This is a genomic window from Symplocastrum torsivum (assembly GCF_059505465.1).
Genome location: NZ_JCACKQ010000002.1, coordinates 1 through 56483 on the forward strand (window position 1 = coordinate 1; position 56483 = coordinate 56483).

A 56483-nucleotide genomic window follows, 5' to 3' on the forward strand; every position below is an offset into this window, starting at 1 on the left:
TTGGGAATTGGGAATTGGGAATTGGGAATTGGGAATTGGGAATTGGGAATTGGGAGAAGAAAACCAATGATGAGTCAACTTAAAATCAAACTTACAATTAGTGCGTTGCTCTTGCTTGTGGGTTGTGGTGAGGCAAAGAGTCCTTCAACGCAAACTCCAGAGACATCTCCTCCACCCGTCACTACCACTACACCCCAAACTACCAATTCTTCCCCAGTTGAGAGTCCAACAGTAGCGACTGCCCCTACTAGCAGCAACAGGCCTCAGGGCACAACAGCAGCAGCCCCTAATTCAACTGCACCTAATCAAACCAAGCTTATTTCAGCAGAGGGAATTGGTGAAGCGAAGGTAGGGATGACGTTCGGGGAACTCAAAAAGCGATTGGGGACGAAGGCGCAGTTTCAGGTAAAGTCACCCTTTATTGTTGATTTTGATGCGATCGCTATTGTCCAATCCGGGCAAGCGCAATATTACATTCTTTACCCAGCCGGAGTACCTTTAAGTGACTCCGATATCATTGAAGCGCTAGTCACAGATAATCCTAACTACCGAACTGCTCAAGGCATTGGTTCTGGAACACCAATCACACAAGCTGAGGCAGTTTACGGAGAGGCAACCTTATCGTACAGCACTGTTAATGAGTCGAGAGAATACGTCAAGTTTGCCAAAGACCCTTCAGAAGCGATCGCCTTTCGGGTTGCGGCACCGAAAGGACAGCAATTTGCCGGAAATTATCCCTCCTCCACAGCAGAATTAAAGGAAACAAAAGACTTCCAAAAACCAGCATCTATCGGCTTTGTTGAAGTTTATTGTAGACAAAACTGTCCTCTTCCTTCGCCAAATTAATAGAAGCAGAAAGCTGTCAGCTATCAGCCATCAGCTTTTTTGTTTTCCTAACTCCAAGGTGGTTTAAAGTTTGAACGCGAATTTCCGATGACACCACAATGCACCCCTTCAATTTCTGCTACGTTTGACCTCTACTTATCAAAATTATCGACTGTGACAGTTGGAAGGGCGGAATATGGGATTGATGCGACTTGAGCCTATTTGAACACATCACTAGAAAACATCTCTGTCAAGGTACGCAGATAAGGTATAAAGGCTGCCATATCGTCTGGAGATAGACGATCATGCATATCCCAACCTAGAGTTTTTATCATGTCTTGCACTAATCTCCAGCTCACGCGCAGACGAGGATATAGCATCACGCATAAGGGAAAGAGTTCTCGCTGCACCGAGTGAATATCATCCTCTAACACGCATAGGCACAGATAAACCTGAAACATCTCAACATCCCGAATGCTAGCTGTCTTGACGGTGATGCTATTTAGAGGACCACTGTAACTTGCGTATTTGGGATGTTGACGGCATATCTGTTGACAAACCGAGACAGCAATTTTGCTACTAACAGGTAGAAGATGCTGAACGGCACTTAGCGCTGGAGAATCAAAGGAATGGTTCGCAGCAGCTTCGTATGCCGCCTGTAGTGGCATATACATGTGGTCATCCATCACCTTCAAGTAAGGTATCCACAGCGCTTGTTCTGCGGGGGAAAGCCACTTCAGCAACATCTGACCTGTGTAGTGGAACTGCATACTGACGAAGCCAATTGCACGGCGGTCAACACTTGTATATTTTTGCCGTACCTGACCAAAGTCTTTACTCACAACCACAGACAAGCGTCTTGGTGTTGTGTGTTCTGAATAAGCCGCCAAAGCTTTTTGAAATAGGTGACGGGTATCTGCAGCAATCTGTAAGGGATTGATCAAGTTTGGGTCAATACCGTGACGACGAATCTCTTCTGAGAGCAACGTTTCCGTCAAAGACCAAGCTTGAGCGCTAGCCAACGTTAAGTTTTGCCTCAGCTTATCAGACGTGCGCTCTCGACCTTCTTTAGATGTAACCTCTTTGAGATTTTCATCTTTTTCAATCGATGGCTGCTCCTCCATACCTGTAACGGAAACATAATATTTCCGTGCCCAAAGAGCAGCAAGAGAATGCACGTTTGATTTTGACGACTGACGGGCTGAAATCTCAGGAGAGTGAGATGCGGACACGGCGGATGCTAATTGGTGAGTCATATAAAACATCCCGCTAGAAACCCAGTTTCTTATAGGGAATATGGGAGGAAAGCGGGGCGGGTGATGTCGCTTCCTTTATAGATAACTGTAGATAAATTGGTTCTAGTTCTTAGGGATATAGGTTAGGAACTAGGTAAAATGCGCTTGTGTTAGATGTCTTCCCTAGAAGGGGATCTGCTTTGGCTTGGCTGGATGACCCTGTATGAAAAGAAACGATAGCATATTAGTACTTTTACCTATTTTACTTATTTCTAAGTAAAAAGATTTACGAATATTAAAATAACTAAAGATTTCTCAGAATTCTCCTGAGCGATTTGACCAAAATGCCTTCTGCTCTGTCACAAGAGTGTAGAGTCCCAAAAGCTGTACATTCATTGATTAGCGTGCCCATTGTTGCAAGATGTAGGCATAGTATTGTTCCTTCTTTACCTTATTCATCGCTTGAATTACTCTACCGCCAGACTTAACTTTGGTTTGTCCCTGACTCTTGCCGCTTGTCACAATTACGGTTTCCCAATCGCGTAGTTCATAAAACTCTGGATGAGCTAAATAGGCGGTAGCCAGAACATCCCAGAAGTAATAATCTTGCGTTGTCACGAGTGCATAACATTGCCCTGCGAAATCTGAGAGAGGATATCGACGTTGTTTTGTTAGTTGACGGACAAATTCTGTTGTTACTGGCACCGTGTTGGTGATATCCAAGGGACACAGCACAATTGGAATCTGTGTCTGCCACACCCGATAAGCAGCAACAGGGTCCCAGTAAACATTCCATTCTGCTGAACCATCCTGACCTGGCTCGATGTCTGGAGCAATGTTGCCAGGAACATTAATCGCACCACCCATCCAAATAATCTGTTTGATTTTGGCTTCGATCCCCTTGGCTAGATCAAGGGCAGACGCTACGGTTGTCAAGGGACCTGTCACGAGTAATGTTACTGGTTCAGGTGCCTCAAGTAGTACGCGCACCATGAATTCTTGACCGGATTGGGTCAACACAGGTGTCTGAATCTCTTCGGGTTCGTTAAGGATGGGGAGATGATCAACGACAAAGGAATCGCGGCGGTAGAGGGTGGGAAAAGGATTGATACCCCGCACGGTACTCTCTGCAACGGGGATGTCTGAACGCCCGACCAAATCCAAAATCTTGCGTGTGACGCTTACAGCAGGTTGGATGTAGCAATCGGCAGGAGTAACAACAAGACCAATCGGCTGGATGTGTTCCATCGTCAGCAGCAGCAGTAGGGCTAGATAATCATCTACACCGCCATCGTGATCCATTAGCACTAGCTGTTTCGTCATAGATGTCTGCCTAAACTAAAATTATTAATCAGTTCTTTTACAATTTTTAATAATAAATCTAATAATTAAACGTCCATGCACCTAACTTATTTCGGAGCAAATAGCTGGCTAGTTGAACTGGGGTTGCAACGGATACTGATTGACCCTTGGCTAGTTGGTTCGTTGGTTTTTGGCAATTTGGGTTGGTTGTTTAAAGGTGAGCGATCGCAACCACTAGCTTCTCTACCCGATAAGATTGACTTGATTATTCTCTCTCAAGGTTTAGAAGACCATGCTCACCGACCCACATTAGAGCAACTAAACCGGACAATCCCTGTTGTTGCTTCTCCCAGCGCGGCTAAGGTAGTGGAACAGTTAGGCTATACCCAAGTAACGAGTCTTAGCCCTGGTCAGACATTCACTCTAGCTAATCAAATTGAAATTCGAGCGTTACCAGGAGCACCGATTGGACTACAGGTAGAAAACAGCTATCTCCTGAAGCATTTGGATAGCGCGACAACGCTCTATTACGAACCACATGGTTTTCCTCCGGCTGAGTTAAAAAAATATGCACCTGTGGATGTTGTCATTAGTCCTGTGGTGAGTTTAGAGTTGCCGCTAGCTGGAGCAATCATTAAGGGCAGTAAAACGGCTTTGCAGCTCGCTCAATGGCTGGAACCACAAGTATTTCTTCCAACGGCAGCGGGTGGTGATGTGAAGTATGAAGGATTAGTGAATTCTTTGCTGCGTACTGTTGGGAGTGTGGATGAATTGCGATCGCAACTGGCTCTACACAACCTGCAAACCCAGGTAATTGACCCTCAACCTGGAGAACCGATCAACTTAGAACTCTTGCATCGGGTCTCTTAAAATAAACTCCAGTCACACTTTACAAAATATCTTGTAACAGCATGATGTTGCTTAAGTCTAGTAATCCTGACTGGGACAATATTCTTGATTTTTAAGGGGAATAGCTGAACCAAAGTGCAGAACTGCCTTATTTTGCATTATTAGGAAATAGTTTTTCCTCTTAAATAAAGCCTCAATAGTACTAAAGTATTAAGATTAAATGATTGATTGAGCAGCGAATGCTCATTAACTTCTGCCTCTTTAGTAAGAAAAGATTTAAAACTACCTAATATTTCTCTACCTTTCGATTATTCCCTCTGATAGAGGTGCCTAGCTTCTTAACGTTGATATTCTAGGTGCATAAAGAGAAAAGAAAACGTTGATAAAAAGGAAGAAGAAGATATGGGTATTATTGCTTGGATTATTTTAGGTTTAATTGCAGGTGCGATCGCCAAAGCCATTTATCCCGGTAACCAAGGTGGCGGTATCCTTGCCACGATGGCTCTTGGTATTGTCGGTGCCTTACTTGGTGGTTGGCTGGGTAGCGCTCTAGGTATAGGAGGAGCATCAGCCGCTTCAGCCGGAGCCTTATCGATACCTGGTATTATCTTTGCGGTTCTAGGTGCAATGCTCGTTATCTTCATCTGGGGCTTAGTAACCAGACGAGCTGCATAAATCACTCAAAAAGCTTTGTTCTAAACATAAACGAGAAAAAAACGTTAATCAACTAAGTTAAGGAGAGAACCAAATGAACATCATTGCTTGGGTTATTTTAGGTCTAATTGCTGGTGCGATCGCTAAAGCTATTTACCCAGGAAATCAAGGCGGCGGTATCTTCGCAACAATTGGTTTAGGGATTTTAGGTTCTCTAGTTGGAGGTTGGCTAGGTAGCACGTTACTAGGGATCAGTACATCAGGAGCTTTCAGTATTCCTGGTATCCTCTTTGCTGTCATTGGTGCCCTGATCCTTATCTTCATTTGGGGCTTAGTAACCAGACGCGCCGCCTAAACAGCTTCAAAAGCTTTCCTAAATTGATCGCTCAAGTATTTTCCCCCATCTCTTCAATGGGGGATTTTCCATGAATTTAATTTTTAAGATTTAGAAATACCTGAAATTTTGTTGAGTGTGCATAAGTTAGTTAGCAAATTTAATGATCAACTTAAATCAGTCTCTTGAGTAGAATGGGCAAAACCCTACTCAGGAATCAGAAGGTAACAAGTAGCAACCTGGAAACGTTAAATTAACAGTGTTTCCCAAGTAAACGGCGAGGAGATGTAAGATGTTGGAATTGTACCAATTTGAACTGTCGCAATACTCTGAAAAAATACGGCTAATCCTGGATTACAAGGGGCTAGCTTATCGCAAAATTGAAGTCACCCCAGGAGTAGGACAGCTAGATCTCTTCCGACTGTCTGGTCAACGGCGAGTACCAGTCCTCAAAGATGGAAGTACAGTGATTAGTGACTCCACCGCGATCGCAATGTATTTGGATCGCAAGTACCCAGACAAACCCTTAATCCCAACAGATCCTAAAGAACGTGGCTTATGCTTGCTCATGGAAGAATGGGCAGATGAATCGATTGGTCTTAAAAGTCGTAAGGTGTTGTTTGGCGCATTAAGCCAAAATCCAAGCTTCCGCACCTCAGTTTTACCCAATACCGCGCCTGATTTCCTCAAGACTGTCGTAGGTGCTGTTCCTCCAGAACTTCTTGACCTCTTGGGTACTGGTGTTGGGTTTGGTGGAGAGGCGATAAAAGAAGCAAAAGATGGTCTGAAGCAAGATTTAGAAGCCTTGAGTCTGCTGCTTTTAGATCGTCCCTATCTGGTTTCAGATACCCCTTGCCTTGCTGATTTTGCGGTAGCAGGCTTAAGTATGCTACTCAAGTTTCCTGCGGGCCCCTACCTGGATTTGCCAGAAGCCCTTAAAGGTAAGGGAATTCCTGGTTTAGCCGATAGCACTCTTTACGAAACATTTTTCGATTGGCGCGATCGCATCTATGCTGATTACCGTAAGCCATTGACAGCTTCTACTACCACACCAAGTAGTGGTTCTGCACCGACATCAATTGAAATTGATTAGAGTCGGTTTAGGACTTACGCAAAATTATTCATCAAAGGCTAAACGCTAGCTGTAGCAGGGTGTGTTTTTTAACGCACCCTGCTACTAGATTTTCTGCGTAAGTCCTGAAATTAATTAATGATGCAGTATGACAAAAGGCAGACGGTAGAGGGGATGCATATTGACGGGACTTGGTTTCAGTATGAAAGCGAGAGTCAAGAGTCGTCTTGGCGACTGCTATAGATGCCACTAGATGCAAAATAATGGTACTTATGTACTATTAGCAGGTATGATTAGTTTCCTTTGTGTTTTGAAGGTAACTGACGGTTGGGGAATAAAAAAAGAGCTGTCAGTTGCATTTGACAGGGCAAGAATACGAGATAAGTAAGTTAAACCTGAGATATGCTTTCTAGCATTAGAACAGTTGCCGCGATGAATTTAGATCAGCCATTAGGCTCAGTTATTCAAGGTTCTCTTTCCGCAGGATTGGAAGTGCGTTTGCACCCTGATGTCTCTGTGGAAGAGATGCGAGTTGGCAAATTTTTGGTAGTCCAAGGCGTGCGATCGCGCTTTTTCTGTATGCTCACTGATGTCACTCTAGGAACATCCAGCCAACGAATTCTTGCCAACCCTCCCAGCGCTGACGATGACTTTTTACGAGAAGTTTTGGCTGGTAGTGGCACGTTTGGGACAGTTAATCTCACGCCAATGCTGATGTTTACGCCACAAGAGTTGAGCAATGGGAAGTCAGCCATTGTCCTTAATGGAAACACTTCACTTGGCTCCTTTCAAGCCCAAAGTAGCGAGAGTATGGAATTGTTGCCAGTGAAAACAATTCCTAGCCACTTCTCTCAGGTATATGACGCAAGCGATCGCGATTTTCGTGCTGTCTTTGGTTGGGAAGATGACCCGACTCGGCGGAATTTTGCCATTGGTCAGCCCCTTGACATGGACGTTCCCGTATGCATCGATTTAGATCGATTCATCGAACGCAGTAATGGTGTCTTCGGCAAATCTGGCACGGGAAAATCTTTCCTGACTCGGTTACTACTATCGGGAATTATCCGCAAGCAAGCGGCAGTTAACCTAATTTTTGATATGCACTCGGAATATGGCTGGGAAGCCGTCTCGGAGGGCAAACAATTCAGCACGGTAAAAGGCTTGCGCCAGCTATTTCCCAGCCAGGTGCAGGTTTACACCCTCGATCCCGAATCAACCAAACGTCGGGGGATACGTGATGCCCATGAACTTTATCTCAGCTACGACCAAATTGAAGTCGAAGACATCATGTTGGTGCGTCAAGAGTTAAACCTTTCTGAGGCAAGTTTGGAAAATGCGATCATTCTCCGTAACGAGTTTGGCAAATCCTGGATTACTCAGTTGCTCAATATGACCAATGAAGAAATTCAGATGTTTTGCGACGAGAAGCGAGGCAACAAATCCTCAATCATGGCATTGCAGCGCAAACTGCTGCGCTTGGATGAGTTGAAATATATGCGTAGCGCTTGTCCACATAACTATGTCGATCAGATTTTGCAATCCCTAGAAGCGGGTAAGCATGTGGTGGTGGAATTCGGTTCCCAGTCCAATATGCTGTCCTATATGTTGGCAACGAACGTGATGACTCGCCGCATTCATGGCAGCTATGTACGCAAGGCAGAGAAGTTCTTGCAGTCGAAAAATCCAATTGATCGCCCCCGCCCACTCGTCATTACCATCGAAGAAGCACACCGTTTCCTCGATCCCGCTACAGTTCGTCAAACAATCTTTGGGATCATTGCCCGTGAGATGCGTAAATACTTTGTCACCCTACTGGTAGTCGATCAGCGTCCTTCTGGGATTGACAACGAAGTGATGTCCCAGATTGGTACCCGTATTACAGCCTTGCTGAATGATGACAAAGATATTGAGGCAATCTTTACAGGGGTATCTGGGGGGCAAAGTTTGCGATCGGTACTTGCCAAACTCGACTCCAAGCAACAAGCCTTAATTCTAGGTCACGCCGTCCCGATGCCAGTCGTGGTGCGGACTCGTCCTTATGACGAAAAATTCTATGCCGAAATTGGTGATACAGCTTGGGATGAAATGAGTGATGAAGAAGTATTCGCTGCTGCCGAAGCTGCTAAAGCTGATTTGGGGTTTTGAGGCTATAGGCAATGTCTGCTAAAGATGTCTTTCACAACGCTGTAAAGAACGCCCTTCAAAAAGAAGGGTGGCTAATTACTGATGACCCGTTGTTCATTCGCTTTGGCGGCATTAACATCTATATAGATTTAGGTGCAGAAAAAGTTATCGCTGCTGAGAAAGACGGACAAAAGATAGCCGTTGAGATTAAGAGTTTTCTAGCACCATCTGCCATTTCTGAGTTTCATTTGGCTCTGGGACAGTTTTTGAATTATCGTTTAGTCTTGGAAAGACAAGATCCAGAGCGGATTTTATATCTAGCTATTACTGTGGATGCTTACGATACTTTCTTTACTCTTCCCTTTACCCAAATGGCAATCCAGCATCATCAACTCAAGCTAATCGTTTATGAACCTGAGACTGAGGTGATTGTCCAATGGGAGAAGTAGACGAATATCGCCAACATATTCAAAACTTACTGAGAGAATACGCTAGCTATAAGTCAGCGTCTGAAGATGTTGAATCCCAAACCATCTTTGATAGTGAACATGACCATTATCAATTAGTTCATGCTGGCTGGAATAACAAAAGACGAGTATATGGTTGTGTGTTGCATCTAGATATCAAAGATGGCAAAATCTGGATACAGCACGATGGCACTGAGATTGGTATTGCTAATCAATTAGTAGAGCTAGGGGTTCCTAAAAGCGATATTGTCTTAGCGTTTCATTCACCCTTCAAAAGGCAATTTACAGAGTTTGCAGTAGGCTAAGAGACTATTTCTAAACAAATGTTAAGCGACTGTCAAAGCTTTCCTATGCAAGAATTTCACCGCTTCAAGGCTAAACCTGAGATTTCTCAAGTTCCAACCTGCCTTCTACAAGAGTGAGACACTATCTTACTTTAAAAACAGCCTTTAAGGCTTAGAGACTATAATCCACAAGTCTCGATGCGAGAGAAGAGGCGAAAACTCCGCCAATCTTCCCCAAAATACTGCATACTCCAACCCGATACCATCCACCAATCTGGGAAGTACCCCTCCGGAGCTTCAAGGGTAGGACGAGAGTTCATTGAAGTAAACAACCAAAACCCGCCTCTAAGCCATCCGACACCCTCACCAAAACGGCATTCTGCTTCTGCGTCATGAGTATTCGTACCACCAACGCTCTGCCAGATGCGCTTCTGTACGCTAAAACCAAAGCGTTCAGCGCTGTATTTAACCCAGAGCTGGTCAATGGTGCGAAGGTAGATACAGGGGAATCTTTCAATGTTTTCGAGTTCCAGGCAGCCCTCCTCTTCTTGACCAGCTATCTGGAGCATTACAGATATAGTTTCTTCATTAGCCTCTCTCCAGTTATTAGCTGCAAATAGATCCCTTAATCTGCTGAAATCTATCCCTAATGCTGAACTCAGATGAGCAGGGGGTGCTTCTGTCTGCTGGATAACCAAAGCTTTAAGAACTTCCTCTGCTGATTGGTAGCGCTGACTGATATCTGGTTGCAATAGCTTGGTTAGCACACGCCTCAGTGTATCGCCTATACCGCTCTTGTTCAGATTAATCCTGAGATATTTTTCCCAATCACAATATTGGGAAAATACCTTAGAGGGGTGAGTGTTAGTCAGCAGATGAAAGCAGGTTGCACCTAAACCGAAGAGATCGCTAGAAAAGTAAGCTTTGCCTTCGCTTTGTTCGGGTGCTGCGTATCCTTGAGTGCCTATCACAGTTCCAGTTCTTGCCAAGGCAGTCTCAGTGGCAAATTTAGAAACACCAAAATCCACTAAGAAAAGTTTGCCATCAACCTGGCGACGAATGATATTGGCAGGCTTAATGTCCCGGTGAATAACCTGCTGGCTGTGGATAAACCTAAGCACAGGCAGCAAGTCATTGAGCAAGTGCCGAATCTTGGCTTCGTCAAAGGCGCCTTCCTGTTTCAGTTCCTGAAGCAAATTCTGTCCGTCGATAAACTCTTGCACCAAGAACAGACCAATGCCTAGCTCAACGTGGGCGAACAGTTCAGGAATTTGAAGATGTTGTTTGCCAAGCTTCTCCAGTTGCACTGCTTCTTGAACAAATAATTCTTTGGCTTTCTGAGCATTTAGACCACTTTGGTTAAAGAATTGCTTAATCACGCACTGCCGCTTCGACGGCATATCCTCATCCACTGCCAAGAAGGTTTTGCCAAAGCCACCTTGACCAATTGGTTCAATCGCTCGATAACGCTCTTTTAGCAGCAACGGTAAGCCACAACTTTGGCAAGAGTGTACATCATCTGGATTTTCAGGTTCCGGGCAACCAAGATTGAGACAATAACTCATGCAGGCAGGTAGTTAGGAAGTCTGTCTTTATTATTGCCTCGCCAACGGTGTGATGCTCCTGAGTACACGGCTGTCATACCTAGATGGAGTTAGTTTTCACACTTTGGGATCGTTGAGCAAGTCTTGAGCTTAGTTCTCATCGCGATCGCATAAATGCTGCTCAAGAGAAACGCGATCGCATTTAGCTACCGTAGTTTGAGTGACTTGGCGCGATCGCATTTTCATGGATTACACACAGTTGACGAGTCTGCTTTGCATCACTATCACTAAAACTTAAGGGTTACTCTGAGATATAACCGAGGCGATTCTTATGGTTTGATGTTCATCTACATTTTCTCTGTAAGAAAAAGCCGTAGCTCTAACTGAACTTACATCTTGAATGGAAAGAGTTTTTTCCATTAAATCTTTACACTGATCAAGTTTAAGTATTGCTTCCCCAATGGCTTTAGCTAACAGAGGTGGAACTGCGTTACCAATTTGCCTCCACTGTTGATTAAGACTTCCGCAGAAAATGTAATCGGGAGGAAAAGATTGAATTGCTGCAGCTTCTCTAGCAGTTAAATAACGATTTTCGATTGGATGATAATAACTTGTACGATTTGTATTAATTGTGCCAGAACAACTATTTCTGCTAAGTCTGTTTAGCTTTGCTTCTCTAAATCTTTCTTCATGAAGCTTTTCCCAATCTACGTCAAACCATAATTCTTTAGGAAGGTACGCTACCTCATCTTTTTCATACCTAACACTTTTTCCTTCAGGGATAAACTGGAGCCGTTTCTTTTCTATCTCATTAGGTATTTGGGCACTGTCTAGATCATGATTAAAAGCTCTACCATTAACTTCACATAGGTTTCTGAATGCCCAGTCAACAGTTCTGGGTAAAGGTAAATTAGTACATTCGTTTTCTGAATTCTTAAACAACTGCTCTGGATAGATGTTAACAACACCAAATTTATTTCCTAGGAAAATAGTTCTTCTCCTCTTTTCCGGTACTCCATACTGATGTGCTGATAAAACTTTAACATCAATGGTATAACCTAAATTTGTAAAACATTTAATAATTGTATTTAAGGTATTCTCGTTCTTTTTTGCAAGAAGACCTGTCACATTTTCCATTAAAATATAATCTGGCTTGAAGGCTTCGACAAACCTGACAAACTCCCAGAAAAGGAAGTTTCTTTCGTCTTCTTTATTGTTTTGACCAATTGTTGAAAATCCTTGGCAAGGAGGACCGCCGCAAATAAGATTTACCTTTTGATTTCCAATAAGCTCCTTTATAGATTCTGTAGATATTTCTCTAATATCGCCAGCAATAGCTTTGGCATATTTGTGATTTAATTTAAAAGTTTCAATAGCCGTCTTATCTTGATCGATCCCCAGCAAGCATTTGAACCCAGACATTTCTAAGCCGCAGGAAAGTCCTCCGGCTCCTGAGAATAAATCTATAAATAGTTTTTTCATTTTTAATCCTCAGACCACAGAAATAACAAGAGAATCATCAAGTCATTTTATTAAATTGGATAATTAGCTAATTTTCAAGCTAGCTTTTTAGCTAAGATATAATGTACCTAAAGTCGGTTACGGAAAACATGCAAAATGGCACAGACACAAAGAAAGCCAGTATACATACAGCCAGAGCATTATAAAATTCTGGGGTACATTGCCTTTGAGCAATGTCATAACATAATACAAAGAGTTTTAGGTGTTCCTTGAAAAAATCGTCAACAACCTTTAGGAGGCGCAAGTGTGGCGGGTAATGAAAAAGCGATATGTGAATTTCTCTTCTCAAATATGGGAAGTATAAGTCTCAGGCACATTGGTCAACTTGTGGAAATAGGAATACCTTTAAGTAATCGACCAGGCTATCGCTCAGCACAATCTTTAGATGACATATCAGAAATATTAACTACGGATTCTAGAAAAAAAGCAGATGTTTATCTCAATAGCACAGGGGTTTCAGTAAAACAAGCCGGAGGATCGTTTGCTTTTAATCGTTTACAGAGAGCAAATATCCTTGAAGTATATTCAACTCTAGGATTGACTAAGCCTCAATCAAAAATAACTCAGATAGATAGAGAGATTAAAAAATTCCATGAGGGTCTTCTTCCAAATAGAAATCTCCCTTGGCAAGAATTTCTATCAGAAAAAGATTTTAAAACGCTTTTGAATTATTTGATGATGCTAGGAAGTCCCAATATAGGAAAATCAATTCACCCAGCAGAGTTTATCTTAGAAGCACCAGCAATAAATATAAGTATATCAGAGGTTTTCTTTTACTCGTTTGATGAGTACTTCGAGACCTACAAAGAAAATTTTCAAATAGCTATTAGAAGGCAATGAGTAGGGCAGTCCAGTAATAGTGAACATCAAAGGGCTTTAGGTCTTTCAAGCAAGCCAGGGAATTTTCCTTGGGTATTTAATGATGTCGTTGGAACTCCACGACTTGGATGGAGAGACGATGTTGATGAAGTGGATAGAAAAACAGTATATTTTTTAATGATTGAAAAAAGCCAGTAGCCTAGTATTCTCTTAAAAAAGAGCAAGACTCAACTGTACTGGCTCTACAATCTTACTGGATTGTTCATTTTCTATTACATCTTTATTGGAGTCAAATAAATCTTTGTGTATTACCTGTGCTAAAGCATAGCTCAAGTTTACAGGCACCGCATTACCAATCATCTTATATCCATCAGCCAGTCTTTCATAGTAAAAAATAAATTCATCAGGAAATGTCTGAATTCTGGCACACTCTCGCACTGATAATCTCTGATAAGGTTTTGATGAATTAGGGTCAAATATCCATTGATCTTTTCCCACCTGAATCATCTTGTTTGCCTGGGGATGGATGGGTGCATGACGACCACCAGCTTGGACAGTAAAAGATGGTTCATTCCAAGCACGAACTCGGTTACGCGACATATAAATACTAGAGAACCCACCAACCATGTATTCATGATTTGGTACAAGGCAAGCTTCCCCTCGTGTCTTATTATTTGCTAAGGCTGGAGTTGCCGAATCGCGTAAATCCCAAATGGCATCTCGTAGAGTAGGAACCCCAGAACCAGGCACTAACGATTCAAAATTAAAGCATTTATTCAAATCAACGTGATAGCCAATAAAAATGACTCGCTTTCTGTCCTGTGGGACGTTATAGCACTTAGCATTCAGTAACTTGAAGGAGACAGCATAGCCAGCTTCTTCAAAGGCTGCAATGATGTTTCGTAGTGCTGAGCCATGCTTTTTATGCAGCATTCCAGAGACATTCTCTGCTAGGAAAAATAGAGGTTGCTTGTGTTTTAAAATACGCACGTACTCTAAAAACAGCCTTCCGCGATCGTCATCAATCCCTCGCTGAGTACCCCCCTCACTCCAGCTTTGGCATGGAGGACCGCCAATGATTCCAATACAATCGGGAATTTCTTCTGAAGCAATTTTTCTGATGTCTCGTCGTTCGAGAAATGTATCTGGATGATTGTGTTCGTAGGTTGACCAAATATCTTTATCGTACTCATTTGCCCATAGGACATTGAAGTCGGCTTTACGAAAGCCTATATCCAATCCGCCGCAGCCCGAAAACAAAGAGACTATCGTTTTTTTCATTGACTTTCTATTCTTCCGTAAATAAATCACAAACTTTAAAAATATGCGATCGCTCTGTTTTCGATACTTCCAAAATGCGGGGGTATTGGTTGTCTATAAAATTATTAAATTAGATAATTAGCTAATTGTCAACTTATTTCCTTAGCTAAGGTACAATGGGCTGAACGCAACTTACTGAAAAATACGGGAAATGGCACAGACACAAAGAAAGCCAGTATACATACAGCCAGAGCATCACGAAATTTTGAGGCGCATTGCTTTTGAGCAACGTTGCAACATTACGGATGTGTTGGATGCGGTGTTAGAGCAGGCAGATTGGGAAAAAACTGCGACCCAGGCGAGTAATAAACCCGTACAGAGAGCTATGGAACGGGGAGGAAGCCACTAAAGTTTGAGAGTCCCGCCGAACCTGTGCCTTGAGCAAGGGTGGTACGTTGGGAATATAAAAATTCTCGGTTTAGGCTACGATTGCATTAGCAGGAGGCTTTGCTTTTTGCATTCTCTACATAACACCTCCTTTGACCAATCAAAGTGGGTATGCAATTCCTATCCATTCCTGCTAAACTTTGGGTTTCCAGACATTACTCCATAGATCGGTTCGGTTTTCTCGCTTCGAGGGGTTGCTCAGTTCAATGCTTAGTGGGTGATCATTATATAAAGGAAGCGATACAAGCCACTTAGTTCTGTCGGTGTCATTAGGAGTATTAATTAATGTTGCGACACCATCGCCAGAGTTATCTAGCCAAGTTGTTGAACCTTTTCCTCTTTACTGGCGTCTAAATCTGTAATACGATAGTACTAAAGCAAAGTCATATTGACTTCGATTTTTTGCTCGTTTTCCAGTTATAGGCAGCGATAGGCTGGGAAACACAGCAGAATTACGGAAGAGAGACTTTCCTCAGTATCTAGCTCAACCCCTTCACGTTTTAGATCTCCTACTCTCGTTGGAGAAACTAGGCGATCCATACATCTTTTGTAGGATGTATTTTACCGATTCGCGTAAGTAACCTCATGGTGAAAGATGATCGTCGCTTTTGAGGTCGAAATCCGCGAAAGATTTACTGCTTGTTTACGACGGAGTTACAACTCAACAAATGCCCACTGCTAACACCACCAAAAAGACGACCAAGCCCACGTTCTCAGCAGATATGGTTCGCACTTACCTGCATGAGATTGGTCGTGTGCCGCTGCTGACTCATGAGCAAGAAATTGTCTTCGGTAAGCAGGTACAGCACATGATGACGCTGATCGAGGCGAAAGAAGCCTTGGCTGAAAAGCTACAGCGTGAACCGACGACCAAAGAGTGGGTAGATCACGTTAATATCGACGAAGCATCCCTGAATAAAATACTAACGCAGGGGACGCGAGCAAAGCGCAAGATGATTGAGGCAAATTTGCGCCTAGTCGTTGCGATCGCGAAAAAGTATCAGAAGCGGAATATGGAATTTCTGGATTTAATCCAGGAAGGCACCCTAGGCTTAGAGCGGGGTGTAGAGAAATTTGACCCCACACGGGGATACAAGTTCTCAACCTACGCTTACTGGTGGATTCGTCAAGCAATCACCCGTGCAATCGCTCAGCAAGCGCGTGCCATTCGTCTGCCTATTCACATCACCGAAAAACTCAACAAAATCAAGAAAGTCCAACGAGAACTTGCTCAGAGCTTAGGGCGCAATGCCACTCCCGCTGAGATTGCTCAGGAGTTGGAATTAGAACCCTCAATGATTCGGGAATACTTGAGTATTGCTCGTCAACCGATCTCGCTTGATGTTCGAGTTGGAGACAACCAGGATACCGAACTGTCTGATCTCCTGGAAGATGATGGCTTAACTCCTGTGAATTTCACAACTCAGGAGTCCCTACGGCAAGACCTGGATAACCTCCTAGCAGAACTGACCCCTCAGCAGCGCGAAGTATTAGCGCTACGTTTTGGGTTAGAAGACGGCAATGAGCTGTCACTGGCAAAAGTTGGTCAACGGCTCAACCTCAGCCGTGAGCGAGTGCGCCAATTGGAACACCAAGCTTTGGCACAGCTGCGCCGTCGTCACGGAAACGTCCGGGAGTACATCGCCAGCTAATGTAAAACGGTTTGAGTAATACACAAACAGGAGTGGTAGCAAGCAATGTTACCACTTCTTTTTTTTGCAAAAATTTTTTGAATGTTTGCGAAATCCCTCTCCTTACCGTTGAAGTTATAGGCTAGCTAGACGCCAATCAGCAGACTTCTTGCATAAGTGTCAAATCCCTAGGAGATAAATACTAGTGCAACGCCATAACAATTGCCTTTTGCAATAAGTCTGTTCAGCAGGGTTAGGAGAGTGAATTCCTTGAACTCAATACACTGGCTCAATCCCAGATCCAATTTATTCTCCACAAAACTACCGTGTGACGGGTTGTTGCTCTTGATAAAGACCACCCATTTAGGTGAGCAAGTGTTCACCCATTTGAGGGAATCGTCACCCCTAGGAACTTTGTTAACTTGTTAACAAGATCAAGTGCAAGGTGTGACGGTTAACAAACCGGTCAGAAGAGAAGTAAAAGCGAGTATTGTTCCGGTTTATAAATATCTTTAGGGCTGCTGCTCAACAAAACTCTGTTCTCGCCTAAATCAAGCGATTTTCAGCAATTTGGCTTCTAAAACCTGTACAGTCCAGCTCCCAAACGTTCAGTTCCAGGGTGTCTCGAAGTTTTTCTAAGGAGGTAACCACGGTGATTAACCGATTAGTTGGATTCTTTCTCTCGTCACGTCCGCTGCTCAATCGTTGGGAATTGCCGCTAACTGGTTTACTTCTAACCGTAGGGTTGGCAACCAATGCCTCGACTTTAGAAGCAGCGGCACCTCTGCAAGAAACTCAAGCGGCTAACTCCACTTCGGTTGCAATTGCTCAAGTTCCAGATGGCGCAATCCCAGATGGCACCTACCTCTACGGTCAGTCCTCGGAACCGGAACAAATTGGCAAAGAATATATCGTATTTGAAGCGCGTCAGGGCAAGGTAGTTGGTGCCCTATATATGCCAAGCTCAGAATATAGCTGTTTTCAGGGTACGGTTGATGCAAATCAAATGAATTTGACTGTTGCCAACCCTTACGATCAAACGGCATTTTCCCATACAATTGCTCGGACACAGCGATCCCCAATTGCGGCGGCTGGCGGACAGATAAACCTTGAAAACACCTACGACTCTCTAAGTTATCCTCATGCTGTTGGACTCGAAGGATATCAACCCATTAATCAAATTAGCGAGAACGACCAGCAAATTTTAAGTTCCTGTCTGAACGAATATCAAAGCTAGATCTGGACTCAGCAGGGGTTAGTCCTCTTAGGAACAGAAACTACATTAAGTGGTGTAGGTGGACTTGAGGTAAATAAAGCCTTAGGCTTCCTCTAGAACAACCCAATAAAACCGATCAGATGCCTGTTGGGTTTTGGTTTGGCTTGAGCCAACCTACAGCAATTCATGAAGAATAATAGAGGGCAATAGACTAGCTAGGACGACTAGATCTTTTGTCCTCTAGAAGTTTTTGCAACACAATGAACGTCTCACACCTGTATTGCTCATCTTGTGGCAAAGAGTACGAACCACGTCGTCTCTTATCTTTATGCCTAGCGATACTCCTTCATCAAACATCATCGAGTGTCAACAAACAGGTGCAAATGTAACGTTGATCGACGGCTTGATTACGGATTGTGGTCGTATTGTGAGCGATCGCAAAGAGGCAGAAGGGTGGTTTGATGTTTCGACACTCAAGGAACCTTATCAAGTTGAAGGTAAAAAAACAATGGGCTATGAGCTTGCCGAACAACTTGGTTGGGAGTTACCTGATGTCATCCTTTATCCCACAGGTGGCGGGACAGGACTGAGGGTTCCACGCGCTATTGGTGATTTCATGAGGCTTGACATCCTTCGCAACAGTGGCGGCAGTGCTGTCGCTGTGACTGATGAGGAGCTACTTTGGGCAGTAAAAGAAAGCGGTGCGGCTGAAGGTATATTTGTCACTCCTGAAGGGGGAGCCTGTCTGCCCACGCTGAAACAATTAATCAGCCAAGGTAAGGTAAGCCGGGACGAAAGGGTTGTGTTATTCAACACCGGATCAGGACTCAAATACCTCGAAGCCTTTAGAATGCTTGAACAAAAATAAATCACTTGACGAAGTATCGTTTGCCTAATTGAAACGTCCATCTTAGGCAGAATCTAAGGCTATGCTGTTTCCATCCAATCGAAAATTCGGTCTAACTGCTCTAATGTAACCAGCCCATACTGCCAAAGAATCATTGGTAAAAGATTTGGCATATCAGGCTGATGGCGTATAGCGAGGTCAATCGAAGCAGAAGGAATTGCTAAGTCATCCCTTAAAAAGTGAACTAATTTTTGGAGTCGTGTAGATTTCATTGATTGATAGAACCTCTAAGGACGGAAAAGTATTAGGGGCATCCTATTTCAGGACACATTACAGGGAAACAGCGAACCTACGGAAACCAAACCTGACGATTTTGACTTTCTAAGGGATTTCACGGCTATCTGATTTCACTGCTTCACACAACTACTTAAAGTACTTAATTATTCCGGGTGCTTCACCGAATCTTTGCCTCAACTTATTCCCATCTATACAGAATCAAAATAACCGTAGGGAGAAAAACAACTGAGGGTTCAGGCTTTAATGCGATCGCCTTTCTGCTTTTTCGGAATACCTGACAACAACCCATATCCGTCAAGCGAATTGGGAGAGGTCATAGTAAGCAGTAGTTGATAGAAGACAAATACTTAAGAAATTCAGCCAGCCGTGAGCGGTACTGTTACCGATGTCGTAATTGACTTAGCTTTCACTGTAGCAAATTAAACAGTCCCAACCCGTCGTTTTGACATTAGACGAAGCAGTAATATTGAGAATGTTGGCTTCGGGATTCTGGGCTAGCCAATTGCTAATTTTGTGATGTAGCCCTCCCAGAGTAAAATCTCCAAGGCGGGTAAGTTTAAGGTCTCTTGCCTTGAGCATAACTAACATTATTCATCCAAGTTTCTCGACACCTTTAAATTACGACTGACTGTAGCCGCTATACTTCCTCTTTTTGGGTTCACCCTATCGAGTGAAGTTTGGAACGGAAATCCACCTTTTAACCACCATTTGTAGGGGCGCAAGCCTTGCGCCCCTACCAGATATTTCACTTGTGCGTAAGTCCTACTAAAGCCAGTTCAGCAGTGTCAAGAATAATCTCTGCAACTTGAGCTTTTTATTAAAATCTCTTACATCAAAACTCAATACCAGGTTGTGCTTTAATGCCCTGTTCGCGGAAGGGGTGCTTAACAAGCGTCATTTCCGTCACCAAATCAGCTCTTTCAATTAATGCCGTTGGTGCGCCTCTGCCTGTAAGAATGATGTGAGTATTCGCTGGCTTTTCTTCCAGTCCAGCAAGAACATCCTGAACACTCAAGTAACCCAGCTTTAAGGCAATATTAACTTCATCCAACAGTACCAGACGAAAGTCAGGATTACGAATAAACCCTAACGCACTTTCCCACGCGACCTTAGCTTTTTCAATATCTCGCTCTCGATCTTGAGTTTCCCAAGTGAAGCCTTCTCCCATCGCGTGGAACTCCAACTGGGGTGCTTCTCCATCTTTAGCTAATGTCCAATGTTGGAATGCTGCTTTTTCTGCTGGTTCCCAGGCTCCCTTGATAAATTGTACGATCGCAACTCGGTAACCATGACCAAGCGATCGCAACACCATTCCTAGAGCTGCTGTTGTCTTACCTTTGCCATTACCAGTATTGACAACAATTAAACCCTTCTCTTGCGACGCTTGTGCAAGGCGTTGTTCCTGTACTTCCTTTCGTCGCTGCATTTTGGCGCGATACTGTTCTGCTGTCAACCCAGATGATTCTGAGCCAGCAACACTAGAGGATTCTAAAGTTTCATTTGAGTTCATCGGGGAATTTATCTTCATTAAAAGAGTTCAGATAACAACGACTAACGGCTAGCGCATCATAAATAATCCCAACAAGGCTGCTCTTGTTGTTCAAACAGGTGAGCGAAAGTACTATGGTCGTCCTGAGTAAAAGGTTTCTGGATGCTATCCATCCACGAGAAATCCCAGGACGGTGGCTCAAGTTCTTCAATCAGGCGTACCATATCTCCTTGATAATTCTGATTTATTACTAGCGCTTTGAGCCGCAAACGAGCAGGGACATAACGAAGATGAACAGGTAGTCCGTGTGCGAGTAGAAATTCTGCTAATTGCTCAGGATGGATGAAGATTCCCTGAGTATGGAGGCGCTGCAAAATTTCCTCAAAAGTCGGCCAGCGCTCCCCAGTTTGGAGCTGAGATGACAACGGCATATCGTTTAGAGCAATAGCGAGAAGATTTCTTTGCATAGCTGAAATAAGTTGTATTTAGAACAGAAGTGTTCTAAGTTGTGTGCAATTGAAGCGAGCGATTGCGCGAGTTTATATTACAGAAATTCAGCTTAGCTAGGTGGGTATTTTTATTTAAATCTTGGCTTTTCCCCACCAAAATGCTCCAGATTTTTCTAATTTTGGAGGTTCGCGAGGCTTAAGCTTTAGGAGCGCTTCTCTAGAACAGAGCTAGCACGTAAGCACAACACTACTTTTTTAGACTCCAGATTCTAGGATACTAATTCAAAAGCCTTAACATCCGCTTATGTAATGCTCATTACTCTTAATGGATAATTTCTATGATACCAGGCAAAATAGCTGTAACTGAAGGAGATATTACGCATCTACAAGTCGATGCAATTGTCAACGCACTCCCCGCCCAAAGGGTGATTTATACGGTTGGCTCAGTCTGGCAAGATGGTCAACAAGGAGAGCCTGTTTTATGTTGGCTTGAGTCGTCAGTCCTACAATCGCCATAGGACGATGGTGAAGGATATTTTGCTGGAAGAAGGTCAAGGGTAATGTCATCCACGGTGTTGCAATTAGTTCTGACGGGAATCCTCGCCTTCTATCTTGCTTGGAATTTGGGAGCGAACGATGTCGCCAACGCGATGGGAACCTCTGTTGGCTCTAAGGCTGTCACACTACGGCAAGCCATAGTAATTGCAGGGATTTTGGAGTTCACGGGCGCTGTTTTATTTGGTCAAGGTGTCTCTGCAACCTTGGCAACTGAAGTGGCAAATCCTGAGTTGTTTGCCGGAATGCCTCAGGTGCTAATCCTTGGTATGGTTTCCGTTTTAATTGCCTCTGGTGTATGGCTACAAATTGCTACAAGTCAGGGCTGGCCTGTATCCTCTTCCCATGCCGTTGTCGGAGCGATCGCAGGATTTAGCTGGGTAGCCGCAGGGTTTGGTGCAGTTGATTGGGCAAATATTGGTCGTATCTCATGCGCCTGGGTAGTAACGCCTCTTGTGAGTGGCGCTTTGGCAGCAGGATTTTACAGCCTTATAAAATATTCAATTCTCGACCAACCCAATCCAATCAGGCAGCTACGCGAGTGGATTCCCTGGCTAAGTGCAACACTCTTGGGCGTTTTCGGCATCATTGTGCTACCGACCATATTTGAACGCCCTCTCTTTGCCAGTTTCCCGCTTCCAGCTCACGATCTACCAATTGCCACAGGTGCTGTTGCGGCTGTTGCTCTCTCTATTATTAGCTGGCGCCAATTAGCGCGATTCACTTCAACACCAACACTTCCTTCTAAAACCTCTTCTTCCCCACTCCCCAACCCCGTAGAACGCCAACTAGGGAAGTTTCAGGTACTAAGTGCTTGCTTTGTTGCCTTTGCCCATGGCTCTAATGATGTGGGAAATGCGATCGGTCCTCTAGCCGCGATCGCCTATATTATTCGTACTAATTCTGTTCCCCTAACTGGCTTCACTGTTCCCTTGTGGATTCTTATCCTCGGCGGTAGTGGTATTGTTCTTGGGTTAGCTGTCTGGGGCAAAAAAGTAATTGCCACGATTGGGGAAAATATTATCCCTCTCCAACCTAGTGGTGGATTCTGTGCAGAACTTGCTACAGCTACCACCATTTTGCTTGCCTCGCGGATTGGGCTACCCGTTTCCACGTCCCATGCCCTGGTTGGCGGTGTTGTTGGCATTGGACTGGTGCAAAACTGGAAGAGTCTCCGCTTCCAAACACTCAAATCTATTGGTTTGGCATGGCTAATTACGCTTCCTGTGGCGGGCGGTTTAGGCGCACTTATCTTTGTTTGCCTCCGTCTACTTTTCCTTCCCGGATGACACCCCTTCTTAAGCTGAATTTTACTGACTTAATATGAATGGCACTGACTTAACTTAACGACTCTCCACCGATCAACCCTTGCGCGGGGGGGCTTTAGGTAGACGCTTGTCCCCCACCGGAGCGAAGGTGAGGAGGGGGTTTGGGGGGCAACGTCCCCCAATCCGGGTTTTTCCAACGAACGATTACTTTTCGCTTAACTCAGTGACATTCGACTTAATATGCCCGCTAACCATCTCAACCCCAGTACTGCTTTGCCTCAAGGTTTGATTATCTCTTGTCAGGCACCAGTTGACTCACCCCTACATGACCCAATCATCATTGCCGCCATGGCACAAGCGGCTAGTAATCACGGAGCGATTGGTGTTCGGATTGATACACCAGCCCATATCGAGGCAGTACGCCGACAACTCCCGACAACTCCAATTATCGGGCTGTGGAAGCAGCAGTTGCCGGAGTCTGACGTTTACATCACACCGCAGTTTCACCATGCTGCCCTTGTTGCGTCGGCTGGGGCTGATATCATCGCTATTGATGCGACCTTACGGCAACGTCCTGGTGGAGAAACCGTCGAGACGTTAATTGCTCGAATTCACGAGGAACTGAATAAACCAGTGATGGCTGATGTGGATACGATTGAAAATGCGATCGCAGCACAAAAGGCGGGTGCTGATTTCGTCGGTACAACCCTCTATGGTTACACAGCTCAAACTAAACACCTTTCCCCTCCTGGTTTTGACCTCCTCACCCAGCTTGTCGAACAGCTAGATATTCCAGCGATTTGCGAAGGTGGCATTGCCTCACCTCAGATGGCTCAAGAGGCTTTGAAACTGGGAGCGTATGCCGTTGTTGTGGGTACAGCGATTACTGGTATTGATCTGCAAGTCAAAGCCTATCAACAAGCAATACTCAATTTAGGAAACTTCCCCCCTAGGTAGCGACACTCTGCCCTTATTAGTCTTACCTAGCGAGGTTGCTAGCTACTGTTCTATGACATATGACTAAGTTGGCTGATCTCAAATGCGTTAGCGAAGCGCCTCCGAAGGAGGATCGCCTTCATACTATTGGGTCACCTGATCGGGTGAATGTTCAGCCTAAATGCTATTGATACACTCTGCACTGTCATTAACAGGCTTATTTACCACCGTACTAACTGGGTAAGCCGTCATTTCTTCAGTGGGATAGGGATGCAGCAGTGGCTGTAACAACTCTGGTTTTGTTGCCTCCTCAAGCCACAAATCATAATTCTTTGGTTCAAGAATCACTGGCATCCGGTTGTGAATTGGACGCATCAAGTCGTTTGCTTCCGTTGTTAGGACTGTGCAAGACTCAATTTCCTCACCCGTGGCATCTTGCCAATGCTCCCACAACCCAGCAAAGGCGAATGGTTCCCCGTCACTCAGACGAAAATAAAATGGCTGCTTTTGCTTCTTGTTCTCCTGTTGCTGCCACTCATAAAAACCATCGGCAACGACTAAGCATCGCCGTTTCCGGAAGGCACTTCTAAACGCTGGTTTTTCAGCTACGGTTTCTGCCCTAGCATTAATTAGCTTAGACGCCATCTTCCGGTCTTTCGCCCAGCTAGGAATTAGACCCCAATGCAACATTTTACCCTGCCGATTTGCCGATGCTGGGGGTTGTAAAACTGTTAGGACTGATTGAGTTGGCGCAATGTTATATCGAGGCTTGATGTCAGATACATTATCTATCTGAAAGGCTTCGGCAATCATTTCGGCGGACTTGCTCTGGGTATATCTTCCACACATACTTTTATCTCAAGTGCACAATTACGAAGTGGCAAGTCTATCTGTATTAAGCTAATACCACAACGTTATCGACGGCAGTACATAAGTACTATTTTAATCTAAAACTAAGCGACTTTTTGCTAATTTTTTCTGGCATCTTGTAGATGAATCCAGAAAACTAGAAAAAAAGAGCTAGTAGAGGTAATCTTTGTCTATATGATTCACCCATCGACCTTGGAAAGCACAATGAATCAGGGTGGTAGGGCTGTTATTTTTGGCAATGTCTTAGAAAGAACAGTTGAAACAATCTTACAAGTCCATGGATATACCGAAATCTGCCGAGACTTGCCGAAAAAGCGACGGCGAGAATGGCTTGTCTACTCGAAGGAATGCCTGAAACGCTATGCCAAGCAAGTTTATATTGGGTCAGGAATTTATGGAACGGATATCTATGTAGACTTTTATATTTTTGATACGGTATCAATTCCTGCTGGTTTAATTGTTGAGTGCAAATGGCAGCAATCGGGCGGTTCGGTTGATGAAAAACTTCCTTATCTCAATTTAAATATCCAAACTTGCTATCCAGCCCCTGCTGTAGTGTTGATTGATGGGGAAGGGATGAAGAAGGGTGCGATCGCGTGGTTAACCAAGCAAGTCAGTTCTAACCCTAACCTCCTAGCTGTCCATAACTTAGCTAGTTTTATGATTTGGGCAAATAATCATCTTTGATAGGAAGTAATCAAGACTTCAGAAATTCTACCCCGCTTGCTAGCCTTTGAGTTAATTAATCGAGAGGCTGAGATCGGGTTAATGTTAAAGTCACTGTAGAGGTTTCGGATAAATTCGCAATCTGAATTAGAAAGCATCACATTAACGCCACGACTTGCTAATTTTGCAAAGACATCTTTAAGTCTTATCTGGTCATCTTGATTAAAAGAGTTGCGACTATACGCTGTAAAGTTACTCGTAGGACTTAAAGGGTGATAGGGTGGATCGAAGTAAACGAAATCATTACTACTGCTTGCATATTCAAGGATATCCTCAAAAGGTCTAACCACAATTTGGGCATTTTGCAATGCAGCACAAACTGAACGGAGTAATGGAGGATTACAGATTTTAGGGCTTTTATATTTCCCAATTGGAACATTAAACTCCCCTTTGGAGTTTTCTCTATACAAGCCGTTGAAGCAAGTTTTGTTGAGATAAATTAAACGAGCCGCTTTTTCCGTATTACTAATACAGTTACTTTGACGAATCTGATAGTAATACTCGGAACAATGGTTGCGTTGATGCACTTCTAAGCTTTCAATCAACTCCTCAACGTTATCCCTAACACAGCGGTAAGCATTCACGAGTTCAGCATTAATGTCTGTCAGTGTAGCTGAGTAGGGATTGAGATAAAAGAATACAGCGCCACCACCCAAAAAAGGTTCATAGTAGGTCTTAAACCTCTTGGGAAAATAAGGGATATATTGCTGAATCAGCTTATTTTTTCCACCAGCCCACTTGAGAAAGGGACGTGGTGAAGGAGATTGTAGAACACTAGTAGACATTTATCTAAAAATAGCTGATTGATAAAAACTAACCTCTATTCTCGCTTCGGTGCCTGCTGGGTGTCCTCTCTGCTGAAGTAGTTCCGTTTGCCAAGAGAATACTATGGTAACGGCAACGATACTAGCCAAACAGTGCGTCTTAGCCTAGAACATCAGGAAGATTATGATTAGAGCCTACGCAAAGAGCAACCTGGATGCTGTTGTGAAGGTTTGGAAAAGGCTTTCGTCTAGTTAGCAGGACTCAAACGTAACACCATTGCTTGTCGATCGCGCTCACAAATGCTACCAGTTAAGAGGCAGTGACTATTAGCCGTTTGGGTTCGGCGGCTCTACTTATGAATGAATTTTTGCAAAACGTTTCTCGCTATCCACGCTACTTTATCACCATCGTCTTAGGAATCTTCTTTGCGCTATTTGGGAACTTAAAGCCGTTGATGAAAAATCCTGTCACTGCGATCGCGGTACTTGGGGTATTCATTGGAGGCTTCTGTTTCCTTACCTTCACTCTCCGCGCCATGCTGGGGTTGAGTCCGATGTAAACTAGTACTCTATCAATCACTTGAGTCGTTTTGTCGTATCCGCTTAAAGATGCAACAAAACGGTGTCTGTATAAGCAGCATCTGTATCTGTCATTTCCAGCTTGACAGGTCACTATTAGTTTGCCTGACTCGAAGGCTCTTGAGCGGGTACTAGTTGCTGAATCTCCCTTTTGACGGACGTTATAAGAATCAACTCCCCGTCACAATTCCTGTAGGCAACTACAAGGAGTTGTTTGAAATAATTCCTGTACTGTAACAAGGGGGGCGTTATGCCTACAAGTCGCCGGGTTTCTCGCGTTGCTGCGCTGATTCAGGAAGAAGTCAGCCAGATGGTACTTCACGATATCAAAGATGATCGTGTAGGTGCAGGGATGGTTAGCATTACCGATGTCGATGTTTCGGGTGACCTCCAACATGCCAAAATCTATGTGTCGATCTATGGCACTGATGAGGCAAGAGTAGAGACAATGGCTGGGTTAAAGTCAGCCACAGGTTATGTCCGTCGTGAGTTAGGTCGGCGGATGCGTCTGCGTCGAACACCAGAGGTGGTGTTTATCGAAGACAGAGGAATTGAGCGAGGCGATCGCATGTTGGCATTGCTGAATCAGCTAAACCAAGAGCGTCAAGGCAAAGAACTAGAAGAGGATATTCCTGAGGCGGAAAATTGAAAAACGGGCTGAAGTCACTGCCAGATTTGAATGACCTTTCCCTAAAAGAGCAGGTCGCGCAAATGGTCGTAGTTCGGGCATCTGGCTACCTGTTCGATCACCAAATTCGATATCCGGCTTGGGAACCTCCAGCGGCTCAATTGCAGCACTGGTTGCAAGATTTAGGGGTCGGGGGTGTGATTTTATTGGGAGGTAGTGCTGGGGAACTAGCGCTGAGAACACAGCAACTTCAAGATTGGGCAAAAATCCCCTTATTAATTGCTGCTGACATTGAAGAAGGCGTAGGTCAACGCTTTGCTGGTGCAACCTGGTTTCCCCCACCGATGGCAATTGGGTCAATTGCCTTGAAAGATCCACGACAAGCTGAATTTTACGCCGAGCAAATGGGCGCCATTACCGCTCAGGAAGCGTTGGCAATTGGGATCAACTGGGTTCTCGCTCCCGTTGTCGATGTGAACAACAATCCCCGCAACCCCGTGATTAACGTCCGGGCATTTGGTGAGACACCTGAAGCGGTGAGCCAATTGGCATCTGCTTTTATCCGAGGAGCGAAACAGTATCCTGTATTAACTACGGCTAAACACTTTCCCGGACATGGCGATACAGCAACCGATTCTCATATCGATCTGCCTGTCTTGCCTCACTCGCCAGCGCGACTTGCGAAAGTGGAACTTCCTCCGTTTGCTAATGCGATCGCATCGGGTGTCGATACCGTAATGAGTGCCCACCTGCTGATTCCGGCTTGGGATGAACAAAATCCTGCAACACTATCTGAGCTAGTGTTGACGGAGTTGCTGCGATGCTGCTTGAAATTTGAGGGTTTGATTGTCACAGATGCCCTAATTATGGGTGCGATCGCCAACTGCTATGGAGAAAACGTTGCCCCTGTAATGGCTGTAGAAGCGGGTGCTGATATTTTGCTGATGCCCGCTAACCCGGAAGGCGCGATTCAGGCGGTATGTGATGCCGTCGAGGATGGGCGCATCTCACCCGAACGCATTCAAGACTCTGTTGAGCGAATTTGGAAAGCTAAAGAAAAGGTAGCTCTAGCGTCAGAGGCACAGAAAGAAACCTCTAAGCTAACCTCCCCTATTCACATTGCCTTGAATCAAATTGCCCAACCTGTTGCTTTAGCTACGGCAGCGAAGATTCTCAAAGATTCCCAACAAGTTGCGGGTTCCCTGCCTTTACAACCGAAATCCTACAGTAGCCATAAGCTACGCAACCTGATTGTCGTAGATGATGCCCTAGCTTGTGACTTTCTGGGACGCAATACACCTGCTGTCGCTTTCCCAACTCAACTCGGCTACGAACTTCAAATTGTTGACAGCCATACCCCACCGACGCAGGAAGAGGCTGATGCTGTGATCGCTAAGCAACCAACACTGCTACAGCTATTTATCCGGGGTAACCCGTTCCGAGGAAGTGCTGGATTAACGCCAATTGCTGAGCAGTGGTTTAAGAAATTATTAAAAACGGATGATCTACAGGCTCTAATAATTTACGGTAGCCCTTATGTCCTAACGCAGTTTCTCCCACATTTGCCAGCCGAGACCCCTTGTGTGTTTTCCTATGGACAGATGCCGGAAGCACAAGCGATCGCTCTTGAAGTTTTGTTTTCTCAAAATGTGCCACTTAGTAGTTTCGCGCTCTTTCTTTAAGTTTTGTTAAGATTTTGTCAACCTAACCTTTACAAAGCGATTAGCTAGACACCCCAAACTAGCTAAGGAGAACCCCAAAGCGCAAGCATTTCGGGGTGAGGCAGCTACGCTTGAGCATCTCTCACTATGTTTACCTTTAGTGACTCTTATCAAAAAAGCAAAAATCTTTGTAACTCTCTATACTGAACTAAATTTCTTTTCCCGCTAGCGAGTATTCGATTATAGTTAATCGTAGCTCTGTTCTTTACCAGGCTAATACCTATGAGTGCTAACTTAATGCAATCTACGCCCCCAGTACACTACTCTATCGACGTGATTCAAGACGAAGCACGGCATTTGGTAGAGAAGGGCATCGTTAGTCGTCAGCAACCAATCTATGTGCTTTGCCAGTATATCCCTGCTCGTGAGTGGGTTTGCATTGAATGCGAACTAGAGCGGTGTAACTTCTTGCTCAGAGACCGCATTGCTGATTTGATGGGTAACGAAGAGTGGGATAACGACTAAGTCCTGCGTGTGTTGAACAGAAGGAAGACAAGCGCTAGGTGCTTCAAGGCACTGAAAATCAATTTACACTGCCTGAATGCCACTAGAGGAATGTGAGATTAACTGGCTAGCCTGCCGATCATCACTGGCGAAGTTTGAGACGGATATCTGAACAGATCAAGCAACATAGAGCATAGTGTTCCCTTAAGCTCTACCTGGTTTCGTGCCTGTTGATACTAAAAATTTGTTAAAGCACACCCCTATTGGTTTTAGAAGTTAATTCTTGCCTCAAAAATTAAGGGCGATAATCACTGGTCAATTTTTGACCTTTTACTTTGTACCCTGTTTAACTCTCCTAAATAATCTTCCTTTAGAAAGAGTTAGTTCACAAAGTGGACATGATAATGATCAGCTTCATTGCTTCACAAAAAGACACAGATTAATAAGTTTGGTATAAAAACAACGCAATCATCTTGCTGGCGCAGGAGTTGCGCCAACTTACAGAATCCACTATCAACCTATAGTTGATTCCCGAAATTACAGCAGATTGAGTGCGAACCTTAGGTGTTGGCTTCAGGGTTACGCAGCTTCTCTAGCTCAGTTCGGATAGCGGCGATTTGGGCAGTAAGTTCCTCAATCTCCAGTTGCACATTCGGCGGAGTCGTCATCGTTGGAGGGGTTGTAACGCTATCGCTAGACGTTCCGGCTGTTGGGTAGGGATTCGAGTTGCTTTGTTGCCTTAATATCGACTCAATAAAACTTCGGGCTTCTTGCTCGGTGATTTGTCCTTTTTCTGCCCATTCCGTCACCCGCTGAGTTAATTCTGATCTCAACTGGGTTAAGTTTTCTTCTCGCTTTTGAGGGTCTTGCAACGTTTCAACGAGGGAAGTAGTTGCCCCTAGAGAAACTCGAAACCCAGTTTGTAGTAGTTCTAAGAGATTGTTGGAGTTCATCTAAGTAATCTTTGCTGTGAGTTTATGCCGGGATGAGAGAATACCCGTCAAGTTGACATTTTTACGCTGACTGGTTGGTAAGGCGATCGCTGTTGGTTGCGAGATGTGAGACGGTGCTACCAAATTATGACCTTAATAAGGTTGTAGCGACTGCCTCGAAAGTCGCCCAATAGCAAAAAACTAACCACGTCTTTTCACCTAATTAACACTGAATCCCTGTTTCTTCAACAGCCTCTAGCCTACTTGCTCAAGATACTGGCTTACATCCTCAATCAGGCGAGTCAGTTCTGCTTCTGTCGTTAGGCGGATACGCTCATCGCGCAGAGTAATTAAAACTTTGGCGGCAAAGGGAGTTGGCCAAATGTTGGGATTGCAGAAGACTTCGAGAAAGACATCCCCAGAAAAGCGGTACTCCATCGGTTTTTGAGGATTGGGTTTGCCGCCACCACTGGCAGCTTGAGTTACCGCTTTTAGGCTTTGCATCAATTGCGCGATCGCAGATTGCAAATCTCTAGCCGCCTCTGCTGTGAAACTAAACGAAACCGAACCCTCGACCAGATTGAGAGTGAGTTGAGGTAAAGCCATGGGCAATGAATCTTTATATTTGATACTAATGCTAGAAGATGTAATCAAGTTCCTGGAAGAATTTACCAAAGAATCAGGTGAGTTGGGGTGTCTTTATTAAAAAGAATCTCAAGAAGCTGGGGAAATTACTGAAGTTAAATAGAACTCAGCTTAATTAATAGTAAGGCTTTCAGGCATTCTAGCCACTAAACTAAATGCTAAGGGCGTTAATAAAATAATTGGGTAGCGTCTATGGTGCTAGATAACCGCTCGGAAGTTCGTAAAGTCTTACTGATTACTCTGCTACTCAATCTATTTGTAATGGGATTAAAGGCAGTTGTAGGATTTTCGACGGGTTCTCTCAGTCTGCAAGCGGATGCGTTGCATAGTGTGACTGATAGTGCCAACAATGTTTTGGGTTTAATTGCCAGTCGCTTTTCTTCCCCTCAACCCGATCGAGATCATCCCTATGGACACCAGAAATTTGAAGCCTTAGGTGCGTTGGGGATTGCTGCTTTTTTGGGCATTGCTTGTTTTGAAATTCTTCAAGGAGGGATTGAGCGCTTGTTTCAGGGGCTGACTCCGATTAATATCTCGGTCTCTGAACTATGGTTGCTGTTGATTGTTCTGGGTGTCAATATTTTTGTTACCTTCTATGAGCGACATGTCGGCAAGCGAGTCGGCAGCGCCATTTTGATTGCTGATGCCCAACATACGATGAGCGATGTTTGGATAACGATTACTGTTCTGGTAGGGTTAATTGGAGTTTGGCAGGGGCGAGTCTTAAATTTTCCCCAACTACAGTGGTTGGATGTAATTCTCGCTTTTCCTGTCGCGCTGCTAGTGTTTAGCAGTGGTTGGAATGTGTTGAAGGATAATTTACCCTGGCTAGTCGATGAAATGGCGATCGCACCTGAAGCCATTCAATCCATCGTCATGGAAGTTCCTGGTGTTATTAACTGCCACGACATTGCTTCCCGTGGACTTTTAGGGCGTCAAGTCTTCATTGAAATGCACATGATTGTAAATGCCAAAGACGTGGAAACCGCGCACCAAATTACCGAGGCTGTGGAACATCGTTTAGAAGAACGCTTCAGTCCTGTTCGAGTTGTGATTCATGTTGAGCCACCAAATTACCAGTCTCATCAGATTAGCTTTGAGCAAGAAACAACCTAGAAAGCTCATAGTTTTCCACAGACATGGGCACTTTTCCACAGAAAATTGCGAGTTTTCCACAAACATAAGGAAAAGCTAATCTTTGTCAGCGCATTTCTTAACAAGGAAATGATTAGCCAAGTTTGACAGCTTGTCTTTTGACCTTGACAGTTGCTCCTCACAAAATAAGACAACTTTTAAATTTCCGAGTTGAGTTCTCTCAAACGAGGACTTGAGATATACCAATTTACTAAAACCTACATTACACATCTGTCAGCTATGAGTCGCTTCTACAGAATCTTGATTAGCTTGGGTATTGTTGTTGCCATCCTTATTCTTCCGTTCAAGACACAAGCTTTGGCTGCACCAACATCCAGCACAGCAATAAGTGCTAACGACTTTTTGATTTTGGGCGTGGAGAAGACTTCACAAGGGAACTTACAGCAAGCGATTGAAGACTTCACACAAGCGATCGCACTTGATTCTAACTTGGCAGTTGCCTACATCAATCGGTGTCTAGTCTACATCCAGTTAGGAGACTATCAGTATGCTACGGAAGATTGTACTCAGGCACTGCAATACAATCCTAATAACGTTGAAGCTTATCTCAATCGGGGTCTCGCCTACTACAGACAAGGACGTTATCAAGCGGCCGTCGCTGATTATAACCAGGTGACTCAGTTCAATCCCGTGGACTACCGAGCTTACTACAACCGGGGGCTAGCGCGTTTTGAGCAGGAAGATTATCAAGGTGCGATCGCAGATTACAACCAGGCATTACGCCAGATTTTGCAGCAAGACAATCAACAACTCGCTACAATCTACAACGATCGTGGACTGGCATACTTGCAGCAAGGAAACCTTTCTGGAGCAATGCTAGACTTCTCTAGGGCAATTCGCCTTAATGTCAATGATGCCAGGGCTTACTATAACCGAGGCTGCGCTTGTCATCGACAAGGAGATTATGCTGGTGCAATTCGAGACTTCACGCACTCACTACAACACCATCCCAATCAAGCAGAAGCCTATGTCAATCGTGGGCTTGTTCGTTACCAAATTGGGTATCAGCAAGCTGCTTTTGAAGATTTGTATCGGGCAGCGAAATGCTTTTGTAATCAAAGACAGATGAGAGCTTATCGCCAAACTCTCAACTTGATCCAAAAGCTAAGGCAGCCCTCTCCCATTTCCTTTGAAGTCGCGTAGTTTCTTGATGAAGAACCATGAGAACTCAGCGTGTTGCACAATCACAGGATGATTTTGTGGAATGGGCGTATAATCTACGCCCATTAAACTTATAGCTGAAACCGGAATTTTAAAGGGTGCAAGCCTTGCACCCCTACACAAATTCAGGCAAGAAACAGGTGGATGAATCGCCATCCCTTTCATTGTGCAACGCCCAACTCAGGGCAATTTTCTTCTGGAAGTCCCTCAAGCAGATAACTGTCCAGTCATCTCATCCTCTTTCCGTTGAGATTCAGCTTGGGAGGCAAGGAGTTTTTCCTTATCCTGCTTGCGTTTTTTAGCATAGAACTGAATCGTTGCTGCCATGACAATAATCATGCCTAAGATTCCCCAAGCGGTGATATCTGTGGGTAAATTGTTTTTAAACACCGCTAACAAGACAATTGCCACTAAAAGGACGGTTGGGACTTCATTGAGAACGCGAAAATGCTGACTATTCCAAGTACATTTGTCGGCTGCTAGTTGGCGCATGAGGCGACCACAGTAATGATGGTAGCCAATTAAAGCGACAACAAAAGCCAGTTTGATGTGTAACCAACCGTCTTTCATCACTTCTGGCTCAGTAGTCAATAACGCGATCGCCATTATGACTGTCAGCACCATTCCTGGCGTTGTAATCAGCTTATAAAGACGTTTCTCCATAATCTGATATTGGTTTTTTAGAATCGTTTGGGCGGGTTCCGGCTCCTGTGCCGCCTCAGCGTGATAGACAAAAAGACGTACCAGGTAGAATAACCCGGCAAACCAAACGACAACCCCAATCAAGTGAAATGCTTTGAACCAGTAATAAGCCATGAATTGTGTCCTCTACTGTTGAGTCGCTCGTTGTAGGTGAGCATTGTCCATCCTACTTGCTTTACACCAGGAGGGTTTACGTTGCCTTTACAGAATTTCAACAAAAAAACAGGCTACGCCAGAAGACAACCTGCCTAAAATCAACATTAAGTATTTGGATTCACTGGTTTACCAACAACAACTCAGCTCAACAAGGCATTTATTGCCTAACGCAAGAGTGAAAGCTCAAGCTGGAATTCTCAACTAGATTGAATCCGGGTCAATTCCCATCTCACGTAATCGCTCAGCCAGTCTAACTGCCTTTTGCTCTGCCGACTCTGCGCGTTGCTCTGCTAACTCTACCCGTTGCTCTGCCGACTCTGCGCGTTGCTCTGCCATGAGCGCTCGTTCAGTGCCTGTTAACAACAGATTGCCCTGCAAGTCCCACCAGCGAAGCCACTGTTGAGTCTGGTTTTGATAAGCTCCCTCCCAGACACCGACTTCTACCTCCATCGGTGAGATAGGATAATGTCCGCGCTCATTCGGAATCATTCGCTGATAGCGCACTCCTACTAGTTGATACAACTCCAACTCGCCGCTGTTGACGAAGAAGATGCCGTAGTAGGGAATCCGCATGATCCGTTCATACACCCAGAACTTACCGGGGCGAGTAGTTGCGCCTTCTTCTGCATACGAAAGTGGGGTTTGATCACGCTCCTCGCTGCCATCACCAGAGGCAAACTCTAAGGCGAGCGTCGGTGCAATAAATTCTCGCCACAAAACGTAAGAGCGGCGAATCTCACCCTTTAATCTTGGTGGCACATTCGGTACATAAAACCAATCTGGTGCTTCTGCCCCTTTCTCTGGCGGTTCAGTTTCACGCCAGTAGATGCCGCAATCCTGCCCGATCGCATACTGTCCATCTGGATGAATTCGTTCCAGCGTCGTCCCGATCGAGTCAGTCAGGATCAGAGATTGAGGATGCTCCTGGAAATTTTTCACAAACGAACCATCCGACTCTGGTAGCTGCGTGTGGTCGGGAAATTGAGGCGGCAACCCACTGGGAGCCAATGCATTTTGAGCAAGGGTTTCACTCATCCCTATTCCACTGATTTCAATCTGGCTTCAGCATAGCGTAACTGCTTATGCTAGAAGCTGGAGATGTTACCAAAAAACCTGTATCTCGTTTTTGTCTTGACACAAAAAACAGGCTGCGCTGTGGCGCAACCTGTCTAAGATCAACATTAAGCGTTTGGATTCGCTGGGCTTGCCGTCAATAACTCAGCAGGCAAGCGCTTGAAAGCAAGGCGTTCGAGTTCTACATCAACAAAGATGGTGTCTCCGTCCTGGAACTCACCTCGGAGAATGCCCTTAGCAAGTTGCGTTTCCAGTTCGCGCTGGATCGCTCTCTTCAAGGGACGTGCGCCATAAACAGGGTCATAGCCCACTTCTGCTAAGAAGTCGAGAGTACTATCAGAGAGCTTTAATGACATCTTGCGATCGGCTAGCCGTTGCTCTAAACGCTGGGTTTGCAGATGGACAATATGCCGTAACTGGTGTTTCTGCAAGGCGTGGAAGATGATTATCTCGTCAATCCGGTTGAGGAACTCTGGACGGAAGCTAGAACGCATTGTATCCATAACCCGGCTCCGCATCTCTTCGTACTGATTGTCATCAGCAGCAATATCGATAATGTACTGGGAACCGATATTACTGGTCATAATGATAACGGTATTCTTGAAGTCCACCGTATGACCTTGAGCATCGGTGACGCGACCATCGTCCAGGATTTGGAGCATCACGTTGAAGACATCGGGGTGAGCCTTCTCAATTTCGTCAAAGAGAATCACAGCATAAGGACGGCGACGAATGGCTTCGGTTAGCTGACCGCCTTCTTCATAACCAACGTATCCTGGAGGCGCACCAATCAGTCTGGAAACAGCGTGCTTCTCCATGTACTCGGACATATCAATCCGCACTAAGGCATCTTCTGTGTCGAAGAGATAAGCTGCCAAAGCTTTTGCCAGTTCTGTCTTACCGACACCTGTAGGGCCAAGGAAGATAAAGCTAGCTGTGGGGCGATTGGGGTCAGCCAAACCTGCACGCGATCGCTGAATTGCATCGGCAACCGCTGTTACTGCCTCATCCTGACCGACTACCCGATTGTGCAGCTCATCTTCCAGGTGCAACAGCTTCTCCATCTCAGATTCTACGAGCTTGCTGATTGGAATACCTGTCCACTTAGAGATGATTTCAGCAATGTCAGATTCTGTGACTTCCTCCCGCAACAGGGACTTGCCGCTGGTTTGGGTGGCTGCCAAGTGGGATTCGGCTTCTTGTACTGAGGCTTGCAACTCAGTTAGTTTGCCATATTTCAGCTCAGCTGCTCGGTTGAGGTCGTAGTTGCGTTCAGCTTGCTGGATTTCGACATCAACTCGCTCAATCTCTTTTTTGATGCCTTGAATGCGTTCGATGACATCTTTTTCTGACTGCCATTGAGCATTCAACGCACGTTGATCTTCCTTGAGGTCAGCGAGTTCTCGTTCCAGTCTGTCCAACCGATCTCTGGAGGCGCGATCGCTTTCTTTTTGCAGCGACAACCGCTCCATTTCTAGCTGGAGGATTTTACGATCGATTTCATCGAGTTCTTCGGGCTTGGAGGTAATCTCCATTTTCAGCCGTGCGGCGGCTTCATCCATCAGGTCAATCGCTTTGTCTGGTAAGAAGCGATCGCTAATGTAGCGAGTAGACAAGGTAGCTGCTGCGACTAAGGCACTGTCAGAAATCTTGACCCCGTGGTGGTTTTCATAGCGCTCCTTCAGTCCTCGCAAGATCGAGATCGTATCTTCTACACTCGGCTGATCAATATAGACCTGCTGAAAGCGTCGCTCTAATGCGGCATCTTTCTCAATGTATTTGCGGTACTCATCAAGCGTTGTCGCGCCAATACAGCGCAACTCACCTCGTGCCAACATCGGTTTTAGTAAGTTGCCAGCATCCATTGCGCCTTGAGTCGCACCAGCCCCTACAACAGTGTGGATTTCATCAATAAACATGATGATTTGACCATCAGAGTCTGTGACTTCTTTCAGAACGGCTTTCAAGCGCTCTTCAAATTCACCCCGAAATTTGGCACCTGCAATCAGTGCCCCCATATCTAGAGCAATCAATTGCCGATTTTTGAGAGATTGGGGAACGTCATCGTCAACAATTCGCTTTGCAAGTCCTTCTGCGATCGCGGTTTTACCGACCCCAGGTTCCCCAATCAGCACTGGGTTATTTTTGGTACGACGAGAGAGGATTTGAACCGTGCGGCGAATCTCATCATCCCGACCAATTACTGGGTCAAGTTTACCTTCACGAGCAGCTGCCGTTAGGTCACGTCCATATTTTTCCAGTGCTTCATACTTGCCTTCTGGGTTTTGGTCGGTCACTTTCTGGTTCCCTCGAATTTGGTCAATCACGCTTCTGAGCTTCTTCTCGTCTAGTTTAAATTCCTGGAATAAAGCCTTGCCAAAGCGATCATCTTTGACATAAGCCAGCATCAAATGCTCAATTGAGATGTACTCGTCTTTATATTCTTTGCGATAGGACTCTGCTCGATCCAACAGGGAATCGAGACTGCGCCCTAGATAGACAGACTCACTGCTGCCAGATACCTTAGGCTGACGCTGGATAAATTGTTCTACAGCATCGCGCACTCGCGGCATCGGTACTTCAAGTTTATTGAAAACGCTGCTGGCGAGTCCCTCTTGCTCTAAGAGGGCTTTCATTAGGTGTTCACTCTCTAGCTGTTGGTGGTGAGAGGCTTTCGCGACTTCTGGGGTACGTGCGATCGCTTCCCAGGCTTTTTCTGTAAATTGGTTAGGGTTATTTGGTTGCATAGAGTATCAATCTCCCATAATCTGTTTTATAGTAAGTCGCGAGTACAATTGCTCTTCTGTACTAGAAATCGACGTAAAATCAGGGGTTGGGGCATATTCCTCAACACACTGAATGTAACTTATCTGTACTAAGTAGCTAGTAATACCTTCCTCACTCGCAGGGTAGGGATCACCCTATAGCTCCAGCAATCACTAACAATACCAATACAGTTGCTTCCTCTGTTCAAGCTCCAACTGGGGGCAAGGAGGATAGAGTATTGTTGTTCTTTTTTACACCTCTGGTTCTACTCCCAATGCTCTAAGTTGTGCTGCCAATTGCTCCGCTCGTTGATGCTCCTGTTCAGCTCGTTGATGCTCCTGTTCAGCTCGTTCCTCACCTGTTAATAAAAGATTTCCTTGCAAATCCCACCAACGCAACCAAGGCAATTCTGCATTGAGATACTGACCTTGCCAAATGCCTAATTCAATGCCTAGCTGAGAGATAGGATAGTGTCCTCGTTCATTAGCTGCTACGAGTTCATAGCGATTTTCTACTAAGTGATACACCTCTACACTGGCTCGGCTCACTTCATAAATGCCATAAAACGCCGGACGAATCACCTGCTCATAAACCCAAAACTTCCCAGTCATGGGCGTTCTATCTCGCTCCTCTGATAGCGAAGCGTTAGCGAGTCTTCGAGCGTCGCCATCACCTGAAACAAACTCTAAGACAATCAGTGGTGCAATGTACTCTTGCCACAAAACATAAGAACGCCGCATTTGACCGTTTAGAGTAGGCGGTACATTCGGCACATAAAACCAATCTGGAGCTTCTGCACCTCTTTCGGGTGGTTCAGTAATGCGCCAATAGATACCGGAATCTTGCCCGATGCAGTATTGCCCATCCGGATGGAGTTGTTGCAAAATTGGCTGGATTGAGTCAGTTAGCAGGATGCTCTGAGGATGTTCTTGGAGATTTTTCACAAAGGTACCATCTGACTCCGGGAGCTGAGTATGGTCAGGGAAGGAGTAGCCTAACTCTATCGGTGTGAAAGCAGAACTCATAAGCAATAGTGTTTTAAAGACAGTAGCTTTCGTTCTAGTCTGTGCTTCTATCGTAGATAGAAACACAAAAAGAATCGCAAGAAGGAAACTATGGTGAATCCTTTTGACCCGGATGACGACTTGCCATTAGATGAAGACCTCTTTGGTCGCACCTTAGAAGACTTCACCATGACGGGTAGACTCCGCCGATTCCACGAATCTTTTGATAGCAGCATCCGTGCCATCTTGCAGGCTTGCCTATTCCGCATTCACGATGAAGACGGTGTTCTCATATTCCAGATTCTTTGCCCTAACCAAGCTGTACAGAAACGCCTTTTCACTAAGCGAGAAAAAGTTCGCAACACCCTTCAATGGATTTGGAGCAACCTCGACTACTATGCCTTCTGCGTTGAGAAAGAGGCTTTAGAGTGTCAGGTACTAAATATGAAGCGCTACAGAGGTGGTGTTTGAGCCAGATTTAGCTTCTGGGACACTTAAGCTGTCGGAAATTAAGTAAGTGCAATCACTTCGGGAAAAATTTATTTTTATTCACAAAAACCCTGGCTCCGTTCACAAAGGCCTGACTCGCTGTCTTAACTGCTTATCTAGCTAAGCCAACGACTCAAACACGCTTCACTCAGTTTTCATTGGTTAAATTGATTGAAATCCTTGCTGTATAAGCTATTGGATGCCTTAGCTTAGGATTAAACAGCCTTGTGAGCTAATGGTTCATAGTGCTGATTCAGTAGAAGCAACAATATTTTTTGTTTTTTGTACCTATTTACATAAAGTAAAACAACAAATTTTAAAATAAGGTCTACAGATTTATTCAGATTGTTTTTGAGACTATCAAGACAATTCAGTGAACTCTTAAGCTGAATATGTAGTTTTTATTGCCCATTCCAGCAGAAATGCCTCTTTCATTTCGTTTGTAGTTAGTCAATAATGCAATCAACGCCCCAATAGGAGCACTTTCTTCGCTGGCTGTAGGTGCGTTAGTGAAGCGGCAACTAAGTTCCAGCGCTTATGTAGCAGTTCTCAGTTAAATGAGATACAGCTAAAAGGTGTGAAACAGCCCTACTAGTCAGGAAAACAAAAAAGCTGATGGCTGATAGCTGACAGCTTTCTGCTATATGCAGACCATTTAAGCGGCAAAGACAATATTCAAGTTTTAATCCGAACGATAGGAGACGAAGAAGAGTGAAACTTTCAGTTTATGGAAAAGGCGGTATTGGTAAATCAACCACCAGTTGCAATATCTCAGTTGCCTTAGCGCGTCGTGGTAAGAAGGTGCTGCAAATTGGTTGCGATCCAAAGCACGATAGTACCTTTACTCTTACAGGCTTTTTGATTCCTACGATTATCGACACGCTTCAGGAAAAGGATTACCACTACGAAGATGTCTGGCCTGAAGATGTCATCTATAAGGGTTACGGTGGCGTTGACTGCGTAGAAGCTGGTGGCCCTCCGGCTGGTGCAGGTTGCGGTGGCTATGTGGTTGGTGAGACAGTAAAGCTACTCAAAGAACTCAACGCTTTTGATGAGTACGATGTTATCCTGTTTGACGTTCTGGGTGACGTGGTTTGTGGTGGTTTTGCTGCTCCCCTAAACTATTCTGACTACTGCATGATTGTCACAGACAACGGCTTCGATGCCTTGTTTGCTGCTAATCGGATTGCTGCATCTGTGCGTGAAAAAGCTCGTACTCACCCCCTACGTCTTGCTGGTTTGATTGGCAACCGGACATCGAAGCGTGACCTGATTGATAAATATATTGATTCAGTACCGATGCCAGTTCTTGAGATTCTGCCCCTAATTGAAGACATCCGTGTTTCTCGCGTGAAGGGGAAAACTCTGTTTGAGATGGCAGAGACTGACCCTTCTCTCAACTACGTCTGCGATTACTACCTGAACATTGCTGACCAGATTTTGGCGTGTCCAGAAGGTGTTGTGCCGAATGACTCTCCTGATCGGGAGTTGTTCTCCTTGCTATCTGACTTCTACCTCAATCCGGCTCAACCGCCAGTGAGGACAGAGGAAGAAGAGTTAGACCTGATGATGGTTTGATAGCTTCATCGCTTTGCCGCATAAAAGCTAAAGCTACACAAGCAAAGCCCTTCTAGCTGGGCTTCCAAAAACAAAGTTATTGGGAGACGGGTGTCTCCTGATAGGTTTTTAATGACTTGTTTAAGAGAAGAGGAGATAAGATTTTTCCATGACCGTTGCTCAACCTGAACCTTTAAATTTTGAGTGTGAAACCGGAAATTATCATACCTTTTGCCCAATTAGCTGTGTTGCATGGCTATACCAGAAGATTGAAGATAGTTTCTTTTTGGTGATTGGCACGAAGACTTGTGGCTATTTCCTCCAGAACGCCATGGGCGTGATGATTTTTGCAGAACCGCGCTATGCGATGGCGGAGTTGGAAGAGGGGGATATTTCGGCACAACTGAATGATTACGAAGAACTGAAGCGTTTGTGCTTGCAGATTAAACGCGATCGCAACCCTAGTGTGATTGTCTGGATTGGCACCTGCACCACTGAAATCATCAAGATGGATTTGGAAGGCTTGGCTCCTAAACTAGAAGCTGAGATTGGTATCCCCATCGTTACCGCTCGTGCCAATGGCTTAGACTATGCTTTTACCCAGGGTGAAGACACCGTACTAGCCGCAATGGCTCACCGTTGTCCTGATAAAGCTCCTGTGATGGAAGCAGAGAAAGAAGAACGGAATGCGATCGCTAAACTCCTCAACTTCGGTCGCAAGAAAGAAGATGTGGTTGCCGAAGAGACAGAATACGTCGATCATCCACCTCTCGTATTGTTTGGTTCCCTGCCTGACCCTGTTGTTACTAACCTGACACTAGAACTTAAAAAACAGGGAATTAAGGTTTCCGGCTGGCTACCCTCCAAGCGTTACACTGAGTTGCCAGTCATTGAAGAAGGCTACTACGTTTCTGGTGTCAACCCCTTCCTCAGCCGCACTGCCACCACCTTGATGCGTCGCCGCAAGTGTAAGCTGATTGGCGCACCCTTCCCAATTGGTCCTGATGGCACCCGCGCCTGGATTGAAAAGATTTGTTCCGTCTTCGGGATTGAACCCAAAGGGTTGGATGAGCGGGAAGCCCAAATCTGGGCAGGTATGGAAGACTACCTCAAGCTGATTCGTGGCAAGTCAGTCTTCTTCATGGGTGATAATTTGCTAGAAATCTCGCTTGGCCGTTTCTTGATTCGTTGTGGCATGACTTGCCCAGAAATTGGTATTCCTTACATGGACAAGCGCTATCAAGCGGCTGAGTTAGCGTTGCTAGAGAAGACTTGCCAGGAAATGGGTGTCCCGACTCCGAGGATTGTCGAGAAGCCGGACAACTATAACCAGATTAAGCGGATTCAAGAACAGGAAATCGATTTAGTCATCACGGGTATGGCTCATGCTAACCCCTTGGAAGCACGAGGTATCAATACCAAGTGGTCGGTTGAATTCACCTTTGCTCAGATTCACGGCTTTACGAATGCTCGTGACATTCTAGAACTGGCAACTCGTCCTCTACGCCGGAATAACAATCTCAAAGACTTAGGTTGGGACAAGCTGGTGAAGGAAGAAGCTAAGGTTTGACCTCTCCCCCTACCCCTCTCCTACGAGGAGAGGGGAGTAAGAAAAAAGTCTCTTCTTAATAGGTAATAGGCAATTGTTAGGGGCGATCTGATGTGCGATCGCCCTTTTTTTATGGCGGCTCATCTCAACAACTCAGCTTAGCTGGATTTAGGAGAGTTCGAGCGTGGGGGATTGGGGCGATCGCATTTATGGCAAGCCCATCCGTTAACTCTGCAAGATAGTACGATCCAAGTACGTCATCCAAGAAAACTCCCTTTTGCTGATGTAGTTCCACCAAGCATGAGCAGCGGGTGACTAAATGGATGTTAACGCCAAGGAGTACGCGCCGTGACAGAGCTGAAGAACCCAAATGCCGAATTCCTCGATGACGACACTGACCTCAACGAGGGTACATGGTTCGACTCAGAGGAAGAGGATATCGAGCCAGAGGAAGAGGGAATTACTGAGCCGTTTGACCCTACCAAGATTAGGGTTGATACCAGGCAAATGACTGTCGATCTACTACTTTCACGAATTCAGCATGATGAACTTGACATAGCTCCTGGGTTTCAGCGTCGTGAGGGAATTTGGACTAACGATGCTAAAAGTCGGCTAATTGAGTCTATCCTCATCCGTATTCCGCTCCCAGCATTTTACATAGATGCAACTGATGACGATAAATGGTTGGTTATCGATGGGATACAACGGTTGACAGCTCTCAAGCAGTTTATCATCGACAAGCAACTAACGCTAAGTGGGCTACAGTCTCTTATTCAGCTTGAGGGCAAAACCTATGATGAACTACCCCGTCATTATCAGCGTCGAATCCTTGAGACGCCACTGATAGTGATTCTGCTTGAAAAGGGCACATCTCCTGAAGTTAAATTCACTATATTTAAACGGATTAACACAAGCGCTTTGCCTCTATCCTCGCAAGAAATTCGTCATGCTTTAAATCAGGGACCAGCAACAAACCTATTGGCTAAACTCGCAGATTCAGATGAATTTAAGAAAGCAACTAGCAATAGTATCAGTAATAAAAGAATGGTAGATAGGGAGTGTATTCTTAGAGTTTTAGCTTTTATGATTCATCCCGATCCTGAACAAAAACAACAAAAATTTGATGAGTTTCTCAATGAAAGAATGTCAGATATAAATCGAATGTCTACTCAACAAATAGAACTTCTTGAAAAAGAGTTTTCACAATTAATGGTTGCAGCATTTGAAATTTTCGAGGAAGATGGTTTTCGCAAGCCCTCTCAGCCGAACGAAGCAAAGTATCCGGTTAATAAGGCATTATTTGAAGCTTGGTCAGTCAACCTTTATAAACTTAGTGAAGAGGAGCTTAAGATTCTAAAAGATAGAAAGGATGATTTAAAACAAAAAATTATAGATTTGACGAATGAAGGTAAATTCGATAATCCTGTATATAGGAGTACTGGAAGCATTAAAACTGCATTGCGTCGATTTAGTGATATTGAACAACTCATCAAGGCAGTCCTGTAATGATTCATTTACTGCGTTTGCAAAACTTCAAATGTTTTGAGGATCTGTCCCTTGAGTTCAGACCACTTACCCTGTTTTCAGGTCTCAATAGCACAGGTAAATCCTCAGTGCTTCAATCTCTACTACTGCTGCGTCAATCTTATCAACAGGACTTATTGCCAGAGACAGGTTTGGCACTCAATGGTGATTTAGTATGTCTTGGCACCGCTCAAGATACTCTTTTTGAAGGAGCTAAGGAGGACGAGATTAGTTTTGATCTTATCCTTGCTGATGGAAGGGAGGGGATTTGGCGTTTCAACTACAACCGTGAGGCTGATGTGTTAGCTCTTGCCTATGATGTGATTTCTGCTGATATCTATGAATCAAGTCTTTTCAACGATAATTTCCACTATCTTCAGGCAGAACGTATTGGACCTCGCACGTCCTTCGAGATATCAGATTTTCAGGTGCGCCAGCATCGACAACTTGGTGCTAAAGGTGAATACACAGCATACTTTCTTTCAATTTTTGGCAATAAAGATATTACCAAGAAGGCACTTAGCCATCCGCAGGCAATGTCACTTAGTCTAAAAAACCAAGTAGAGGCATGGATGGGAGAAGTAAGCCCAGGTACACGCATAGAAATTGCCTCAAACTCAGGTATGGATTTAGTGAGTTTGCGATATTCCTTCGGAATCAGCAACGACTACCGTGCAACCAATGTTGGGTTTGGAATTACTTATACTTTACCAATCCTTGTGGCAGCGCTTTCGTCCAGCGCAGGCACACTGATTCTAATTGAAAACCCAGAAGCTCATCTCCATCCCAAAGGGCAATCAAAAATGGGTGAGTTGCTGGCACTTGCAGCGAGTTGTGGCGTTCAAGTTGTGATAGAAACTCATAGCGACCATGTTTTAAACGGAATTCGTCTTGCCGTTCATGACGGCAAGCTTAACCCTGAAGATGTCCAGTTGCACTACTTCCAGCGACAAGAGAAAGAAGGGCAAGCTTTTACTGAAGTAGTGTCACCACATATTGATCGCAACGGACGCATTGATAAATGGCCCGATGGCTTCTTTGACGAGTGGGACAAGAGTTTGGAGGCTTTGTTAGAACCGGCGGGAGAGTAGTAAATGGATCTTGAGATGGTGTTGAATGAACTCTCCCTGCGAACTCCCGCTCCTGATATTCAAACAGCGCGACAATGGATGTCAGACTTAATCAGCACTGTGCGTACAGCAACTGCCCACGGCGTGAAAAAGGTCATTCGCACTCAGATCGACTTTCAGAGTACTCTCCTTGCACCTGACTACCCTCTGGTTCGCTGGCGCAATGACGGTGAGGTAGATCGAGAGACTCGTCTTTTCTTTAAGACTCTGATAACCAAAGCTCCCCTCTTGACGGATGTTGTAGATCCAGAGATTGAGAACAGGGTTGATTTGTCTGACTTTAAGCACCAGGGAGTGCAAGCAAGTGGACTTGGTCATGCTCTTTTGCTAAATGCCCTCGCCCTGAGCTTGCGATCGCAGGAACAATGGTATCTCAGTCGCTTAGAGTTGGAAGTCACACGACTTGATGAAAATGAGAACTTCATTGATGAACTAGTGGAGATTATCCACGCCAGTTGTAGCAACCATGTTCTGGAACACGCTGATTGGATAAAAAACACTATCCGAACCAAAGTGAATGACGGGTTAGATCTGTGGAATCGTAAAGATGAGTTGCTTCCTAGTTTGGAATTCTGCGAGTCTGTTGCTAAGCAACTGAAAAGCATCCGTGCTGGAAACCTGGAGCTACAACCTGTTGTCAAAGCATTGTTTGAGCTTGAGAACTACTGTAAAAATTGGAATGCTGGTACTTTCAGTCTGGAAGGCTACTTAATCGAAGTTTCTCGTGAAAGTCAACCGACCCTCAATAAATACGGCAAGCAACGAACCTTTCGTTGTCTTGATGGTAAGGAGCGTCTGTTTGATTGGCACGTCAAACTGAGGTTATGCAACTGGCGGATTCATTTCTTTCCAGATGTACTACCAGGAAAGATTATTATCGGTTATGTTGGTCGCCATCTTCCTACTGTGAGCGCTCCAACATAAACTGAAAACTTGAAAGCTTTTTAGCTAAAGGTTTTAAACAGTTTTATTTAGCCTACAGAGGACGCACCGAATAAAAGCGATCGCTCTCTTAATTTATCTACAATTCCCTTAAGGCTCATAAATAGGGATGAAGATGCGCTATGCCAATCGCTACAGCCAGTTATAAAATCACTTGGGAGAAGCTACCTGATGATTTTCTCTTACCCAATGACCCAGTGGACAATATAGATCAGCCTGCATTAGCAGCCGCATTGAGTGATAGTTTAGAGCAAGCAGGGCGGTTGCAAGAAGATGTGTTAGTCAGCACTAACTATGGTGTCTGTGCCACATTAGATGGCAAAATCGTTGTTAAAGCGCCTGATTGGATGTACGTGCCTCAAATTGGGGTTGTACGAGACGAAGTTCGTCGTAGTTATACGCCACAGCTACAAGGGGAAATTCCGGGAATCGTGATGGAGTTTCTCTCGGAGACAGAGGGAAGCGAATATTCTATTAAACCGACTTATCCACCCGGTAAGTGGTTTTTTTACGAGCAAGTGTTGCAAGTACCGCAATACGCGATTTTTGAGCCAAAACAAGGAGTGCTAGAAGTTTATCAGCTAAATAATTCTGGGCGTTATGACCTGCAACAGCCTAATGCGGAAAATCACTATAAAATTGAGGCACTAAATCTATTTCTTGGTGTATGGCAGGGAACAAAGAGCAACCGAACGGGTTACTGGTTGCGTTGGTGGAATGAAAATGGGCAAATGTTGCCGTGGGGAATAGAATTAGTTGAACAGGAACGACAACGTGCTGAACAGGAACGGCAACGTGCTGAAGCGTTGATAGCACAGTTACGAGCAGCAGGAATTGAGCCGCAGTTGTGAGGAACAGTTGCCTCAAGAGAAGCTAATCCTACATTGACCCCTTAAGGAGAGACATTCACCGAATTTAGGGGTTTCGATTAGAATTGATGAAACTTATGCTTGATAGCTGCTCTGTGTCATGCTCTCTAGGCTTAGCGCATAGGTTATACCTGAACTAAAACAAGTTGGAGCAGTCAACAATGATCAAACGGAAATTGGCTTTAGCCGCTCTCCTATCTACCACTACAATTGCTACTGGTGTTTTGTTGAGTTCAGCGAGTTCGGCTCAACCCTGTTCACTAAGGAATTCTGATTCCTATCAGGAACGCTACGAACAAGCGAACTGGTTACGCTCTCCCTTAGCCGTCTTTATTACCTTACCGGGAATTGCGATCGCTACTGCTCTGTCTGTAGGTTATCGCTACTACAAAAGCTAGAACTGCTCATCAACTTGTCAAGGAAACTTACAGCAACACAATCCAACAAGAAAGCCCCACAAGCTTTAACACTTACAGGGCTTCTTTTTATTTGGTGGCGGGAGGCGGATTTGAACCACCGACCTTCGGGTTATGAGCCCGACGAGCTACCAGGCTGCTCTATCCCGCGTCGCTTTTTCTAGTATAACTCTTAATTTGAAAATGTGACAACTAAAAATTAGAGATTGGCAGGAGAAAGGGCAAAAAGATTAGCCTGTCTGGTTTGCGCCGTGCTTGATAACGTCCTTAATACAGCATGGAGAGTTCGCCCACCACCTCTAACCGCTTGAAACTGCTCAGTTTCATAAACGTTTCTGACAACGTTTCTGATACTGTAGGGCTAATCCAGCCCAACTGCTTGAGTAGATGAATAGCAACAGCGTATTTTGCTCGATGTGCGCCATCCATTACCTTAATGGCTAGACCTAAGCCTTCCCCAACACGACCAATGCACTGAACTCCTTCTGCTCCAGCTTTACTCACAAGTTCACCTTCAGACAACCGCATGAGCGTAGTATCAAATGCACCTTCTCCGGCTATCATGTCTGGGTGATGGGTCATAGCGCGAACAATCCGCTCCATTGCCAAATTGTCACCAGAAGCTAGTTGGGCGTACAAAGATGCCATTTGACGGAGTTGCATGAGATAAGTTGGTGCGCCGCAGTCATCACGAGCACGAATAAACTCTTCTCCCGGCATCTTCATCAACTCAGCAACTTGGGTCAAAACTAGCTTTTGGACAGGATGGTTGTACTGCAAATAATTATTCAGTGGCCACTGCCGTTGCTGGCAGACAGCTAGCATCCCGGCGTGTTTACCAGAGCAGTTGTGTTGTAAGGGACTTTGCTTCCCTTCTGGCGTTGGACATTGTAGTGCTGATGAATCTACATCACAGCGCCAAAGGATATTAAAAACCTGTCGTGCTTGTTCAATTGTCCCGTGATGAGAACTACAGATAATTGCCAAATCACGGTCGTTCAGGCTGTACCGTTCCAGGGTGCCAGTCGTTGTAATTGCTAGCGCCTGAAACGGTTTAAGAGACGAGCGAACAAATGTCGCTGTTTCTGAATTACCTGCAACAGAAAGAACCCGTCCTCGAACGTCACTGACGACAGCTTGGACGCGATGTGTCGATTCAACAAGCCCTTCCCGCAGGAGGCGAACTTCTATAACTGGTGCTTGAAAACGATTTCCCCTTGTCATGCGTAAGACTCTAACACGAGAAGGGGACACAATAATTGCCATGTCAGCAGCATAAACTTTGCCTTAACTGACTCGATTGAGTTTATAAGAAATTCCAAATTAGGCTACCACCGAAGACAAATAGAACAAGGATTGAGAACGTCCGTTTGAGACGTTGTAAAATCGGCTGAACTTGATAAGAGACAATTAGGCGATCGCGTGTCAGAACTTCTGGTGGCTTTGTCCAGGTTTGACCATCATACCAACCCGACTCCTCATAAAATATTGTCTCGCGTAAAAGGCGATCGCGTACATACGACCACCCTAAATAGAGCCGCAGTATGATCAACGCGACAAACACTCCTGCTCCAGCCGCACCACAAAGCATAAACTGCAATATGTACTTCTTCGGTGCAAAACTCGCTGCTGCCAACGGCCCGGCGATAAGCCAACTCCAGCCCCATACCCAAGCGAGCTTTGTCACATAAACTCGCAAGTCCAGAGTTACCCAGCTAAAGAACCAAGAGTCCCTTAGTGCCTGATACTCATTAATCGGTTGTTGCTCAGTTGGAACCGGACAGACAGCAGCAGGAGATTCCATCATATTTTTAGTCACTTAGCGGTTGGGAAACCTGGAATTCGATTTGTTCGGCGTGTCCCCAGAACGCTTCCAGATTATAAAACTCCCGCTCTTGAGGCAGCAAGATGTGGACAATCACCTCACCGTAGTCCTGAAGTAACCAGCTTCCTTCAGCTTGTCCTTCTGCCCTCAGAGGTAGCCGCTGCCAGACATCTTCTACCTTCTGTTCAATTGACTGCGAGATTGCTCTTACCTGCGCTTTAGAAAAACCTGTGACAATCACAAAGTAATCTGCCAGATAAGACACTTCTGACACCTTGAGGATAACAATATCCTCTGCCTTGCGATCATCTGCTGCCTGAGCAATAGTTATGGCTAGCTCTCGGCTCAAATCTTGTTTTTGGGCATCCGTTGCGATTAAAGTAGAAGGCATTTTTAATTGTTCTCTCATCAAATCTGAATTTCCTTGTTCACGCACAAGACAAACATTTATCAACAATGAACTCGAAGGCTACAGCGATCGCACTACCTCGAATCTCATAGTTTCAGTGCAACAGTTGTGCTGCTGCTGTACAAGCAATCCAAGCTGATCCCAAAGAGATCGCGTTACTATTCGGTTTATGACTTCAAGCTTCACCACACGATTTAAGCTGTTACGGTGTCTGCTGGATGGTCTTTTGATTGCGTTTTTTGGCTTGACGACATTGCCAATGCCCAATTTCGAGTCAAGATCGTGCGGGGATGAATCAAACAGCGGCTATTAAGCAGGAATTTTAAAGAATAGTCGCAGGTTAGCCAGACTGATTTATAAAGGCCTTGCCGACTAATTCTTCGTAATTCTTCCAACTCCGGTGTATTACCACGACCAAGTTCCAGAGTATCAGCGATAAATACAACGCACGATAAGTCACTCATGCCGGGACATCCCAAGGTGTGAAGTGCGATCGCTTGCAGTACCTCTTCATCTTGTACGCCGAATCTGTCTTTGGCGACAATCGCACTGACATCTGCGTGCAATAGATGAGGAGTGGCTTCACATACGGGGTCTACTTCGAGGCAATTGTTCCTCGCCATTTCTAGCAGTACACTCTTGCTAAAGTACTTAGCCAAGTCGTGCATTAATCCGGCTTGAGCTGCCTTCTCAACATTAAGATGGTAATGCCCAGCGAGTTCAATGGACATCTGCTCAACACCCAGAATATGCTGAAGCCGAGAAGCAGGAACGTTATCTGCTAACCAGGTTAAGACCTGATCACGCATTACATTAAAAACTCCTAATGGCAACGTTACAACTCTGCAATCTGCTTGCAGCAGCAGGGATTCCCAAGAAATCCTTTGATTAACGTGCTGCCTGATGGCAAACAACGCCAACTCCCCTCGCCTATTCTCAAGCAAGGCTGCTACTTGCAGTCATACATGGTGCTTTCTCCTTGTTATCTGGTGGTAACACCTTTTGCACCGACAAAAATGAAACCATGCTCAATGTTTCTATTTTAGCTTATGGCTTTTGAATGGCGGCAAAGAGTTCTTCATACTGGTTGAGAGCTTGCTCAAACGTATAGTTCTCAAGGGCATACTGCCTACCCTTCTCACCCAGCACTTTTACTTTGTCAGGATTGTGATACAACTCCAGAATTTTTGCAGCTAAGGCATCTGGGTCTTCAGGCGGAACAACAATTCCACCGCCACTTTGTTGAATGGCTCTGGCAGCTGTGCCAGTCGCAGGAACCGAAGCAACAAGCGCTCGACCACTGGCTAGCAGAACTTGAATCTTAGAAGGCATATTAAAGCAAAGCACATTTTGCTTTTGAACCACCAATCCCACATCCGCTGCTGCCAGCATTTCCGGAAGTGTTTCGCGAGGTTGTAGCGGCAGTAAGGTAACGTTGGTCGCGCCACAGGTTTCACAGTAATTTCGCAATCGCTGTAAAGCGTGTTCTTCACCAACAATCACAATGGCAATATCAGGAACATCAAGCAAGCGAGTCGCTGCTTCAATAACAGTTTCTAGTCCTTGGGTTAGCGCAATGTTGCCGGAGTAAAGCGCAACGAATTTATCAGTAAGCTGATGAGCAGCACGGAAACCGTTATTTTCTTTCGGTAACGGTCGAATGAAATTGACATCAACCCAGTTGGGAATTTGCACAATTTTTTGAGCGGGTACATCCTTCTTGAGCAAGTGGTCAACAAAGTCGTCTGCAATGACAGTTATCTTGGTCGCTGTCCGATATGCAAACTTTTCCAACGCTTCAAAGATGCGAATCAGCTTTGGGTTTTTTAGTAAGCCAACGTGAACAGCGGCATCTGGCAAGATGTCTTGGAGATTGAGAACAATAGGAGTGCGGTGTATCCATCCCAACAGGGCAGCAGGAACGGCAACTGGCAAGGGTGGTGCAGTGGTAAAAATGACATCTGGACGCTTACCCCTGAGCGCATGGACAAAGCTTGTAACAACGAAGCTAGTTTCTAGTAATAATCGATCCAGTAAACTTGGCTTAGGGCGAACCCAAACATAACTCCGTTGAATAGCAACCCCGTTAGTGAGTTCGGTAAGGTACAACTTCCCTCGATATCCTTCATAAATCCGACGTTGCGGGTAGTTAGGCATACCAGTAACAACGCGAACTGTGTGTCCTTTTTTGACCAAACCTTCTGCCAGTTCTGTAACTAGGGGAGCAATCCCAATGGGTTCAGGATGGTAATTATAGGAATAAATCAGAATGTGCATAACTTGAGGTTGCCATCTGGGTAGATACTTGCTGAGGTTATTGGGATTGTTTATCCAGGCTAGCCTCCTGTCTGCCAATCATGTTTGAATTTTCCTTACAGACTTTAAAGGCGATCGCCTTCCTAAAATTTCTGGAAGAGAGAAAAATAGAGTGATGGGTTTAAACATCAAGTTGTGAGAAATCATTCATAAGTTGCTCTCCTCCCGTGTTTTTCAGTAGAAAAACATCAACACAACGGAGCGACTTTGAATATCTCTGATCTCATCCAAGAGTGGGTTCCTCATCAATTTATTCAAGACTATTGCTGTAATGCACGTTTATGATACTTGCTCATGCTAAGCAGTAGAATTCCCCTCTCCTTTAGATTACCCAGCAAGACCTCTTTCACTAGCTAGAGACGAGGGGAAAAATGAGGTAGGGGGTAAAGCCAGCTTATAAGCTCCATCCAATCGCTTCGCCATTGCCTCGTTCGGGAGTGAGAACAAAAAGCTAGATGGTAACTCAAAATTTTGGTCAGTGTAATGGCTCTTACCCCCTAAATTAGTTCAATAATCAAATTCTTCGACTCAAATGCCTTCCAAAATACCATGGCAGTCCCAACAAAATTGACAATTGGACTTATCCTTGATGAGACAGTCGATGAGCAGAGGACGCTTGAGCGAATTGAAACTTTACACGAAGCTGGACAGATTGACATTGCTCGACTGTTAGTCATTTCTGATCAGCAAGAAGTGCCTAAATATGATTTCACAATATCTGGAAAACTTTACTCGAATGCTTCTCTACAAAGAGTAGCGACGAGAGTCAATCTCTCAGAATTCATCAAAACTTTACAAACTGACTTCATTGGTTACATCCCTCGTGGAGTCACCTCAAGCTTACGGCTACCGGATATTTCCTCAGTTGAGTTCAATTTCCTAACCCCTTGGCTACCAGACGCTGATTTACCTAAGGAAACGGCAAAAGAAATGCCTGTTGATGCTGTTGCTTGGATTGCGTCGCGTAGTATTGTCCAGTCTGTCTTGCCACAACTTAACGAACTAGACAATTGGACAGTTTTAGAGGTAGCTCTAGCCCTAGAAAGAAGTAACATCCCGTTCCGGTGGGGTGCAATATCTGGGAGTGAGTCAGAGTTGCCCAAGCAAAAAAGCGGTTCACCTGTACCGTTAACAGCCACTGCCACAGTTCTCGCTCTCGTGCCTCATTACCGCTGTGAAACCTGGCTGCATCGGTGCCTTCGCTCGTTAGTGACTCAGACACGACTCCCGGAAGGAATTGTCGTAATTGATGATGGTTCTGGTAAGCCACCTGTCACCATCGTTGAGGAATTCCCCAGTGTCACGCTTTTAACAGCACCTCATCAAGTTGGACCGTATAGACTAATCCAGCAAGTCATTGATGATACCAACTACGATGCCTATCTATTTCAAGACGCTGACGACTGGTCAACAAGCGATCGCCTTTACAAGCTGTTGCACACGGCTGAGGTGAGTGGCGCTGAGTTGGTTGGCACACAGGAATTACGAGTTTTTGAAGAAGAATCTAAGCTCAACCCCGTAGTTTATCCCCTTGATGTCAATGCTGCGTTAGCCGAAAAACCAGGGCATCCTCTACTTCACCCAAGTAGTTTAGTTGCACGGGACTTGGTACAGCGCCTCGGCGGATTTGCGACAGGTTTACGCTTTGGCGGCGATACCGAGTTTTTGTTGCGTGCCGCATTAGTAGCAAGAATTGTTAATATTCCCGACTACTGCTATTTCCGTAGGAAGCGGGCAGGTTCGCTAACAACTGCCCCTGACACTGGATTAGATTCAGCCGTCCGCATTGAGCTTCTCAAGACCTTGAAAAACCGAGCCTTAACGAACTACACTGTCTGCCGTGAAGGACAGCAACCCTGCCTTGAGCCTTTGGTAAAAGCAGAACCTATCGTACTTTCGCATATCACAGGACCTCAGTTATCTTGGGTCACAGATAGCTTCCTGTAAGAGTACAGCTAGAATCGAGAAGCTTTACTGAGATTTTAGTAATTAGCGCTTAAAGTACTTGTCTATAAATATGGGTGAAGCTAACGCATCAAAGTTGGAGGTAATTATTCCTGTCAAAGATAGGGCTGAGGTGATGCCATGTGTTCAGTCACTGACCCAATCCAGGGATAAGGTAGCCAGGGTTATTGTATGCGACGGCGGTTCAACTGAAGCCCGATGTGTTGAATCTCTCCACGAACTAGAACGGCAGGATAATGTCCTGGTTATGCACTTGCCCGCTTCAGGATTTAATAAAGCGAGGCTGATTAATCAGGGGATCGCTCAGGCAACGAGTGACTGTCTGCTGATTTCAGACGCTGATATCCTCTGGAATGAAGCTAGCTTAAATGCTCTGTTGAACCATGTCTTGTCCGATACCCAGACAATTTGCTATGTCCAGGATGTAGAGGAATCTGTTGCTCACTCAGTTGCCCTGAAGCGCGATCGCTATACCTACAACTTGCACCTCGATAATGATGTTGCCTTGGTTTCAGTTGTACCAGGGTCTGACCAAGCAGGGAATTATCGACCGGGTTGTGGACTGATCTGTGCTCGAAGGATGACGCTGTTTTCCTTAGGTGGGTATAAGGAGATTTTTACAGGATGGGGATGGGAAGACCAAGATCTACTACTTCGGGCTAGCGTTCTTGGTATCCAGATCTGTGCAACTGGTAGGGTGTTGCACCTCTCACACGAAGACACAGCCCGTAATAGACATCATGGCAATGTCCAGCCGATTCAAACTCGAAACAGCAACATCATTACCTCAATGCAGTCTTTGGCTGAGGGAGTCCTTATGGGAGATTTGCAGATGGAAGCAGTGATTGAACCGAAACCTTATGTAATCCGCATTCAGCTTCCGGTGTCGCTAGGCTATGAGATGGCTTGAGCCACTTCCCCGTTTTGAAAACGGGGGATTCAGGCATCATGCAAGGATTGCAGTCGGAGACTGTCTTACATCCATTAAACTCAGCGAGATTGTCACCAACCCCGCTGGTCTTCAAAACCGTGCGTGAGACTTTCACCTCACACGGCTCCTCAATAATTTGGTGCTTGTCATGCATACCTCATTACCCATTTATCCTCGACTTTTTCAAGTCTCTTGGTGGGCTTAGGCTCGACACTATTGCAGTCGGATTTATTGCCAGGAACATCTACAGATTGCTTCAGATTTGGGTCTTCGTTATTTGCGTATGCCTTGGCAATTGCTTTGACACGTTCAAATCTTTCGACTATTTCCCTTTCTTTAGCTTTAGCTTTTGCTAGGTCTGTAGCTGTCTTTGTATCGTGGCAATGTCTATGTAGAAGTTGCCAATTGTCATAGGAATCCTTTCCACCTTTCGATTTTGGAATTTTATGGTCAACTTCCATCACATCATCTTCACGGAAAAACATATCGCAGTAGGCACACTTCCCTTTTTGCTTTTTCAGGAGTTTGGATACCCTACTTGGCATTTCCGGGTTGTTACCCATTCAAGTATTTGCAGAAACTCTCCCAAGGCTAAGTCAGAAACTTTTCTACCCCAAAGACGTTTCATTCCCTTGAGGTTTAATGCTTCAAAGCACAGCACATCGAATTGGTCAGTCAATTTGTGAGCAAGTTTCCAGAACCAGTCACGTCTCCGATTAGCTACAGCTTCATGTTTTCGAGCTAAGTTGAGCCTCGCTTTCTCTCGATTGTTTGACCCTTTCACTTTTTGGGAGTGTTGCCTGGATGCCCGTGCGATCTCATTAAGACTCACTTTGAGGAATAATGGTGATTCAATCTTAGAGCCGTCAGAGCAGGTGAGAAATGTCTTGAGTCCAAAATCAAATCCGCCAATGTTACCTGTGCTTGATTTAATTTCCGACTCACTAACATTGTCAACAACTACAACCATAAACAACTCACCTAATGGTGATCGCTTAATAGTCAGTGTTTTGACCGTTCCTTCTATTTCCCTGGAGTTCCAGTATTGGTAGACCCTGTTACCTATCTTGACTCGATTACCACCCAGAAACTTGTAGCCAGCTTGCTTGAGAGTGAAAGACTTGTATTTCCGAACTTTCTTAAATCCTGGTGATCTGACTCCTTTTTTATGATGTTTGAAAAACAACTGGTAGGCTTTCTCAATCCGCTGGCAGATATCCTGTACTGCTTGCGAACCAACTAATTGCCAAAATTGTTTACGCTTTCGCAACTTAGCTATGTGCTTCTGAAGTCGCGCACAGTTCAAGTGCTTCTTCCACATTCGGTAATAACGTTTGTGGAGAGCAATACAGTGATTATAGATAACTCCGGCAGCATTAATTGACCGCTTCAGATATCTATTCCGCCTATGACTGTATAGCTTGAACTTAAGACTCTTCATATCTTTAATGATATCATGCATCTATACAATGTATAGATGCCATGAAGAAAAAACCACTGAGTCTACGAATTGAAGAAAATCGCTTAGAAAAGCTGAAGGGGTACGCCAATCTAAAAAAGAAAACAATGACCCAACTGATAGAAGATTGGATTGATAGACTACCACCTCTACCTAGCGATGATTGCACTTAAAAGTGCATACGCTACATCCCACCCATGAATGAGGTGGGCTTTGCTTGTTTTTCTGTAAAAGCTAGCGTACCTGTGCTTAGACAAAGAGATGAAGTTATCCCTAATTGTTGCCTATCGTGGACGTGAGAGCCATTTGAGAACACAGCTTGCCTGGTGGAAAAAGCAATCTGTGCAAGG

Annotated in this window: 61 protein-coding genes and 1 tRNA gene (1 of these 62 running past the window's edge); 36 read left to right on the top strand and 26 right to left on the bottom strand. The window is 44.9% G+C overall.

The features are described 5' to 3' along the window. On the top strand, positions 1–846 hold an 846-nt coding region (locus AC5JL3_RS00545; RefSeq protein ID WP_496072633.1), incomplete at its 5' end, for a hypothetical protein. A 197-nt stretch (positions 847–1043) separates the two neighbouring features. Here the strand turns inward: AC5JL3_RS00545 and AC5JL3_RS00550 are convergent. Then, positions 1044–2081, bottom strand: coding sequence for a hypothetical protein (locus AC5JL3_RS00550; RefSeq protein ID WP_496072634.1), 1038 nt, complete (start codon positions 2079–2081; stop codon positions 1044–1046). A 378-nt stretch (positions 2082–2459) separates the two neighbouring features. Next, the gene (locus AC5JL3_RS00555; RefSeq protein ID WP_496072635.1) at positions 2460–3383 is read right to left on the bottom strand and encodes a nucleoside hydrolase; all 924 of its coding nucleotides are present in this window, start codon (positions 3381–3383) and stop codon (positions 2460–2462) included. Between the two features lie 75 nt (positions 3384–3458). Between AC5JL3_RS00555 and AC5JL3_RS00560 the strand changes: the two genes are divergently transcribed. The 7 genes from AC5JL3_RS00560 to AC5JL3_RS00590 all read left to right on the top strand — a co-directional run bounded on the left by AC5JL3_RS00560 (position 3459) and on the right by AC5JL3_RS00590 (position 9167). Then, positions 3459–4232 carry an MBL fold metallo-hydrolase gene (locus AC5JL3_RS00560; protein ID WP_496072636.1) on the top strand — a complete coding sequence of 258 codons (774 nt, stop codon included), beginning with the start codon at positions 3459–3461 and terminating at the stop codon, positions 4230–4232. A 381-nt stretch (positions 4233–4613) separates the two neighbouring features. After that, a complete protein-coding gene (locus AC5JL3_RS00565) occupies positions 4614–4886 on the top strand; it encodes a GlsB/YeaQ/YmgE family stress response membrane protein (protein WP_496072637.1) in 273 nt (90 codons plus the stop codon). A gap of 73 nt (positions 4887–4959) precedes the next feature. Then, the gene (locus AC5JL3_RS00570; protein ID WP_496072638.1) at positions 4960–5220 is read left to right on the top strand and encodes a GlsB/YeaQ/YmgE family stress response membrane protein; all 261 of its coding nucleotides are present in this window, start codon (positions 4960–4962) and stop codon (positions 5218–5220) included. A 271-nt stretch (positions 5221–5491) separates the two neighbouring features. Further along, the gene (locus AC5JL3_RS00575) at positions 5492–6292 is read left to right on the top strand and encodes a glutathione S-transferase family protein (protein WP_496072639.1); all 801 of its coding nucleotides are present in this window, start codon (positions 5492–5494) and stop codon (positions 6290–6292) included. 411 nt (positions 6293–6703) lie between these two features. After that, on the top strand, positions 6704–8416 hold the full coding sequence (locus tag AC5JL3_RS00580) for a helicase HerA domain-containing protein (protein WP_496072741.1): 1713 nt from the start codon (positions 6704–6706) through the stop codon (positions 8414–8416). A gap of 11 nt (positions 8417–8427) precedes the next feature. Next, entirely contained in the window at positions 8428–8844 is a 417-nt protein-coding gene (locus tag AC5JL3_RS00585) for a XisH family protein (RefSeq protein WP_496072640.1), read from the top strand. Continuing rightward, positions 8832–9167, top strand: a complete 336-nt coding sequence (locus AC5JL3_RS00590; protein ID WP_496072641.1) for a XisI protein — start codon at positions 8832–8834, stop codon at positions 9165–9167. Before AC5JL3_RS00585 ends, AC5JL3_RS00590 begins: the two co-directional genes overlap by 13 nt. A gap of 158 nt (positions 9168–9325) precedes the next feature. Here AC5JL3_RS00590 and AC5JL3_RS00595 read toward each other — a convergent pair whose 3' ends face one another. Continuing rightward, a complete protein-coding gene (locus tag AC5JL3_RS00595; protein WP_496072642.1) occupies positions 9326–10711 on the bottom strand; it encodes a protein kinase domain-containing protein in 1386 nt (461 codons plus the stop codon). Positions 10712–10984: 273 nt separating this feature from the next. After that, positions 10985–12172: a DNA cytosine methyltransferase gene (locus tag AC5JL3_RS00600; RefSeq protein WP_496072643.1), complete on the bottom strand. Its 1188-nt coding sequence runs from the start codon at positions 12170–12172 to the stop codon at positions 10985–10987. Positions 12173–12457: 285 nt separating this feature from the next. On the opposite strand from AC5JL3_RS00600, the gene AC5JL3_RS00605 reads away from it, so the two are divergent. Then, positions 12458–13051, top strand: coding sequence for a hypothetical protein (locus AC5JL3_RS00605; RefSeq protein WP_496072644.1), 594 nt, complete (start codon positions 12458–12460; stop codon positions 13049–13051). Between the two features lie 189 nt (positions 13052–13240). Here the strand turns inward: AC5JL3_RS00605 and AC5JL3_RS00610 are convergent, their stop codons facing one another. Next, on the bottom strand, positions 13241–14311 hold the full coding sequence (locus AC5JL3_RS00610; RefSeq protein WP_496072645.1) for a DNA cytosine methyltransferase: 1071 nt from the start codon (positions 14309–14311) through the stop codon (positions 13241–13243). 190 nt (positions 14312–14501) lie between these two features. On the opposite strand from AC5JL3_RS00610, the gene AC5JL3_RS00615 reads away from it, so the two are divergent. The 4 genes from AC5JL3_RS00615 to AC5JL3_RS00630 all read left to right on the top strand — a co-directional run bounded on the left by AC5JL3_RS00615 (position 14502) and on the right by AC5JL3_RS00630 (position 18452). Next, positions 14502–14699, top strand: coding sequence for a hypothetical protein (locus AC5JL3_RS00615; protein WP_192217340.1), 198 nt, complete (start codon positions 14502–14504; stop codon positions 14697–14699). 706 nt (positions 14700–15405) lie between these two features. After that, entirely contained in the window at positions 15406–16389 is a 984-nt protein-coding gene (locus tag AC5JL3_RS00620; protein WP_496072646.1) for an RNA polymerase sigma factor, RpoD/SigA family, read from the top strand. A gap of 631 nt (positions 16390–17020) precedes the next feature. Next, on the top strand, positions 17021–17605 hold the full coding sequence (locus tag AC5JL3_RS00625) for a hypothetical protein (RefSeq protein WP_192217338.1): 585 nt from the start codon (positions 17021–17023) through the stop codon (positions 17603–17605). Between the two features lie 229 nt (positions 17606–17834). Further along, positions 17835–18452: a pyridoxal-phosphate dependent enzyme gene (locus tag AC5JL3_RS00630; RefSeq protein ID WP_496072647.1), complete on the top strand. Its 618-nt coding sequence runs from the start codon at positions 17835–17837 to the stop codon at positions 18450–18452. Between the two features lie 59 nt (positions 18453–18511). Here the strand turns inward: AC5JL3_RS00630 and AC5JL3_RS00635 are convergent, their stop codons facing one another. The 4 genes from AC5JL3_RS00635 to AC5JL3_RS00650 all read right to left on the bottom strand — a co-directional run bounded on the left by AC5JL3_RS00635 (position 18512) and on the right by AC5JL3_RS00650 (position 20684). Further along, positions 18512–18703 carry a DUF2949 domain-containing protein gene (locus AC5JL3_RS00635; protein WP_192217336.1) on the bottom strand — a complete coding sequence of 64 codons (192 nt, stop codon included), beginning with the start codon at positions 18701–18703 and terminating at the stop codon, positions 18512–18514. Positions 18704–19127: 424 nt separating this feature from the next. After that, entirely contained in the window at positions 19128–19307 is a 180-nt protein-coding gene (locus AC5JL3_RS00640; protein ID WP_496072648.1) for a hypothetical protein, read from the bottom strand. A 253-nt stretch (positions 19308–19560) separates the two neighbouring features. Then, entirely contained in the window at positions 19561–20238 is a 678-nt protein-coding gene (gene cobO, locus AC5JL3_RS00645; protein WP_496072649.1) for a cob(I)yrinic acid a,c-diamide adenosyltransferase, read from the bottom strand. Positions 20239–20294: 56 nt separating this feature from the next. Next, on the bottom strand, positions 20295–20684 hold the full coding sequence (locus AC5JL3_RS00650) for a hypothetical protein (RefSeq protein WP_192217334.1): 390 nt from the start codon (positions 20682–20684) through the stop codon (positions 20295–20297). A 320-nt stretch (positions 20685–21004) separates the two neighbouring features. Between AC5JL3_RS00650 and AC5JL3_RS00655 the strand changes: the two genes are divergently transcribed. From AC5JL3_RS00655 to AC5JL3_RS00665, 3 genes are all read left to right on the top strand, one after another. Continuing rightward, entirely contained in the window at positions 21005–21184 is a 180-nt protein-coding gene (locus AC5JL3_RS00655) for a hypothetical protein (protein ID WP_496072650.1), read from the top strand. 42 nt (positions 21185–21226) lie between these two features. Next, positions 21227–22510, top strand: a complete 1284-nt coding sequence (locus AC5JL3_RS00660; protein ID WP_496072651.1) for an inorganic phosphate transporter — start codon at positions 21227–21229, stop codon at positions 22508–22510. Between the two features lie 219 nt (positions 22511–22729). After that, positions 22730–23446, top strand: coding sequence for an N-acetylmannosamine-6-phosphate 2-epimerase (locus AC5JL3_RS00665; protein ID WP_496072652.1), 717 nt, complete (start codon positions 22730–22732; stop codon positions 23444–23446). Positions 23447–23602: 156 nt separating this feature from the next. On the opposite strand, the gene AC5JL3_RS00670 is transcribed toward AC5JL3_RS00665, so the two are convergent. Beyond that, positions 23603–24274: an SOS response-associated peptidase gene (locus AC5JL3_RS00670; RefSeq protein WP_496072653.1), complete on the bottom strand. Its 672-nt coding sequence runs from the start codon at positions 24272–24274 to the stop codon at positions 23603–23605. Between the two features lie 195 nt (positions 24275–24469). Between AC5JL3_RS00670 and AC5JL3_RS00675 the strand changes: the two genes are divergently transcribed. Further along, complete coding sequence (locus AC5JL3_RS00675) at positions 24470–24982, top strand: PD-(D/E)XK nuclease superfamily protein (protein ID WP_496072654.1); 513 nt, start codon at positions 24470–24472, stop codon at positions 24980–24982. On the opposite strand, the gene AC5JL3_RS00680 is transcribed toward AC5JL3_RS00675, so the two are convergent. After that, positions 24973–25806, bottom strand: coding sequence for a DNA adenine methylase (locus AC5JL3_RS00680; protein ID WP_496072655.1), 834 nt, complete (start codon positions 25804–25806; stop codon positions 24973–24975). The genes AC5JL3_RS00675 and AC5JL3_RS00680 overlap by 10 nt on opposite strands. Before the next feature lie 335 nt (positions 25807–26141). On the opposite strand from AC5JL3_RS00680, the gene AC5JL3_RS00685 reads away from it, so the two are divergent. The 4 genes from AC5JL3_RS00685 to AC5JL3_RS00700 all read left to right on the top strand — a co-directional run bounded on the left by AC5JL3_RS00685 (position 26142) and on the right by AC5JL3_RS00700 (position 29178). Continuing rightward, on the top strand, positions 26142–26345 hold the full coding sequence (locus tag AC5JL3_RS00685) for a DUF751 family protein (RefSeq protein WP_192220991.1): 204 nt from the start codon (positions 26142–26144) through the stop codon (positions 26343–26345). A 269-nt stretch (positions 26346–26614) separates the two neighbouring features. Then, on the top strand, positions 26615–27013 hold the full coding sequence (gene rbfA / locus AC5JL3_RS00690; protein WP_496072656.1) for a 30S ribosome-binding factor RbfA: 399 nt from the start codon (positions 26615–26617) through the stop codon (positions 27011–27013). After that, positions 27010–28674, top strand: a complete 1665-nt coding sequence (locus tag AC5JL3_RS00695; RefSeq protein WP_496072657.1) for a glycoside hydrolase family 3 N-terminal domain-containing protein — start codon at positions 27010–27012, stop codon at positions 28672–28674. The genes rbfA and AC5JL3_RS00695 overlap by 4 nt, the downstream gene beginning before the upstream one ends. 261 nt (positions 28675–28935) lie before the next feature. Continuing rightward, positions 28936–29178, top strand: a complete 243-nt coding sequence (locus AC5JL3_RS00700) for a DUF4327 family protein (protein WP_496072658.1) — start codon at positions 28936–28938, stop codon at positions 29176–29178. A 539-nt stretch (positions 29179–29717) separates the two neighbouring features. Here the strand turns inward: AC5JL3_RS00700 and AC5JL3_RS00705 are convergent. The 3 genes from AC5JL3_RS00705 to AC5JL3_RS00715 all read right to left on the bottom strand — a co-directional run bounded on the left by AC5JL3_RS00705 (position 29718) and on the right by AC5JL3_RS00715 (position 30695). After that, complete coding sequence (locus AC5JL3_RS00705) at positions 29718–30110, bottom strand: hypothetical protein (protein WP_496072659.1); 393 nt, start codon at positions 30108–30110, stop codon at positions 29718–29720. Continuing rightward, positions 30111–30233 carry a hypothetical protein gene (locus AC5JL3_RS00710; RefSeq protein WP_277927608.1) on the bottom strand — a complete coding sequence of 41 codons (123 nt, stop codon included), beginning with the start codon at positions 30231–30233 and terminating at the stop codon, positions 30111–30113. 111 nt (positions 30234–30344) lie between these two features. Next, complete coding sequence (locus tag AC5JL3_RS00715) at positions 30345–30695, bottom strand: hypothetical protein (protein ID WP_192220984.1); 351 nt, start codon at positions 30693–30695, stop codon at positions 30345–30347. 231 nt (positions 30696–30926) lie between these two features. Between AC5JL3_RS00715 and cdf31 the strand changes: the two genes are divergently transcribed. Both cdf31 and AC5JL3_RS00725 read left to right on the top strand, forming a co-directional pair. Continuing rightward, the gene (gene cdf31, locus AC5JL3_RS00720) at positions 30927–31850 is read left to right on the top strand and encodes a CDF family zinc efflux transporter Cdf31 (RefSeq protein ID WP_496072660.1); all 924 of its coding nucleotides are present in this window, start codon (positions 30927–30929) and stop codon (positions 31848–31850) included. A gap of 258 nt (positions 31851–32108) precedes the next feature. Further along, the gene (locus tag AC5JL3_RS00725) at positions 32109–33032 is read left to right on the top strand and encodes a tetratricopeptide repeat protein (RefSeq protein WP_496072661.1); all 924 of its coding nucleotides are present in this window, start codon (positions 32109–32111) and stop codon (positions 33030–33032) included. A 225-nt stretch (positions 33033–33257) separates the two neighbouring features. On the opposite strand, the gene hemJ is transcribed toward AC5JL3_RS00725, so the two are convergent. The 4 genes from hemJ to AC5JL3_RS00745 form a co-directional block, all read right to left on the bottom strand. Then, positions 33258–33866: a protoporphyrinogen oxidase HemJ gene (gene hemJ, locus AC5JL3_RS00730; protein WP_496072662.1), complete on the bottom strand. Its 609-nt coding sequence runs from the start codon at positions 33864–33866 to the stop codon at positions 33258–33260. Positions 33867–34109: 243 nt separating this feature from the next. Beyond that, positions 34110–34943 carry a Uma2 family endonuclease gene (locus tag AC5JL3_RS00735; RefSeq protein WP_496072663.1) on the bottom strand — a complete coding sequence of 278 codons (834 nt, stop codon included), beginning with the start codon at positions 34941–34943 and terminating at the stop codon, positions 34110–34112. 146 nt (positions 34944–35089) lie between these two features. After that, positions 35090–37729, bottom strand: coding sequence for an ATP-dependent chaperone ClpB (clpB, locus tag AC5JL3_RS00740; RefSeq protein ID WP_496072664.1), 2640 nt, complete (start codon positions 37727–37729; stop codon positions 35090–35092). Positions 37730–37999: 270 nt separating this feature from the next. Then, positions 38000–38773 carry a Uma2 family endonuclease gene (locus AC5JL3_RS00745; protein WP_496072665.1) on the bottom strand — a complete coding sequence of 258 codons (774 nt, stop codon included), beginning with the start codon at positions 38771–38773 and terminating at the stop codon, positions 38000–38002. A 90-nt stretch (positions 38774–38863) separates the two neighbouring features. Between AC5JL3_RS00745 and AC5JL3_RS00750 the strand changes: the two genes are divergently transcribed. From AC5JL3_RS00750 to AC5JL3_RS00790, 9 genes are all read left to right on the top strand, one after another. Further along, positions 38864–39223 (top strand): hypothetical protein, encoded by a 360-nt coding sequence (locus AC5JL3_RS00750; protein WP_496072666.1) that lies wholly within the window; start codon positions 38864–38866, stop codon positions 39221–39223. Positions 39224–39952: 729 nt separating this feature from the next. Next, positions 39953–40819, top strand: a complete 867-nt coding sequence (gene bchL, locus AC5JL3_RS00755; RefSeq protein ID WP_313929923.1) for a ferredoxin:protochlorophyllide reductase (ATP-dependent) iron-sulfur ATP-binding protein — start codon at positions 39953–39955, stop codon at positions 40817–40819. A 148-nt stretch (positions 40820–40967) separates the two neighbouring features. After that, positions 40968–42368, top strand: coding sequence for a ferredoxin:protochlorophyllide reductase (ATP-dependent) subunit N (locus tag AC5JL3_RS00760; protein WP_496072667.1), 1401 nt, complete (start codon positions 40968–40970; stop codon positions 42366–42368). Positions 42369–42460: 92 nt separating this feature from the next. Beyond that, entirely contained in the window at positions 42461–42589 is a 129-nt protein-coding gene (locus AC5JL3_RS00765; protein WP_496072668.1) for a hypothetical protein, read from the top strand. Between the two features lie 106 nt (positions 42590–42695). Further along, a complete protein-coding gene (locus tag AC5JL3_RS00770) occupies positions 42696–43853 on the top strand; it encodes a DUF262 domain-containing protein (RefSeq protein ID WP_496072669.1) in 1158 nt (385 codons plus the stop codon). Further along, complete coding sequence (locus AC5JL3_RS00775; protein ID WP_496072670.1) at positions 43853–44962, top strand: AAA family ATPase; 1110 nt, start codon at positions 43853–43855, stop codon at positions 44960–44962. Before AC5JL3_RS00770 ends, AC5JL3_RS00775 begins: the two co-directional genes overlap by 1 nt. A gap of 3 nt (positions 44963–44965) precedes the next feature. Further along, positions 44966–45925, top strand: coding sequence for a hypothetical protein (locus AC5JL3_RS00780; protein WP_496072671.1), 960 nt, complete (start codon positions 44966–44968; stop codon positions 45923–45925). A 140-nt stretch (positions 45926–46065) separates the two neighbouring features. Continuing rightward, the gene (locus AC5JL3_RS00785; protein ID WP_496072672.1) at positions 46066–46794 is read left to right on the top strand and encodes a Uma2 family endonuclease; all 729 of its coding nucleotides are present in this window, start codon (positions 46066–46068) and stop codon (positions 46792–46794) included. A 179-nt stretch (positions 46795–46973) separates the two neighbouring features. Further along, positions 46974–47210, top strand: coding sequence for a hypothetical protein (locus tag AC5JL3_RS00790; RefSeq protein ID WP_496072673.1), 237 nt, complete (start codon positions 46974–46976; stop codon positions 47208–47210). A gap of 92 nt (positions 47211–47302) precedes the next feature. On the opposite strand, the gene AC5JL3_RS00795 is transcribed toward AC5JL3_RS00790, so the two are convergent. The 6 genes from AC5JL3_RS00795 to AC5JL3_RS00820 all read right to left on the bottom strand — a co-directional run bounded on the left by AC5JL3_RS00795 (position 47303) and on the right by AC5JL3_RS00820 (position 51739). After that, positions 47303–47379: transfer RNA gene (locus AC5JL3_RS00795), tRNA-Met, on the bottom strand. 116 nt (positions 47380–47495) lie between these two features. Then, complete coding sequence (locus AC5JL3_RS00800; RefSeq protein ID WP_192217482.1) at positions 47496–48452, bottom strand: asparaginase; 957 nt, start codon at positions 48450–48452, stop codon at positions 47496–47498. Positions 48453–48534: 82 nt separating this feature from the next. Then, entirely contained in the window at positions 48535–49035 is a 501-nt protein-coding gene (locus AC5JL3_RS00805) for a CGLD27 family protein (protein WP_496072674.1), read from the bottom strand. 4 nt (positions 49036–49039) lie between these two features. Then, complete coding sequence (rsfS, locus tag AC5JL3_RS00810; protein ID WP_496072675.1) at positions 49040–49444, bottom strand: ribosome silencing factor; 405 nt, start codon at positions 49442–49444, stop codon at positions 49040–49042. A 212-nt stretch (positions 49445–49656) separates the two neighbouring features. Beyond that, on the bottom strand, positions 49657–50271 hold the full coding sequence (gene yqeK, locus AC5JL3_RS00815) for a bis(5'-nucleosyl)-tetraphosphatase (symmetrical) YqeK (RefSeq protein ID WP_496072676.1): 615 nt from the start codon (positions 50269–50271) through the stop codon (positions 49657–49659). A 238-nt stretch (positions 50272–50509) separates the two neighbouring features. Beyond that, the gene (locus tag AC5JL3_RS00820) at positions 50510–51739 is read right to left on the bottom strand and encodes a glycosyltransferase family 4 protein (RefSeq protein WP_496072677.1); all 1230 of its coding nucleotides are present in this window, start codon (positions 51737–51739) and stop codon (positions 50510–50512) included. A 588-nt stretch (positions 51740–52327) separates the two neighbouring features. On the opposite strand from AC5JL3_RS00820, the gene AC5JL3_RS00825 reads away from it, so the two are divergent. Both AC5JL3_RS00825 and AC5JL3_RS00830 read left to right on the top strand, forming a co-directional pair. Beyond that, a complete protein-coding gene (locus AC5JL3_RS00825) occupies positions 52328–53725 on the top strand; it encodes a glycosyltransferase family 2 protein (protein WP_496072678.1) in 1398 nt (465 codons plus the stop codon). Between the two features lie 70 nt (positions 53726–53795). Then, on the top strand, positions 53796–54653 hold the full coding sequence (locus AC5JL3_RS00830) for a glycosyltransferase family 2 protein (RefSeq protein WP_496072679.1): 858 nt from the start codon (positions 53796–53798) through the stop codon (positions 54651–54653). A 167-nt stretch (positions 54654–54820) separates the two neighbouring features. Here the strand turns inward: AC5JL3_RS00830 and AC5JL3_RS00835 are convergent, their stop codons facing one another. Together AC5JL3_RS00835 and AC5JL3_RS00840 are read right to left on the bottom strand one after the other, a co-directional pair. Then, the gene (locus tag AC5JL3_RS00835; protein WP_496072680.1) at positions 54821–55237 is read right to left on the bottom strand and encodes an HNH endonuclease; all 417 of its coding nucleotides are present in this window, start codon (positions 55235–55237) and stop codon (positions 54821–54823) included. After that, positions 55192–56136, bottom strand: a complete 945-nt coding sequence (locus tag AC5JL3_RS00840) for an RNA-guided endonuclease InsQ/TnpB family protein (RefSeq protein ID WP_496072681.1) — start codon at positions 56134–56136, stop codon at positions 55192–55194. Before AC5JL3_RS00840 ends, AC5JL3_RS00835 begins: the two co-directional genes overlap by 46 nt. Before the next feature lie 20 nt (positions 56137–56156). Between AC5JL3_RS00840 and AC5JL3_RS00845 the strand changes: the two genes are divergently transcribed. Next, positions 56157–56306 (top strand): hypothetical protein, encoded by a 150-nt coding sequence (locus AC5JL3_RS00845; protein ID WP_496072682.1) that lies wholly within the window; start codon positions 56157–56159, stop codon positions 56304–56306. An 88-nt stretch (positions 56307–56394) separates the two neighbouring features. Beyond that, a protein-coding gene (locus AC5JL3_RS00850) for a galactosyltransferase-related protein (protein ID WP_496072683.1) crosses the window boundary here: on the top strand, positions 56395–56483 show its 5' end (the start). It continues 658 nt past the right edge of the window; only the first 89 of its 747 coding nucleotides appear in the window; the start codon lies at positions 56395–56397; its stop codon lies beyond the right edge, outside the window.

What these genes read in the sequence shown, in the direction of transcription:
- AC5JL3_RS00655 (WP_496072650.1), top strand. Translation starts at nt 21,005, where the DNA reads ATGATACCAGGCAAAATAGCTGTAACTGAAGGAGATATTACGCATCTA.
- AC5JL3_RS00825 (WP_496072678.1), top strand. Translation starts at nt 52,328, where the DNA reads ATGGCAGTCCCAACAAAATTGACAATTGGACTTATCCTTGATGAGACA.
- AC5JL3_RS00725 (WP_496072661.1), top strand. Translation starts at nt 32,109, where the DNA reads ATGAGTCGCTTCTACAGAATCTTGATTAGCTTGGGTATTGTTGTTGCC.
- AC5JL3_RS00615 (WP_192217340.1), top strand. Translation starts at nt 14,502, where the DNA reads ATGGCACAGACACAAAGAAAGCCAGTATACATACAGCCAGAGCATCAC.
- AC5JL3_RS00835 (WP_496072680.1), bottom strand. Translation starts at nt 55,237, where the DNA reads ATGGGTAACAACCCGGAAATGCCAAGTAGGGTATCCAAACTCCTGAAA.
- AC5JL3_RS00620 (WP_496072646.1), top strand. Translation starts at nt 15,406, where the DNA reads ATGCCCACTGCTAACACCACCAAAAAGACGACCAAGCCCACGTTCTCA.
- AC5JL3_RS00775 (WP_496072670.1), top strand. Translation starts at nt 43,853, where the DNA reads ATGATTCATTTACTGCGTTTGCAAAACTTCAAATGTTTTGAGGATCTG.
- AC5JL3_RS00610 (WP_496072645.1), bottom strand. Translation starts at nt 14,311, where the DNA reads ATGAAAAAAACGATAGTCTCTTTGTTTTCGGGCTGCGGCGGATTGGAT.
- AC5JL3_RS00660 (WP_496072651.1), top strand. Translation starts at nt 21,227, where the DNA reads ATGTCATCCACGGTGTTGCAATTAGTTCTGACGGGAATCCTCGCCTTC.
- AC5JL3_RS00585 (WP_496072640.1), top strand. Translation starts at nt 8,428, where the DNA reads ATGTCTGCTAAAGATGTCTTTCACAACGCTGTAAAGAACGCCCTTCAA.
- AC5JL3_RS00845 (WP_496072682.1), top strand. Translation starts at nt 56,157, where the DNA reads ATGAAGAAAAAACCACTGAGTCTACGAATTGAAGAAAATCGCTTAGAA.
- AC5JL3_RS00650 (WP_192217334.1), bottom strand. Translation starts at nt 20,684, where the DNA reads ATGCAAAGAAATCTTCTCGCTATTGCTCTAAACGATATGCCGTTGTCA.
- AC5JL3_RS00590 (WP_496072641.1), top strand. Translation starts at nt 8,832, where the DNA reads ATGGGAGAAGTAGACGAATATCGCCAACATATTCAAAACTTACTGAGA.
- AC5JL3_RS00570 (WP_496072638.1), top strand. Translation starts at nt 4,960, where the DNA reads ATGAACATCATTGCTTGGGTTATTTTAGGTCTAATTGCTGGTGCGATC.
- AC5JL3_RS00635 (WP_192217336.1), bottom strand. Translation starts at nt 18,703, where the DNA reads ATGAAATCTACACGACTCCAAAAATTAGTTCACTTTTTAAGGGATGAC.
- hemJ (WP_496072662.1), bottom strand. Translation starts at nt 33,866, where the DNA reads ATGGCTTATTACTGGTTCAAAGCATTTCACTTGATTGGGGTTGTCGTT.
- AC5JL3_RS00750 (WP_496072666.1), top strand. Translation starts at nt 38,864, where the DNA reads ATGGTGAATCCTTTTGACCCGGATGACGACTTGCCATTAGATGAAGAC.
- AC5JL3_RS00800 (WP_192217482.1), bottom strand. Translation starts at nt 48,452, where the DNA reads ATGACAAGGGGAAATCGTTTTCAAGCACCAGTTATAGAAGTTCGCCTC.
- AC5JL3_RS00715 (WP_192220984.1), bottom strand. Translation starts at nt 30,695, where the DNA reads ATGGCTTTACCTCAACTCACTCTCAATCTGGTCGAGGGTTCGGTTTCG.
- AC5JL3_RS00680 (WP_496072655.1), bottom strand. Translation starts at nt 25,806, where the DNA reads ATGTCTACTAGTGTTCTACAATCTCCTTCACCACGTCCCTTTCTCAAG.
- AC5JL3_RS00700 (WP_496072658.1), top strand. Translation starts at nt 28,936, where the DNA reads ATGAGTGCTAACTTAATGCAATCTACGCCCCCAGTACACTACTCTATC.
- AC5JL3_RS00840 (WP_496072681.1), bottom strand. Translation starts at nt 56,136, where the DNA reads ATGCATGATATCATTAAAGATATGAAGAGTCTTAAGTTCAAGCTATAC.
- AC5JL3_RS00805 (WP_496072674.1), bottom strand. Translation starts at nt 49,035, where the DNA reads ATGATGGAATCTCCTGCTGCTGTCTGTCCGGTTCCAACTGAGCAACAA.
- AC5JL3_RS00780 (WP_496072671.1), top strand. Translation starts at nt 44,966, where the DNA reads ATGGATCTTGAGATGGTGTTGAATGAACTCTCCCTGCGAACTCCCGCT.
- yqeK (WP_496072676.1), bottom strand. Translation starts at nt 50,271, where the DNA reads ATGCGTGATCAGGTCTTAACCTGGTTAGCAGATAACGTTCCTGCTTCT.
- AC5JL3_RS00675 (WP_496072654.1), top strand. Translation starts at nt 24,470, where the DNA reads ATGATTCACCCATCGACCTTGGAAAGCACAATGAATCAGGGTGGTAGG.
- AC5JL3_RS00560 (WP_496072636.1), top strand. Translation starts at nt 3,459, where the DNA reads ATGCACCTAACTTATTTCGGAGCAAATAGCTGGCTAGTTGAACTGGGG.
- AC5JL3_RS00665 (WP_496072652.1), top strand. Translation starts at nt 22,730, where the DNA reads ATGCCCGCTAACCATCTCAACCCCAGTACTGCTTTGCCTCAAGGTTTG.
- clpB (WP_496072664.1), bottom strand. Translation starts at nt 37,729, where the DNA reads ATGCAACCAAATAACCCTAACCAATTTACAGAAAAAGCCTGGGAAGCG.
- AC5JL3_RS00565 (WP_496072637.1), top strand. Translation starts at nt 4,614, where the DNA reads ATGGGTATTATTGCTTGGATTATTTTAGGTTTAATTGCAGGTGCGATC.
- AC5JL3_RS00595 (WP_496072642.1), bottom strand. Translation starts at nt 10,711, where the DNA reads ATGAGTTATTGTCTCAATCTTGGTTGCCCGGAACCTGAAAATCCAGAT.
- AC5JL3_RS00600 (WP_496072643.1), bottom strand. Translation starts at nt 12,172, where the DNA reads ATGAAAAAACTATTTATAGATTTATTCTCAGGAGCCGGAGGACTTTCC.
- AC5JL3_RS00550 (WP_496072634.1), bottom strand. Translation starts at nt 2,081, where the DNA reads ATGACTCACCAATTAGCATCCGCCGTGTCCGCATCTCACTCTCCTGAG.
- cdf31 (WP_496072660.1), top strand. Translation starts at nt 30,927, where the DNA reads ATGGTGCTAGATAACCGCTCGGAAGTTCGTAAAGTCTTACTGATTACT.
- AC5JL3_RS00735 (WP_496072663.1), bottom strand. Translation starts at nt 34,943, where the DNA reads ATGAGTGAAACCCTTGCTCAAAATGCATTGGCTCCCAGTGGGTTGCCG.
- rsfS (WP_496072675.1), bottom strand. Translation starts at nt 49,444, where the DNA reads ATGCCTTCTACTTTAATCGCAACGGATGCCCAAAAACAAGATTTGAGC.
- AC5JL3_RS00760 (WP_496072667.1), top strand. Translation starts at nt 40,968, where the DNA reads ATGACCGTTGCTCAACCTGAACCTTTAAATTTTGAGTGTGAAACCGGA.
- AC5JL3_RS00685 (WP_192220991.1), top strand. Translation starts at nt 26,142, where the DNA reads ATGAATGAATTTTTGCAAAACGTTTCTCGCTATCCACGCTACTTTATC.
- AC5JL3_RS00745 (WP_496072665.1), bottom strand. Translation starts at nt 38,773, where the DNA reads ATGAGTTCTGCTTTCACACCGATAGAGTTAGGCTACTCCTTCCCTGAC.
- rbfA (WP_496072656.1), top strand. Translation starts at nt 26,615, where the DNA reads ATGCCTACAAGTCGCCGGGTTTCTCGCGTTGCTGCGCTGATTCAGGAA.
- cobO (WP_496072649.1), bottom strand. Translation starts at nt 20,238, where the DNA reads ATGAACTCAAATGAAACTTTAGAATCCTCTAGTGTTGCTGGCTCAGAA.
- AC5JL3_RS00580 (WP_496072741.1), top strand. Translation starts at nt 6,704, where the DNA reads ATGAATTTAGATCAGCCATTAGGCTCAGTTATTCAAGGTTCTCTTTCC.
- AC5JL3_RS00575 (WP_496072639.1), top strand. Translation starts at nt 5,492, where the DNA reads ATGTTGGAATTGTACCAATTTGAACTGTCGCAATACTCTGAAAAAATA.
- AC5JL3_RS00670 (WP_496072653.1), bottom strand. Translation starts at nt 24,274, where the DNA reads ATGTGTGGAAGATATACCCAGAGCAAGTCCGCCGAAATGATTGCCGAA.
- AC5JL3_RS00555 (WP_496072635.1), bottom strand. Translation starts at nt 3,383, where the DNA reads ATGACGAAACAGCTAGTGCTAATGGATCACGATGGCGGTGTAGATGAT.
- AC5JL3_RS00640 (WP_496072648.1), bottom strand. Translation starts at nt 19,307, where the DNA reads ATGCTCAAGGCAAGAGACCTTAAACTTACCCGCCTTGGAGATTTTACT.
- AC5JL3_RS00820 (WP_496072677.1), bottom strand. Translation starts at nt 51,739, where the DNA reads ATGCACATTCTGATTTATTCCTATAATTACCATCCTGAACCCATTGGG.
- AC5JL3_RS00785 (WP_496072672.1), top strand. Translation starts at nt 46,066, where the DNA reads ATGCCAATCGCTACAGCCAGTTATAAAATCACTTGGGAGAAGCTACCT.
- AC5JL3_RS00705 (WP_496072659.1), bottom strand. Translation starts at nt 30,110, where the DNA reads ATGAACTCCAACAATCTCTTAGAACTACTACAAACTGGGTTTCGAGTT.
- AC5JL3_RS00830 (WP_496072679.1), top strand. Translation starts at nt 53,796, where the DNA reads ATGGGTGAAGCTAACGCATCAAAGTTGGAGGTAATTATTCCTGTCAAA.
- AC5JL3_RS00790 (WP_496072673.1), top strand. Translation starts at nt 46,974, where the DNA reads ATGATCAAACGGAAATTGGCTTTAGCCGCTCTCCTATCTACCACTACA.